This is a genomic window from Sodalis sp. RH22 (assembly GCF_047324165.1).
Lineage (GTDB): Bacteria > Pseudomonadota > Gammaproteobacteria > Enterobacterales > Enterobacteriaceae > Acerihabitans.
The window spans coordinates 3390742-3448412 of record NZ_CP178731.1 but is presented as its reverse complement, the minus strand read 5'-3'; the positions used below and the strand labels follow the sequence as shown (position 1 = coordinate 3448412).

The 57671-nt window shown below is 58.6% G+C and carries 47 protein-coding genes (2 of these 47 only partly in view); 32 read left to right on the top strand and 15 right to left on the bottom strand.

Annotation, left to right across the window (positions count from 1 at the left end):
- Positions 1–84, bottom strand: the 5' end (the start) of a protein-coding gene (locus ACL2XN_RS15675; RefSeq protein WP_413729030.1) for a hypothetical protein. It extends 93 nt beyond the left edge of the window; the window shows 84 of its 177 coding nt (coding positions 1–84); its start codon is at positions 82–84; its stop codon lies beyond the left edge, outside the window.
- Positions 85–272: 188 nt separating this feature from the next.
- On the opposite strand from ACL2XN_RS15675, the gene ACL2XN_RS15670 reads away from it, so the two are divergent.
- The gene (locus ACL2XN_RS15670) at positions 273–4859 is read left to right on the top strand and encodes a hypothetical protein (protein WP_413729029.1); all 4587 of its coding nucleotides are present in this window, start codon (positions 273–275) and stop codon (positions 4857–4859) included.
- A 70-nt stretch (positions 4860–4929) separates the two neighbouring features.
- On the opposite strand, the gene ACL2XN_RS15665 is transcribed toward ACL2XN_RS15670, so the two are convergent.
- A complete protein-coding gene (locus tag ACL2XN_RS15665) occupies positions 4930–5733 on the bottom strand; it encodes a shikimate dehydrogenase family protein (RefSeq protein ID WP_410012515.1) in 804 nt (267 codons plus the stop codon).
- A gap of 267 nt (positions 5734–6000) precedes the next feature.
- On the opposite strand from ACL2XN_RS15665, the gene ACL2XN_RS15660 reads away from it, so the two are divergent.
- From ACL2XN_RS15660 to ACL2XN_RS15630, 7 genes are all read left to right on the top strand, one after another.
- Complete coding sequence (locus ACL2XN_RS15660; protein WP_413729028.1) at positions 6001–7059, top strand: NAD(P)-dependent alcohol dehydrogenase; 1059 nt, start codon at positions 6001–6003, stop codon at positions 7057–7059.
- Positions 7060–8425: 1366 nt separating this feature from the next.
- Complete coding sequence (locus tag ACL2XN_RS15655; protein WP_413729027.1) at positions 8426–8932, top strand: ferritin-like domain-containing protein; 507 nt, start codon at positions 8426–8428, stop codon at positions 8930–8932.
- A gap of 98 nt (positions 8933–9030) precedes the next feature.
- The gene (locus ACL2XN_RS15650; protein WP_413729026.1) at positions 9031–9951 is read left to right on the top strand and encodes a manganese catalase family protein; all 921 of its coding nucleotides are present in this window, start codon (positions 9031–9033) and stop codon (positions 9949–9951) included.
- A 310-nt stretch (positions 9952–10261) separates the two neighbouring features.
- Positions 10262–11698: a cytochrome ubiquinol oxidase subunit I gene (locus ACL2XN_RS15645; protein ID WP_413729025.1), complete on the top strand. Its 1437-nt coding sequence runs from the start codon at positions 10262–10264 to the stop codon at positions 11696–11698.
- 2 nt (positions 11699–11700) lie between these two features.
- Positions 11701–12711, top strand: coding sequence for a cytochrome d ubiquinol oxidase subunit II (cydB, locus tag ACL2XN_RS15640; protein ID WP_413729024.1), 1011 nt, complete (start codon positions 11701–11703; stop codon positions 12709–12711).
- Complete coding sequence (locus ACL2XN_RS15635) at positions 12668–12889, top strand: DUF2474 domain-containing protein (protein ID WP_413729023.1); 222 nt, start codon at positions 12668–12670, stop codon at positions 12887–12889. The genes cydB and ACL2XN_RS15635 overlap by 44 nt, the downstream gene beginning before the upstream one ends.
- 601 nt (positions 12890–13490) lie before the next feature.
- A complete protein-coding gene (locus tag ACL2XN_RS15630; protein WP_410012508.1) occupies positions 13491–13655 on the top strand; it encodes a general stress protein in 165 nt (54 codons plus the stop codon).
- 323 nt (positions 13656–13978) lie between these two features.
- On the opposite strand, the gene ACL2XN_RS15625 is transcribed toward ACL2XN_RS15630, so the two are convergent.
- Positions 13979–14866, bottom strand: coding sequence for a LysR family transcriptional regulator (locus tag ACL2XN_RS15625; RefSeq protein WP_413729022.1), 888 nt, complete (start codon positions 14864–14866; stop codon positions 13979–13981).
- A 115-nt stretch (positions 14867–14981) separates the two neighbouring features.
- Between ACL2XN_RS15625 and ACL2XN_RS15620 the strand changes: the two genes are divergently transcribed.
- Together ACL2XN_RS15620 and ACL2XN_RS15615 are read left to right on the top strand one after the other, a co-directional pair.
- A complete protein-coding gene (locus ACL2XN_RS15620) occupies positions 14982–15965 on the top strand; it encodes an NAD-dependent epimerase/dehydratase family protein (RefSeq protein ID WP_413729021.1) in 984 nt (327 codons plus the stop codon).
- A 221-nt stretch (positions 15966–16186) separates the two neighbouring features.
- Entirely contained in the window at positions 16187–17143 is a 957-nt protein-coding gene (locus tag ACL2XN_RS15615) for a GNAT family N-acetyltransferase (protein ID WP_413721919.1), read from the top strand.
- A gap of 73 nt (positions 17144–17216) precedes the next feature.
- Here the strand turns inward: ACL2XN_RS15615 and ACL2XN_RS15610 are convergent, their stop codons facing one another.
- Positions 17217–18713 (bottom strand): NCS1 family nucleobase:cation symporter-1, encoded by a 1497-nt coding sequence (locus ACL2XN_RS15610; protein ID WP_410012504.1) that lies wholly within the window; start codon positions 18711–18713, stop codon positions 17217–17219.
- 144 nt (positions 18714–18857) lie between these two features.
- Between ACL2XN_RS15610 and ACL2XN_RS15605 the strand changes: the two genes are divergently transcribed.
- Positions 18858–19574, top strand: coding sequence for a GntR family transcriptional regulator (locus ACL2XN_RS15605; RefSeq protein WP_413729020.1), 717 nt, complete (start codon positions 18858–18860; stop codon positions 19572–19574).
- Between the two features lie 114 nt (positions 19575–19688).
- Positions 19689–20429, top strand: coding sequence for an aspartate/glutamate racemase family protein (locus ACL2XN_RS15600; RefSeq protein WP_413721921.1), 741 nt, complete (start codon positions 19689–19691; stop codon positions 20427–20429).
- 58 nt (positions 20430–20487) lie between these two features.
- Here the strand turns inward: ACL2XN_RS15600 and ACL2XN_RS15595 are convergent, their stop codons facing one another.
- From ACL2XN_RS15595 to ACL2XN_RS15585, 3 genes are all read right to left on the bottom strand, one after another.
- Positions 20488–21897 carry an AtzE family amidohydrolase gene (locus ACL2XN_RS15595; RefSeq protein WP_410012501.1) on the bottom strand — a complete coding sequence of 470 codons (1410 nt, stop codon included), beginning with the start codon at positions 21895–21897 and terminating at the stop codon, positions 20488–20490.
- Positions 21894–22103 (bottom strand): oxalurate catabolism protein HpxX, encoded by a 210-nt coding sequence (gene hpxX / locus ACL2XN_RS15590; RefSeq protein WP_410016656.1) that lies wholly within the window; start codon positions 22101–22103, stop codon positions 21894–21896. The genes ACL2XN_RS15595 and hpxX overlap by 4 nt, the downstream gene beginning before the upstream one ends.
- Before the next feature lie 99 nt (positions 22104–22202).
- On the bottom strand, positions 22203–23789 hold the full coding sequence (locus ACL2XN_RS15585) for a gamma-glutamyltransferase family protein (protein ID WP_413729019.1): 1587 nt from the start codon (positions 23787–23789) through the stop codon (positions 22203–22205).
- A 146-nt stretch (positions 23790–23935) separates the two neighbouring features.
- Between ACL2XN_RS15585 and ACL2XN_RS15580 the strand changes: the two genes are divergently transcribed.
- The 15 genes from ACL2XN_RS15580 (at position 23936) to ACL2XN_RS15510 (ending at position 44692) form a co-directional block, all read left to right on the top strand.
- Positions 23936–24781, top strand: coding sequence for a MurR/RpiR family transcriptional regulator (locus tag ACL2XN_RS15580; protein ID WP_410012499.1), 846 nt, complete (start codon positions 23936–23938; stop codon positions 24779–24781).
- 229 nt (positions 24782–25010) lie between these two features.
- Complete coding sequence (locus ACL2XN_RS15575; RefSeq protein WP_410012498.1) at positions 25011–25802, top strand: transporter substrate-binding domain-containing protein; 792 nt, start codon at positions 25011–25013, stop codon at positions 25800–25802.
- Positions 25803–25815: 13 nt separating this feature from the next.
- A complete protein-coding gene (locus ACL2XN_RS15570) occupies positions 25816–26484 on the top strand; it encodes an amino acid ABC transporter permease (RefSeq protein WP_413729018.1) in 669 nt (222 codons plus the stop codon).
- Positions 26481–27137, top strand: coding sequence for an amino acid ABC transporter permease (locus ACL2XN_RS15565; RefSeq protein ID WP_410012496.1), 657 nt, complete (start codon positions 26481–26483; stop codon positions 27135–27137). The genes ACL2XN_RS15570 and ACL2XN_RS15565 overlap by 4 nt, the downstream gene beginning before the upstream one ends.
- A complete protein-coding gene (locus ACL2XN_RS15560) occupies positions 27118–27861 on the top strand; it encodes an amino acid ABC transporter ATP-binding protein (protein ID WP_410012495.1) in 744 nt (247 codons plus the stop codon). Before ACL2XN_RS15565 ends, ACL2XN_RS15560 begins: the two co-directional genes overlap by 20 nt.
- A gap of 153 nt (positions 27862–28014) precedes the next feature.
- Positions 28015–29259: a pyridoxal-phosphate-dependent aminotransferase family protein gene (locus tag ACL2XN_RS15555; RefSeq protein ID WP_413729017.1), complete on the top strand. Its 1245-nt coding sequence runs from the start codon at positions 28015–28017 to the stop codon at positions 29257–29259.
- Positions 29259–30560: an allantoate amidohydrolase gene (gene hpxK, locus ACL2XN_RS15550; RefSeq protein ID WP_413729016.1), complete on the top strand. Its 1302-nt coding sequence runs from the start codon at positions 29259–29261 to the stop codon at positions 30558–30560. The genes ACL2XN_RS15555 and hpxK overlap by 1 nt, the downstream gene beginning before the upstream one ends.
- Before the next feature lie 569 nt (positions 30561–31129).
- The gene (locus ACL2XN_RS15545) at positions 31130–36055 is read left to right on the top strand and encodes a hypothetical protein (protein WP_413729015.1); all 4926 of its coding nucleotides are present in this window, start codon (positions 31130–31132) and stop codon (positions 36053–36055) included.
- Positions 36056–36352: 297 nt separating this feature from the next.
- Complete coding sequence (locus ACL2XN_RS15540) at positions 36353–38089, top strand: acetolactate synthase catalytic subunit (protein ID WP_413729014.1); 1737 nt, start codon at positions 36353–36355, stop codon at positions 38087–38089.
- Positions 38090–38105: 16 nt separating this feature from the next.
- Positions 38106–39110 (top strand): dihydroxyacetone kinase subunit DhaK, encoded by a 1005-nt coding sequence (locus ACL2XN_RS15535; RefSeq protein WP_413729013.1) that lies wholly within the window; start codon positions 38106–38108, stop codon positions 39108–39110.
- Entirely contained in the window at positions 39110–39736 is a 627-nt protein-coding gene (locus ACL2XN_RS15530; RefSeq protein ID WP_410012489.1) for a DAK2 domain-containing protein, read from the top strand. Before ACL2XN_RS15535 ends, ACL2XN_RS15530 begins: the two co-directional genes overlap by 1 nt.
- Entirely contained in the window at positions 39733–40902 is a 1170-nt protein-coding gene (locus tag ACL2XN_RS15525) for a CaiB/BaiF CoA transferase family protein (protein WP_410012488.1), read from the top strand. The genes ACL2XN_RS15530 and ACL2XN_RS15525 overlap by 4 nt, the downstream gene beginning before the upstream one ends.
- Positions 40903–40924: 22 nt before the next feature.
- Positions 40925–41860, top strand: a complete 936-nt coding sequence (locus ACL2XN_RS15520; protein WP_410012487.1) for a MaoC family dehydratase — start codon at positions 40925–40927, stop codon at positions 41858–41860.
- 119 nt (positions 41861–41979) lie between these two features.
- Positions 41980–43362 carry an MFS transporter gene (locus ACL2XN_RS15515; RefSeq protein WP_410012486.1) on the top strand — a complete coding sequence of 461 codons (1383 nt, stop codon included), beginning with the start codon at positions 41980–41982 and terminating at the stop codon, positions 43360–43362.
- Positions 43363–43636: 274 nt separating this feature from the next.
- Positions 43637–44692, top strand: coding sequence for a LacI family DNA-binding transcriptional regulator (locus ACL2XN_RS15510; protein WP_410012485.1), 1056 nt, complete (start codon positions 43637–43639; stop codon positions 44690–44692).
- Positions 44693–44767: 75 nt separating this feature from the next.
- Here the strand turns inward: ACL2XN_RS15510 and ACL2XN_RS15505 are convergent, their stop codons facing one another.
- The 4 genes from ACL2XN_RS15505 to ACL2XN_RS15490 are packed head-to-tail and all read right to left on the bottom strand — an operon-like array spanning position 44768 to position 48237.
- Positions 44768–45583, bottom strand: a complete 816-nt coding sequence (locus tag ACL2XN_RS15505; RefSeq protein ID WP_413729012.1) for a CoA-transferase subunit beta — start codon at positions 45581–45583, stop codon at positions 44768–44770.
- Positions 45584–45587: 4 nt separating this feature from the next.
- Entirely contained in the window at positions 45588–46481 is an 894-nt protein-coding gene (locus tag ACL2XN_RS15500) for a CoA transferase subunit A (RefSeq protein WP_413727310.1), read from the bottom strand.
- Positions 46478–47347: a hypothetical protein gene (locus ACL2XN_RS15495; protein ID WP_413729011.1), complete on the bottom strand. Its 870-nt coding sequence runs from the start codon at positions 47345–47347 to the stop codon at positions 46478–46480. The genes ACL2XN_RS15500 and ACL2XN_RS15495 overlap by 4 nt, the downstream gene beginning before the upstream one ends.
- Entirely contained in the window at positions 47344–48237 is an 894-nt protein-coding gene (locus ACL2XN_RS15490; protein WP_413729010.1) for a CoA transferase subunit A, read from the bottom strand. The genes ACL2XN_RS15495 and ACL2XN_RS15490 overlap by 4 nt, the downstream gene beginning before the upstream one ends.
- A 290-nt stretch (positions 48238–48527) precedes the next feature.
- Here ACL2XN_RS15490 and ACL2XN_RS15485 point away from each other — a divergent pair, with 290 nt between their 5' ends.
- Complete coding sequence (locus ACL2XN_RS15485) at positions 48528–49583, top strand: LacI family DNA-binding transcriptional regulator (protein WP_413729009.1); 1056 nt, start codon at positions 48528–48530, stop codon at positions 49581–49583.
- Positions 49584–49616: 33 nt separating this feature from the next.
- Here ACL2XN_RS15485 and ACL2XN_RS15480 read toward each other — a convergent pair whose 3' ends face one another.
- The 4 genes from ACL2XN_RS15480 to ACL2XN_RS15465 all read right to left on the bottom strand — a co-directional run bounded on the left by ACL2XN_RS15480 (position 49617) and on the right by ACL2XN_RS15465 (position 53631).
- On the bottom strand, positions 49617–51398 hold the full coding sequence (locus ACL2XN_RS15480) for an EAL domain-containing protein (protein WP_410012479.1): 1782 nt from the start codon (positions 51396–51398) through the stop codon (positions 49617–49619).
- A gap of 191 nt (positions 51399–51589) precedes the next feature.
- Positions 51590–52105, bottom strand: coding sequence for a GNAT family N-acetyltransferase (locus ACL2XN_RS15475; protein WP_413729008.1), 516 nt, complete (start codon positions 52103–52105; stop codon positions 51590–51592).
- Complete coding sequence (locus ACL2XN_RS15470; RefSeq protein WP_413729007.1) at positions 52105–52374, bottom strand: DUF1778 domain-containing protein; 270 nt, start codon at positions 52372–52374, stop codon at positions 52105–52107. Before ACL2XN_RS15470 ends, ACL2XN_RS15475 begins: the two co-directional genes overlap by 1 nt.
- Positions 52375–52893: 519 nt before the next feature.
- Positions 52894–53631, bottom strand: a complete 738-nt coding sequence (locus ACL2XN_RS15465) for a GntR family transcriptional regulator (protein WP_413729006.1) — start codon at positions 53629–53631, stop codon at positions 52894–52896.
- Positions 53632–53964: 333 nt separating this feature from the next.
- Here ACL2XN_RS15465 and tkt point away from each other — a divergent pair, with 333 nt between their 5' ends.
- The 4 genes in view from tkt to ACL2XN_RS15445 are tightly spaced (at most 44 nt apart) and all read left to right on the top strand, a layout consistent with a single transcriptional unit that may run on beyond the window.
- Positions 53965–55965, top strand: a complete 2001-nt coding sequence (tkt, locus tag ACL2XN_RS15460) for a transketolase (RefSeq protein ID WP_410016655.1) — start codon at positions 53965–53967, stop codon at positions 55963–55965.
- Positions 55966–56009: 44 nt separating this feature from the next.
- Complete coding sequence (locus tag ACL2XN_RS15455; protein ID WP_413721940.1) at positions 56010–56459, top strand: PTS sugar transporter subunit IIA; 450 nt, start codon at positions 56010–56012, stop codon at positions 56457–56459.
- A 42-nt stretch (positions 56460–56501) separates the two neighbouring features.
- On the top strand, positions 56502–56774 hold the full coding sequence (locus ACL2XN_RS15450) for a PTS sugar transporter subunit IIB (protein WP_410012474.1): 273 nt from the start codon (positions 56502–56504) through the stop codon (positions 56772–56774).
- A gap of 30 nt (positions 56775–56804) precedes the next feature.
- A protein-coding gene (locus tag ACL2XN_RS15445) for a PTS ascorbate transporter subunit IIC (protein ID WP_410012473.1) crosses the window boundary here: on the top strand, positions 56805–57671 show its 5' portion. 507 nt of this gene lie beyond the right edge of the window; 867 of the gene's 1374 nt are visible here — the first part of the coding sequence; it begins with the start codon at positions 56805–56807; its stop codon lies off the right edge, out of view.

Below are 57671 nucleotides of genomic sequence, written 5' to 3'. Positions count from 1 at the left end.
GTCTTTTGCTGGTGTCCTCCTTAAAAGTAGCACAGCAACATCAGGTAAAACCACCGGCAATGTCTTCTTCTTTCCCACGGCCATTCCTCCCTCCGGAGCGAAGGATAAAACGCGAGGCTTTGCCAGCCCTGCACGATTACGCCGCCGAAAGAAATTATCGCCTTGCCACATACCTTAATAAAAATATAGGCGTCGGAATTAATCCCGACTTCACGGATGATAAACATCTGGCCATAATAATTATCGACAGCATCGATCGGCATCCGGAGCTTATGCCTGATGTTGCCCGGCTGACGTTGTACGGCAGTCAGCTCTATGGAGAACGCAGGGGAGAGACACTCAGGCCTTTACAGCAAAAGGGACTGATAGGACAACTGCTTTGCCAGCTTATTTTCAGGGAAGACAATATCGCTCTGCGCATAGCGAAATTATTTGATGCTAATCGCAGCATCACCCACCAGGCGTTTGCCGCCCTGGTGGAAACATGGCCGTTGTCAGAAAGTTATGTGCGGAATAAATGGTTGTGGCAGGAAAAGTACGAGGCAATGGAAATTCCGACGCTGTATCTGAAAAGCTATTTTCACGTCAAGGACCAGCCGGCATGGATGGCGCAAAATCAGACTGCCATCCTTGATCTCGATAATTTGTGGGTCGGCAGCCTGACCTGGACATTATTGCATTTCGGCGCCCGGGCAATTGTGCTTGATAACCCGGATAACCTTATATCGTCATCCCTGTCATCCCTGATTGAATTAGGTATTGGCCTGGTCAGTACATCCTGGCATGGCTTGCTGGCCACAAGCGCGGAATCGACAATGTATCTGGGATTGGTGTTGTATTATTTGCGCGCCCGCCCTGAGCTGAGCATTGGGCAGATAATGGCCGAGGGCAGCTTGGATGAAGTGTTTGCCTGGTTTAAGGCCGATCTGGAAAAGCGGCATCTCACCGCGCAACATCTTTATGACAGTTTTAGCTATTACAAAATCAATTTTCAACGGCCCGTATGGCGTTCGCGCAAGTCGGCGGCGGAGGAATTACTCAAGCAGCACTGCGGCAGCGCGCAAGCTCTCATTATGGGCTATGACAATCTGGATAGACATGACCCCCCATCGCATGCTCCGGACCCTGTCGGGCAGTTAATGAGATCGTCCACGGCCCGGCAATGCGTGGCTAACGGTGCGTCGATCCCGAATCTGGATACTTTTTATCGTCGGGAGGTGGACCGGTTCGCGATGAAAATCCGCGCCCTGGACACGGCGCTGCTGGAAGCGGTATTTATGCCCAGTGATGTTCTTGATGATAATCTACAAGCGGATGATGAGCGGTTTCTGCAAGGAGCGGAAATTAAATGGGTGGCCCCGCGGCTGACTCAGCGCCGGACCATACAGGATATGTTTTATTCAAATAAGCCTATTCATTATCTTAGTAAACCGGATACGTTTTTTTTCCAGGGCGGTCAGGGGAGCGATCGCCGGCTATTTGCACTTCGGATCACAGATATGGGCTATCTGCTGCGCAAGATTGCGGTTAATGATCCGCATCTTGGCACCCTGATGCCGTTTATGGCGGACTGGCCGCTCCCGGAGCGGGTCTCGCAGCACGAATTTACCCTTCTGCCATTAAATAATACCGGCATCTCAAAAGAGCCGAATGAAACATTGTCCCTGTTTCTGGAGCGTTATGCCGATTTCCATTACCAGCTTTACCGGCTCAAAATCCATGAAATGGGGTACGAAGAGGAGAAGTCTGGTTTTCATCAGCTTATGGCATCGTTGCCGGGGCTTATCATCCCTTTCTATGGTTGTGCCAACGCCCTGCACGCCGGACAAGCCCAGGATGCCTTTACCTCATGCCTGATGGACGGCGCTCTGGTGGGCTTGCCGCTGGTGTTTACCGGCGTCAGGGCCGGTCTGGGGTTGTTCAGGAGCGCGGCGATTGGCGCCGCCAGGACCTTGAGCGGGCCGGTATTCAGCGCCTCGGGACAAGAAGTCTTCAGGAATATAGTGCCGACAAGGATACAACTCGCCGGGGGTATCGAGGCTACCCACGCCCAATTATGGCCATTTATGGATACCGTGGGAAAAGGCATACTGAAAAGTGTCGACCCTGGTTTTGCCGCCGCCCGATCGCTGAGTATATTGACTAAAGGCCTGTATCTGGCCCTCCTTGGCAGGACGACCGTCGGGGTGGTGGCGTGGCGATCCAATATTGCAAAAGTGACCAGCGGACTGCCGAAATTTGTGCCCGCAATCCACGTACAGGATGCAAAAATAGTCTTTGGCGCCGAGGGCAGGGTCCCTTTAACCGTGGCCATCAAGGGCGTCATCTATCCTGTGGCGAAAGTACAAAACAGCAGCATAGTGGCGGTTGAGACCGGTGAGCGTACCCCCGACGGCAAGCTGCTGTTTGTCCAAATGGATCTGCAAAGCCAGTTCGGTATTTATAAGAAATACTATTGTCTGGAAACGGGTAGTGCCGTGTGTAATCTGGCCGAATATAGCCTGCCGGATTTCAGGATTGAAAAAAATGCCGAAATACCTCCTGCAACAGAGGTGCAGCTTTTTTGGCCGCTTTCCAGCAGCACGCCTATTTATTTGTTGGTTGTGCATCCGCTCCATATTCTGGATATAGCCGACAAGACATGGGTGATGTTTGAGATCAACGGCAGACGCTGGGCTTTCTCCAGGGACAATGGCACCCTGATGCCGGCGGATAATCTCGATGATGCGCAGGTGCGCGTCCGCCGAAGCGGCGAAGCCATTGCCATGATCCACACGGGCGATAACGACCGGACATTCTCGCTGCGTTTCACGCCAATGCGGCATCAAAAAAAGCGCGAAGCCGCTCTGCCGCGGGTTTTGGACTGGCATCAGTTATTGACTAACTATACGCTCAATGAAGATGAATCCACGGGTTTTAACGCCCTGATCCATGACGAAACGCACCTGGACGTGCAGATAGGCGATGCGCGCTATTTATTATTGCCCGAAAAAAACGCCGCCACCTTCCTGATGTGCCACCCGGCGCAGGCTAACGCGCCGGTGTTCCGGGTGGCATATCAGGTTGGTAAGGGCGATTTCGTTTTTGCCTCGCCGTGCGAACCGCTCAATGCCCACCATATCGGTGAATTATTGCGCCGGAAAATTGCCGATCATCCCCAGGCCACCCAGGAGCCTTATATTAATATCCTGTTGCCGCCTTTGGTGAACGGCGCCTTCCGCTACGGCAATAAAATGTTCCTTAATCTCGGCGGGCGGTTTTTACATATCGCGCCGTTTAACGGGGTTTATCACACACTGTCCCTGGACGAGGGTGAGGCGGGGTCCGTTAATAGTTACTGGACCCTGCGTTATGAATTATTTACGGGCTGCTTCGATATCATTGACATAAGCGACCGACCTCCCGCGCCCGGTCATGACGCAGGCTCGCTCTCGCGGTTTGAGAAACTCGCCGCACGGACATATGCAAAAAGCAGGTTTCCCTCCCTGGCGGCGCTTTGCCGCAGGGAAAACGCGACTCAGGACGCGGCGTTGGCCCAGGGGCATCCGCTTCGTACCCGCTTACGGCAGGTGGCGTTGCTGCTGCGTCTTGATCCGCTGCGGCGAGACGAGATCCTGCACGCCTCAAGCAGTGCGCTGCGTACCTTTAAAATGGATAAAACCCTGCCGGCGGAGTGGACGGCGGAATACCCGCCTTTGGCGCTCTGGGCCACATTGGTTAATGTGGTGGCGGCCTGCCAGCGCGACCGTTCGCAAGGCAACCCGTGGTCAAGCAGGCAATTGGCTTTCATCGCTGATCATCCATGGCACTTTTTCCCGCCGTTATTGATAACCCAAGGCCCCGATTGCAGAGCAACCCTCATTAACGAAGACGCGGCCCATGAAGTTATTTTCGAGCAGAAAGGAATAGCGCTGACGCCATTGGCATCGGAAACGGGATACCGTCGCTGGTTTCCGGCCCCGGGCGGCAATCAGCCGACAATAGTGACCAAATTCATCCTGGCGGAGACACAGCAGCCCATTTTCTGGGTGGACGGGGATAACCAGATCTGGGCGCAGACGCCCGACGGCGTTAAAACCCGGCTATATCGGCAAGCCAGCCACCATCCCGTCGACGATATTATCGTTTCACCGGACGGCGATATCGTCGTATTGGTTACCGAGCGCACACAAGGCAGGATCCGGGCTTTATATTATCATCTGCCGTTTATGGGCAGTCCGTCGGCGGGACAGGATAAAGAATTCTTCGAAGAAGCCTTGCTGACGGGTATCTTTGTCCCCGGCCGGGCGTTGTGGGTTACAAACCAGGGCGATTTATACGCACCATGGGAAAAGCACTGGTCTTTTTTGGAAGACGACCATCCACGCTGGGCGACGCCTGAGGGTTTCCAGCCGGATTTTGTGTCCCCCGACCAGCGTTTTCTTGGTTTTGTTAAGCGCGATGTGAATATGGCCGACCATGAAATCCTGTTACATGATACGACCAACAATAAACAACACCTATTGCCACGCAGCCAGCCCTTATTCTGCGAGGGCATTGGATTGGGCAGAATGGTGAGCGCCGCGTTCTCAGCCCTGAACGCGCTGGTGGCGGTAGGTTTTGCCGATGGTTATATTGAAATATTCCGTATTGGCGGCGGCGAGGAGACCGGAGGCGTTTTTTCGCTTGGTTATGCGCGGCTGCCGATGGGCCGGTTCATCCTGACGGATACGGTTCTGCCCAAACCAAAACAGATGGTGATGAAATTTAACAATGCTTTTGACCAATTGCTGGTGTTCCACGATGTGGGTGATTTCCGGGCAGACCATCAGGGCAATGGGACCTACGCTGTTTCAGAGATCTCCCTGGCGGAATTATAGACAGGTTCGTTCGTATCATTCCGGCTCAAACTTCCCGGCGTGGCCCATGGCCTGGCGGGAGAGCCGCTCATCAACTCAGCATAAAGTCGATAAGCAGCGGGACCTGCGCCATGATCATTTCCTTGCCGTAATGGACCGGCAATCCGGCCTGGGCGGCGTTGGCCAGCAGGGGCGTTTGCTCCGGGAACACCACAATATCGCACACCACCGTGGAGGCATCCAGATAGCGCAATGAAAAGGGCTGTGCGGTATCGCCGCTCATGCCGACGGAGGTGCCGTTAATGGCGATATCCACCTCCCGGGGAAATTCATTGCCCTGCTCAATTAACACTCCGGGATAAAGGGACCGCAGCTGTTGACACAGCGCGGAGGCTTTACCGGCGGTGCGATTGAAGATAACCAGCCGACGGGCGCCATGGGCGGCCACCGCAAAGGCAATCGCCGCCGCCGCGCCGCCGGCGCCGGCCAGATAAACGCTTTTACCCCGGATGCCATATCCCCGTGTTTGCAAACCGGCGACAAACCCTTCCCCATCCATCATGGTGCCGCTTAACCGGCCGTCGGGAGCGCGCTTAAATACGTTACAGGCTCCGATGGCCCTGGCTGAGTCGGATACCCTATCCAGCAGGGGCAACACGTTGCGCTTGTGCGGCATGGTGACGACCGCCCCGCAAAAATTGCGGCAGGCCTTCAGCCCGTTAATGGCGTCCGCTAAACCGGCGGAGTCGACATGCAAAGGGATCATCAGCGTGTCCGTGATCCGTCGCTCGCGCAGCGCGGCATTAATTAGCGCTGGGGATTTAGCCTGTGCCACCGGATCGCCGATAATGCCCAGGAACCGCAGGTTGCCGTTGACCGTATTGCGTTCGTCCATGCCCGTGCCCGTGAATGATTGCGTGTTATCTGAGCATAAAACAAAAGCCCGCGGGCTGCATCAGCAAGAGAGAATTTGCCCGATGAGAGGGAAGGGGGTTTGTACCGTTAGCGCAGCGTATTCAGCGGCATAGGCGCGCCGGCGCGCGGTTCGCGTGGCGCAAGAAATCAAGCGGAATAGGCAATAATCCGGAAGGATCGGACTGACGCCGGCCCGCCGGGCGCGTGTAAAGTCAGGGAACGCAATTCAATCAACTGGGAGAGATGTATGAAGACTATCGGTTATGCGGCGCTGAAGGCCGGTACCCCACTGGCGCCCTTTTCCTTTGAACGGCGCGCCCTGCGCGGCAATGATGTGGCGATTGAGATTTTGTACTGCGGCGTTTGCCATAGCGATCTCCACCAAAGCCGGGACGACTGGCAAGATTGGGGGCCGACGACCTATCCTTGCGTTCCGGGCCATGAAATCATCGGCCGGGTGATTGAGATCGGCGCCGGCGTTACGCGCCACGCCGTTGGTCAATTGGTGGCGGTGGGAACTATTGTCGACAGTTGCCAGCATTGCGACCAGTGCCGCAAAGATCAGGAACAGATGTGCCGGGAATACCCCACGGTGACCTATAACGGCCACGATCGCCTCACCGGCGAGATCACCCGCGGCGGTTATTCCAAGCATATCGTCGTGCGGGAAGAGTTTGTCCTGACATTGCCGCAGGGGCTCGATCCGGCCCGCGCCGCGCCGTTGCTTTGCGCGGGTATTACCGTTTATTCCCCGTTACGTACCTGGAACGTTGGACCCGGGACCCGGGTCGGGGTCATCGGCATCGGCGGTCTTGGCCACCTGGCGGTTCGGCTGGCCGCGGGCCTGGGCGCCGCGGTGACGGTGATTACCCGCACCGGTGAAAAAGCGGCGGAAGCCAAAGCGCTGGGCGCGGAAAAAATGCTGCTGTCCACATCACGAGACGATATGGCGGCGGCAGGGGCTTCTTTTGACGTGATTATCGATACCATTCCCGTATCTCATGATGTGTCGCCCTACGTTCAACTGCTGGATATTGAAGGCGCGCTGGTGATTGTCGGCAATTTAGGGGATATGGCGGGCTTTAGCAGCCTGCCGTTGATTATGGGACGCCGGCGCATAACCGGTTCACCCTCGGGCGGTATTGCCGAAACCCAGGAAATGCTGGATTTCTGCGCCAGGCAAAACATCCTTCCCGACTGTGAAATCATTCCCATACAGCATATCAATCATGCTTTTGAACGTATGGAGCGTGGCGAGGTGAAATATCGCTTTGTGATTGATATGGCATCGCTGGATATGGCCTAGGTTGTTTCAGGCGTAGGGAACTGGCCGGCATCAGCCGCCACCTTTTTAATGATGGGTTTATACCCTTTGGCCCCTGTCCGCTGTAACAGGACAGGGGCCTTATTATTTTATGCGCTTTCCTTGGATGGCGGGCTATTCCCCCGGACACTTTAACCGGCGGCGCGCGAGGTTTTTTCCCTGGTCCCGGCTGAGTCTCCATACGCAAGCCCACCGTTGCCGTGGCATTATTCTTATTTTTCGCGACCGTGGTTTTTTTGGCTAACAGTCGGTTTGGTTAGCGCGTTGATAATATATATCATTCTCATCTGTGACGTGACATGCGCGTAATAATCCTTTCCCGGCGATGGCGACTGCTGAAAAATAGCGGCCGCCCTGGAAAGAGGAAAATTCCATAACAGACGGATTTAATGTGAATTTTTTATAGAGTTGCATAAAACATAAATCTAATCTAATGAAACAGCTCCCCGCTTCGCTTAATTTCCGGATTGGCGCCACGCCAAACAATCATTATCACTGGCATAAAAAGAGCCGGCGCGTTGATGGTAAAAGTTTATTTTTTTATTTTTCCATGGCACGGTGCGATGATAACGCTATGAATAAAATGGTTTTTTTATAAAGTCAAAAATATCGATTCAAACTTGCGCTTATCTTAAGATGCGCTACATTTTAATAGGTACAACAAGCGAGACATTAACTAAACAATTAACATCAAGCACCCTCTAATGTTATGAGTGTTGCGCAGAGTTGCAGGAGAATATTCTTATGGCCGCGCAGTGATAGGGCGGGGGAAGATTACTGGACCCTGTGAAATAGGGTGGTCAGCGGATTAAATATACCGCAGGCGCTTTATTTTTGTTAAGAGTATCATCCGCGCTGGGGGTTAATTGTTCATCTTTAATGCGGTGAGATAAATTATTCGACGGCACCCATCCATTTAAACCCGGTCAATGTAAACCAGGCTAAAGTGCCAGGCGTATTTATCATCACGGGCATAAAATGACGCAATGACAGCTATTTTAAGCAATGGAACATTATTGTATGCCTGCAACGTATTATATTTCATAGCCCGGGCGAAATGGCATTGGAAAATAAAGAAATTGACGCTGCGCCGTGCAGGGCAGGGTTGTTAGGTACTCTCTTTTTCCCCCATGTTTTTTGCCGGATAACCACAAAATGAAAGCGCGGCTGCAGAAATATTTTCTTTTTTCCGCGCGCCGTATCTTGTTAACCATTACTTCAAATTCAAGGCCCGGTTTTTTTTGGCACGGCAGTTAAGCCACCCTACCTCCCTGGTGCATACGTTCCTGGCAAAAAGACCACGGATACCACGACAGGCAGGTTTGTTTAATCAATTGAGAGGTGAATCATGACTTACGAAGAAAATTACCACGATTGGCTTCGTGACGCGCACGCCATGGAAAAACAAGCCGAAAGCATGCTGGAAAAAATGGCCGGCCGGCTGGAGCATTATCCCGATCTGAAGGCGCGTCTTGAACTGCATGGAGAAGAAACCCGTCAGCAACTGGTGCTGCTGGAGGACGTGATTGATCGTAATAACATTTCCCGTTCAACCTTAAAAGACGTCATGGGGAAAATGTCGGCCTTTGGGCAGGCGGTGGGCGGCATGACCGCCGAGGACGAAGTGGTTAAAGGCGCCATCAGCGGTTATGTCTTTGAGCATTTTGAAGCCGCTTGCTACACATCGCTTATCGCCGCCGCCAAGCTGGCCGGGGATGTGGAAGGCGCCAGGGTTTTTGAGCAAATCCGCGAACAGGAACTCGCCATGGCCGAATGGGCCTTTACCCATCTGCCGAATGTCACGGAACAGTTTATGGTGCGTTCCGCCACGCCCGATGTCGAGGCGAAAAAATGATCTTGCCGGATAAAGCGACAGGTTGCTTCGTCCGTGGTGGGAATAAGGGAAAACCGGCATGGAAGCATTGAAAATAATAACTTTTGTCGGGAGTGAGCATGTTTAGACACGTAAAACAACTTCAATTTACCGTTCGTGTCGCCCAGCCTAATCCAGGGCTGGCGAATCTTCTGCTGGAGCAATTCGGCGGTCCGCAGGGCGAGCTGGCGGCGGCGTGCCGCTATTTCACCCAGGGCCTCGGGGATGAAGATCCGGGACGCAAGGATTTGCTGCTGGATATCGCCACGGAAGAACTGAGCCATCTGGAAATTATCGGCTCGTTGGTCGGCATGCTTAATAAAGGCGCCAAGGGCGATCTGGCGGAAGGCACCGAACAAGAGGCGGAATTGTATCGTTCATTAACCGGCAACGGCAATAGCAGCCATACGACGGCATTGCTGTATGGCGGCGGACCGGCATTAACGAATTCCGCCGGCGTGCCCTGGACCGCGGCGTATATTGATACCATCGGTGAAGTGACCGCCGATCTGCGATCGAATATCGCCGCTGAAGCGCGGGCCAAAATCATTTATGAACGTCTGATTAATCTGACGGACGATCCCGGGGTAAAGGATGCGTTGGGTTTTCTGATGACGCGTGAAGTGGCGCACCAGATTTCGTTTGAAAAGGCGTTGTATTCCATTCGCAATAACTTTCCGCCGGGCAAGCTTCCGCCTATTGAAAAATATGCCACCACGTATTTTAATATGTCGGATGGCGGCGAGGTGCGCGGTAGCTGGAATTCGGATGAAAACTTCGCGTACGTCGCCAATCCCGCGCCGGCGGTTGACGGGGGTGATGGCGGCGCCAGCGTGGCGCTGCCGCCCAAGCAGCAGGCCAATGTGGATACCCTGACGCTGCGTACCCAATCCGATCCGCAGGTGAATCCCATCACCGGCGCGGAAATCGGCGCGGTGCCCCCGATTGAAAACGAGGCGGCCGGGCAGACCAAACCCGCGAAGAAAAGCAAGAAAAAATAAAAACCCCGCGGTTTACCCACGGCATCTTTTGCCGGGGTAAACCGCTGCTATTGGCGTTATTGGCTTATAATAGGTGAGCTGGCCTGGAAAACATCTTTGCCCATTGCTTCCCGTCACGCTGCTTAATGCCTCTCATCAATAAGGCTATCTTTATTACACGGGCAGGATCCTGGCCAGACTTAGCAACCAATGTTATCCCTTAATTACCGTGCCTGGGCGTGAGCGCAGCAATGCGGCTTATCGCGACGTCTCAGGACGGTGGCAACGGCTAAAAGCCCCTCTCAGGAGAGCCGGGCAAGCAGAGGTAAGCATGGGCGATATGCACGCGTTTATACTGGCAAGGATACAGTTTGCCTTTACCGTTTCTTTTCATATCATTTTCCCCGCTATCACTATCGGTCTGGCCAGTTTCCTGGCGGTGCTGGAAGCCCTATGGCTTAAAACCCGGCGGGAAAGCTATCGCGATCTTTATCATTTCTGGCTAAAAATATTTGCCATCAATTTTGGTATGGGCGTGGTCTCGGGGCTGGTTATGGCCTATCAATTCGGCACCAACTGGAGCGGGTTTTCGGCATTTGCCGGATCCATCACCGGCCCTTTGCTGACCTATGAAGTCCTGACCGCCTTTTTCCTTGAAGCCGGGTTTCTCGGCGTTATGCTATTTGGCTGGGATAGGGTGGGGCCGGGATTACATTTCTTTTCCACCTGTATGGTGATGCTGGGCACGATAATGTCCACGTTCTGGATCCTGGCCTCCAATAGCTGGATGCATACGCCGCAGGGGTTCGAGATTGTCAACGGCCAGGTTATCCCGGTGGATTGGCTGGCGGTGATTTTTAATCCCTCGTTTCCTTATCGATTGCTGCATATGACCATCGCCGCGTTTCTGGCCTCCGCTTTTTTCGTCGGCGCCTCCGGCGCCTGGCATTTGCTGCGCGGCAATAATAGCGCGCCGGTACGTATCATGTTTTCAATGGCGATGTGGATGGCGCTGTGCGTCGCCCCCATACAAGCTTTTGTCGGCGACGCGCACGGTCTTAATACGCTTGAACATCAGCCCGCCAAAATCGCCGCCATAGAGGGGCATTGGGAGAATACCGCCGGCCGGGCCACGCCGCTGATTGTGTTCGGCTTGCCCGACATGCGCGCGGAAAAAACGCGCTTTGCGCTGGAAATACCTTATCTCGGCAGTCTTATTCTTACCCATAGCCTGGACAAGCCCATTCCCGCGCTGAAGGATTTTCCGCCGGATGAACGTCCGAACTCCACCATTATCTTTTGGTCATTCCGGATCATGGTCGGCCTGGGCTTATTGATGATCACCGTGGGCGTCGCCGGCCTGTATTTGCGCTGGCGCGGCACATTATTTCACAGCCGCCCGTTTCATCAATTTGTTTTATATATGGGCCCTACAGGGTTGCTGGCGATCATTGCCGGCTGGTTTACCACTGAAATAGGCCGACAGCCATGGGTTGTTTATGGCCTGCTGCGTACCAGGGACGCGGTGTCGGCCCACGGCGCGCTGCATATGAGCATCAGCCTGCTGGCGTTTATCGTGGTTTATTTTGCCGTCTTTGGCACCGGCATTATCTATATGCTCCGGCTTATCAGGCAGGGGCCGCAATCCAGCAGCGGACGGCACGCGCCGGAAGGCGGCCCCGGACAGAAGCGGACGCCGGCCCGGCCGTTGTCGGCGGCGGACACTGGCGCCGCTGGCGACGTGGGTTTTCCTGAGGGGAGACACTAATTATGGGCATCGATCTTCCGCTGATTTGGCTGATCATCATTATTTTCAGCATCATGATGTATGTGGTCATGGATGGTTTTGATCTGGGCATCGGTCTGCTTTTTCCGCTGGTGAAAGAACGCCACGATCGCGATGTTATGATGAATACCATTGCGCCGGTGTGGGATGGGAATGAAACCTGGCTGGTGATGGGCGGGGCCGGATTATTCGGCGCATTCCCGCTTGCCTATTCGGTGATTCTGGACGCGTTGGCAATCCCACTTACCCTGATGCTTATCGGATTGATATTTCGCGGCGTGGCGTTTGAATTCCGCTTTAAGGCCGCCCCGGAGCGCCAGCATATCTGGGATAAATCATTTTTTGCCGGTTCCCTTATCGCCACCTTTTCGCAAGGGGTGGTATTGGGCGGGTTTATCAATGGCTTTACGGTGCAGGCGCGCCACTACAGCGGCGGCGTCCTGGACTGGCTTACGCCGTTCAGCCTGTTTTGCGGCCTGGGACTTATGGCGGCCTATGCGTTGTTAGGCAGCACCTGGCTAATCATGAAAACCGGTGACCGGCTGCATAGCGACATGAAACGGTGGGCCGGGCTGTTAACCCTGGCGTTGCTGGCCATTATCGCCATTATCAGCGTCTGGACGCCTTTGGCGCAGCCGGCGATTGCGCATCGCTGGTTTAGCCTGCCGAATGTGTTTTTCTTTTTACCCGTGCCGGTGTTGGTATTACTCACGGCCTGGGCGCTGCGGCGCGCGATTATGCGGGACGATACCCATTATTCACCTTTTCTGCTGACCCTGTTTCTTATTTTTATGGGCTATAGCGGCCTGGGCATCAGTATCTGGCCTCATCTTATCCCGCCGTCGATTACCTTTTGGGACGCCGCCGCGCCGCCGCAGAGCCAGGGATTCATGCTGGTCGGCGCCTTGTTTATTATTCCCCTGATCCTGGTCTATACGTTTTGGAGTTATTATGTGTTCCGGGGCAAGGTTAGCCATAATGAAGGCTACCATTGAGGGGGACAGAGCTATGGCGCTGATACGAAAAATGAAACATTCATCGTCCTTGCCGTCCTGGTGGGGCCGTATATTTTGGCTGGTGGTGATTTGGTGTGGCAGTGTGATGGCGTTGTTTATTGTTTCTCTGATATTAAGAATGATAATGAGCATGGCAGGATTGAAAATAGCCCACTGATAAAATATTAGACCAGTAGGCATAACAGACATGCTTCTCTGGCAGGCTTTTTTTGGGTACGCCGCCAGGGCATGGCGTTTATTTATGATGGCCTCCTTGAAATAATGAAGTGCGGACACATAATGATATTGTAGTCTTATAACAATAAGATGTGATGACGTTTTTCCCTGGTGAAGTTTTGCCCGCCACCACTCGCTCCGTTGTGGAACGGCGGGATTTTTTTATCTCAAACTATCATATTATTCGCGATGTTTATGCGGGTATCGCGCTTCACCAAATTCTAAGCTTAATTTACCGCTGACGCTTCTGCCGGCGAAAGCACGCCGCATGGCAATAATAAAATATTGCCTGTTTTTTATGCGTTTACCCGTCAGGTTACCGGGAATATCAATAAGAAATTTTCTTTAATTTTTTTACAAAATGTAACGACAACAAATAACAAATTGAATAGGAATGCTTTTTATTAAAAATAAGCAAGCCTTGCGTTTTGGGCATAATGCGCTAAAGTTAAAAATGTAAGACGCGCATACACTTTATCTCCTGATATACCTATAGATAAAGGTATGCAAATAAGTAAACCATGAAAAAGAGGAATATTATTATGACCGAACATCGTGGTGGTTCAGGTAATTTCGCTGAAGATCGTGAAAAAGCCTCTCAAGCCGGTAAAAAAGGCGGCCAGAATAGCGGCGGTAATTTCAAGAACGACCGTGAAAAAGCGTCTGAAGCCGGTAAGAAAGGCGGTCAGAACAGCAGCCGCAGCTAGTGCTGTTCAGTGCAAAACGCACTATCAACAGAGGTAAGTGCCTATAAAGATGTAAGTACCTATACATAGGTGCCTATAACTCTGTTACCCCGGCGCGTTGACTGCCGTCCGTGCCGGGATTTAATTTTACAAGCAAGAATGACGGCGTATTTTTATTATCCGTGTTGGCCATCCGTAGCGTGATGTTACCAGTTGATTTTCGCATTCGTGAACGTGATTTGCCCCGCCGGCTATCCTCTTCATCACCGCCTGCTTTAGCCCATCATGCAGTATTTTCCTGATCTCAGCACCGCGCCTTTAAAACCTTGCTCTCTAAACGCTTGCTAGCCCAGCTCTCCGGTATGCCGTTGCAGGCAAAGCACCAGCGCGTCGAAGGTCGCTTTGCAGCGCGGGCTGGCGCGCAGATCTTCATGCACGATGATCCAGGTGGGCAGGATAAACCCGTACTGTTGCGGCAGTACGCGCACCAGGTCCCCCGCCAGCGCCGTTTGGCATATGCCGATGCCGCAGCCGGCGCGGATAAGCGCCAGTTGGGCCAGATCGCTGTCGGTGCGAAAGGTGAAGGCATCGCGCGTCCATACCGGCAACTGCCTGCGCGCGGCCCGCAGATAAGGCGTTTCTTCATCGAATCCGATCAGCGCATGCCGGGTCAGGTCGGCGGGCGCGGACGGTACGCCGTGCCGGCGCAGATAGTCGCGATGCGCGTAGAGGCCGAGCTTCACATCGCCCACGCGTCTGGCGATAAGCGATTCCTGTTTGGGCGGGGTCATACGAACGGCAATATCGGCTTCGCGCCGCAGTAAGTCCTGTACCCGGTTAGTGGTCACCAGTTCAAGGCGCAGCAGCGGATGCGATTGTTTTAGCTGCGCCAGCATTGGCGGCAATACTTCCGTCCCTATCACTTCGCTGGCCGAAATCCGTACCGTACCGGCGATTTCCCGGCCACGGCCGGTGGCCGCCCTTTCCAACGCCGCGGCGGTATCGCGCATGGTTTCGGCATACCCCCGTAAGGCTATTGCGCCCTCCGTCGGGGATAAGCCGTTACGCGATCGGATAAACAAGGGCTGGCCGAATGAGGATTCCATGGCGGCGATATGGCGGCCCGCTGTTGGTTGGGTCATGCCCAGGGCACGCGCCGCGCCTGAGAGCGACCCTTCGGTGAGCACGGCGAGAAAAGTGCGGTAGTATTCCCAGCCGATAGTTGAGCCCATAAACTCCCCTCTCTTGTTGACCATACATAAATGTATAGGTTGTAGCCTGACATAGACAATTTCTTTTATACGCCGCCGCATTAAAATTCTCTTATAACCCTTGGGGAGAAATGCGATGAACATAACGGACAATCCGGCGCATACGGCTTTGGTCCTTGGCGCGACTGGCGGCATTGGCGGCGAAGCGGCGCGCAAATTGCATCACGCCGGCTGGCAGGTGCGGGCGCTTTACCGGCAGGCGCCGGCCGCCGGCGAATACCGGGACGGCATCCACTGGCTGCGCGGGGACGCGATGAACCCCGGGGATGTGATGCGCGCGGCGCGGGGGTGCGGCGTGATTGTCCATGCCGTTAATCCGCCGGGCTACCGACGCTGGGCAGAGCTGGTGCTGCCGATGATCGACAATAGCATCCGCGCCGCCGTCGCCGAAAACGCCACCATTATGCTGCCGGGCACGGTTTACAATTATGGACCGGATGCTTTTCCATTGCTGAACGAAGATGCCCCGCAGCATCCGCTGACCCGTAAGGGCGCCATTCGCGTCGAGCTTGAACGGCGTTTGCAGGCGGCGGCCGATCGGGGGGCGCAGGCCATCGTGGTGCGGGCCGGGGATTTTTTTGGCCCACGAGCGGGCAATACCTGGTTCTCGCAAGGCGTGATCAAACCGGGACGGGCGGTGACGGTGATCAATAGCCCCGGGAAGGCCGGTATCGGCCATCAGTGGTGTTATCTGCCGGACATCGCCGAGACGATGGCGGCGTTGCTGGCCCGGCGTGAGACATTATCGCCTTTCAGCACCTTCCATATGGCGGGGCACTGGGATGATGACGGCATGCAAATGGCGCACGCTATTCGCCGCGTGGTCATGCGCCACGGCGGGCAGCCAGCGTTGCGCGCTTTTCCGTGGTGGCTTACCTCGCTGTTGGCGCCGGTGGTGCCCACCCTGCGTGAACTGCAGGAAATGCGTTATCTCTGGCGCCAGCCGGTTAGGCTGGATAACAGCCGCCTGCAGGCGATGCTGGGCAGCGAACCCCATACGCCGCTGGAGCTGGCGGTGGAAACAACGCTGATGGGCTTGGGGTGTCTTACAGCCCATTGAGGGAAATGCCGGCCCCGGGCGGCCATGATATCACGGCCTCACACACCGGACGCGCGGGGCACCGACGGAGTGATGGTTCCGGCCCCGCGGATACCGTTATTGCCGATCTTATTATGTGATGACCCTCTATGTCCCCGCCGTTACATCGCGTCCAGGCCTCGACAGGATGCCGGATTCGGCCCTATAGTAAGTTGCATAATACAACTATATGGGCAATTTGCATGACAGAGGATGATCTGCCGCTGGTTGACGGCATTCGCGCGGCCTCGCGCCAGATGGTGCGTAAACTGGGGTTTATGCAATCAACCCTGGCTGCAACCGACTATCCGCCTTCGGCTGTGCATGCCATGGTGGAAATTGGCGCGCGGGGCGATATGACGGCGGCGCAGCTCACTGAGCTGCTGGGCCTGGAAAAGTCCAGCGTCAGCCGCATGGTGCGTAAGCTGATTAACGCCGGGGAAGTAAAAGAAACCGCCAGCGCCGTCGATGGGCGCGTCAAACTCCTGGCCTTAACCGCGGCGGGCCAGCGCACCCGGGCCGTTATTGAGGCGTTTGCGCGGCAACAAGTAAGGGCGGCATTGGAACGCATGCAGCAAGCGGAGCGGCAGGCGGTTGCCCGGGGTTTGGCTCTTTATGCCCAAGCCCTGACGTCCCATGGCCAGGCGCCAGCGCAGATCGCCGCGCCGGTGCGTATAGATACGGGTTATCAGCCCGCCGTTATCGGCCGCATCGTACAAATGCATGCGCATTTTTATTCCCGTCATACGGGGTTCGGCCAGTTTTTTGAAGCCAAGGTAGCCAGCGGTTTGGCTGAATTTACCGCCAGGCTGGCCCACCCTGACAACCAATTATGGACCGCCGTCGACAGCGGGCGGATCGTGGGTTCGGTCGCCATTGACGGCGAGGATCTGCCCGGGCGGCAGGCACATTTGCGCTGGTTTATCGTGGAAGAGGGCCTGCACGGGGCGGGTATCGGCCGGCGTTTGCTGCAAGAAGCGCTGGCGTTCTGCGACCGCCGGGCTTTTACCGCCACCCAGCTGTGGACTTTCAGCGGGCTGGATGCGGCGCGGCGTCTTTATGAGTCACAGGGTTTTGTCCTGGCCGAGGCGTCTCCCGGCCGGCAATGGGGCCGGGAAGTGATGGAACAGCGTTTTGTGCGGCCCTGTCACGCGGATTAGCATCACCACAATTTATAATCATCCGCCGCGCAGCATCAGCCCCGGACACCCGGGGCGGTGCCAGGGCTAAAACCTACTCTTTCGGCGCCGGCGCCAGGCCCGCGTAATGCATGCCGGCGCTGGCGACGATATCGCGCCGCGCCAGATAGCGATAGCAGCCGGCGCCCAGAAAGACGCCGATAAACCAGCTGAAGTTCGCCACCTGATGCAGGCCGGGGGTAAAGCTTATCGCCAGCCCTATCAGCACCGCCGGCGCCAGGGCCATGATCGCCTTGGGGTTAAAACCATTATTATACCAATAACGACCGGACGGCGTGGCGTTGAACAGGTCGTCCACCCATACCTTGCCGCGCTTGATAAAATAGAAGTCGGCGATCAGGATCCCGAACAGCGGGCCGATAAACGCGCCCAGCACGTCCAGCGTGTAATGGATAAGCTCCGGCGACTGGAACAGATTCCACGGCGTCAGCAATACCGAGCCCACTGCCGCGATCATGCCGCCGGTGCGAAAGCTGATTTTCTGCGGCGAACAGTTGGAAAAATCGAATGCCGGCGAGACAAAGTTCGCCACGATATTAATGCCTATCGTCGCGATAATCATGGTCAGCAGGCCCAATGCCACCGCCACGCTGCTGCCGACCCGGCTGACGGTTTCAATCGGATCGGTAATCATCTGGCCGAACAGACTCTGGGTACCGGAGACGATGACCACGGTGACAATGGAAAACAGCAGGAAATTGAATGGCAGGCCCCAGCGGTTGCCCCGGCGGATTTCATCCATGCTTTTACCGTAGCGGGAGAAATCGCCGAAGTTCAGCAGCGGTCCCGAAAAATAGGAGACCACCAACGCCACCGCGGTGAGCATTTCCCAGGCCTGCTGGCCCGGGGTCAGCGCTTTGCTGCTCAGGGTAAAGGAGATATTGCTTATCCCGGTCTGGAACAGGATCCAGCCGGCCAGCGCCAGCATCACCACGTAGACCGCCGGTCCGGCAAAATCGATAAACTTCTTGATGGCGTTCATGCCGTGCCAGAACACCATCGCCTGGAGCAGCCACATCACGCCAAAACAGAGCCATCCCAGCGTGGAAAGCCCCAGCCAGTGGCTTTGCGTCAGCGCCTGTAATGACGGCACGAATTTCAGCAATACCAGCATCAGGGCGTTCGCCGCCAGATAGGTCTGGATGCCGTACCAGGCAAAGGCGATAAGCCCGCGGATCACCGCCGGGATATTGGCGCCGAATACGCCGAATGCCTGGCGGCAGATCACCGCGTAGGGCACGCCGGCCATCTGGCTGGGTTTCGCCACCAGGTTGGCGCAGATTTGCACGATGCAAATGCCGAGCAGCAGGCATAACAATACCTGCCAGCTCGCCAGTCCCAGGGTGAAAAAGCTGGCGGCCACCACGTAGCCGCCCATGCTGTGCACGTCCGACATCCAGAATGAAAAAATATTGTACCAGCTCCAGTCCTGCTGGCGGGTAGGGGCTAAATCCTCGTTGCAGAGCTTGGGGCTGTAACGGCTGTGATCGGTGGATCCAATGCTATCGCTTACCTGATGAGTGTTTGGCATGAAATGTGCTCCTCTTATCACTACCCTTGGATGTCGGTACTGAGGAATGATTTGCAGGATCCAGGCCAATGCGACAAAATGTGTATACTTAATTTTTAATTTTGGTATACGGAAATAGATCTCTATCGTATACAGGAGCGGTGAATGTCCAGTTGGTACGGCCTGAAAAGTACTGTTTTTTCGCAGGATAAGGACGATGAGATTTATCACGCCATAGTTAAAGCCATCGTCGAGCATCAGCTGCCGCCCGGCAGCAAATTGCCGGAGGAAGCGCTGGCGGCGGCCTTCGGCATCAGCCGTACCGGCATTCGCAAAGTGCTGCAGCGCCTTGCCGCAGTGCATTTGATCCGGCTTACGCCCAAGCGTGGTGCGCAGGTGATCACCCCGGGGGTGGATGAGGCGCGTCATGTCCTGCTGACCCGGCGCATGCTGGAGTGCGCGAATTTACCGCAGGTGGCGGCACACTGCCAGGCGGTGCATATCAGCGCGCTGGAGGATCTGCTGGCCGGGGAGGCGAGGGCGCATGAAGAGCGGGACGGCGCCACCGCGATTCGTCTTTCCGCGCTGTTCCATGTGCAGCTGCAGGCGATTTCCGGCAACGAGGTGCTGACGCAAATGGTCTCGCAGCTCACCCTGCGCTCCTCGCTGGTGATTGCCGCTTATGGCGCGCCGTGGCAGCAGGGTTGCCGCTGCCATGATCACCAGCAGCTGGTCGCGGTGTTAAAGGCGGGGGATACCCCATCGCTGGTGCGGCAGATGGAACAGCATTTCGACGATATCCTGGCGAATCTTCATTTCGAGCGCAGCGGCGAAACCACGCCGGACTTTGCGCGCTTATTCTCGCCGGCGGTAAAAGGGTAGTACTTGCCCGGTTCCGGCCCCGGGCGGCACAGAAATCTGGCCGCCCGCCCGGGCGTAACCGGATAACCATCGCCGTATATTCGGTGCAGGCACAGGTAGAAAGGAGCCGCGATAATGGCCGCTTGTCGTATACAATTAATCAATCCCAACACCAGCGTTGCCATGACCGAGCGGATCCAGGCGGCCGCGCGGCGCGTTGCCGCGCCGGGCACCGATATCGTCGCGGTCTGTCCGGCGGAGGGCGTATCCTCGGTGGAAGGGCATTTCGACGAAGCGGTGGCGACCATGGGCGTGCTGCAACGGGTGAAACAGGGCCGCGAACAGGGGATGAACGGGCATGTCATCGCCTGCTTCGGCGATCCGGGCCTGCTGGCGGCGCGGGAACTGGCCGGCGCGCCGGTGGTCGGCATTGCCGAGGCGGCGATGCATATGGCGACCCTGGTGGCGACCCGTTTTTCGGTGGTCACCACCCTGCCGCGCACGCTGGTTATCGCCCGCCAGCTATTGCACAGCTACGGTTTCGAGCGGCACTGTTCCCGGCTGCGCGCCATTGATTTACCGGTGCTGGCGCTGGAGGATCATTCGGGGCTGGCGCAGCAGCAGGTGCGGGAGCATTGCATCCGGGCCAAGCGGGAAGACGGTATCGGCGCCATTATACTGGGCTGCGCCGGAATGGCCGACCTGGCGCAGGAACTGACCGGGGAACTGCAACTGCCGGTGATAGACGGCGTCAGCGCCGCCATCAAGCTGATTGAATCCCTTTACGCCATGGGATTGTCCACCAGCAAATACGGCGATCTGGATTATCCCCTGCCAAAAGAGATCAGCGGCCATTTTAACGGGCTGAACCTGTAGACCAGCCCGTAAAAACCCGGCATTTAACGTTGCCCGCTGTGGCCTGCGTCGTCAGCCGTCAGGCCGCTTTTTGGCAGGCGGCGGTCGCCGCTACCACGCCGCTTTGCTCCAGCGCCCGCGCGGCGCGCAGGCAGAGATCCTCACGCCACGGCGCGGCGATCAGCTGCACGCCGATCGGCATCCCGCCCGCGATGGTGAGCGGTACGGTCACCACCGGCAGACCCAGAAACGACACCGGCTGGGTCAGCATGCCCATGCTGGCGCGCACCGGCAGCGCCTGGCCATTAACGGTAAACGTGTCCTGGCCGATAAGCGTGGCGCAGCAGGGCGTGGCCGGCGCCAGCAAAATATCCCAGTGGGCGAATAGCGGCTGGATGCGCTCCTGCAAATAGCGGCGAAAACGCTGCGCCTGGATATACCATGCGGAAGGGAGCATCGCGCCGGCCAGCAGGCGCTCGCGCGACAGCGGCTCAAAACGGTGCGGTTCCCGCCGCAACGCCGGCAGGTAACGGTTGCCTCCCTCCGACGCGCTGAGGATAAAGGCCGCCGAGCGGGCGAGCGCCGCCTCGGGGAACATCACCTCTTCGTCCGCGCCCAGCGCCCGGGCGACGGTGTCCAGCGCCCTGGCGGCATCCGCGTCGCACCAAGCGCGGAAATACCCGCCCAGCACCGCGCAGCGCAGCCCCTCCTGTCCCCGGTCCAGCAGCGGTAGCGTCGGGCTGACCGGCCGGTCGGCCTGGAACCCGTCCCCGGGGTCAATGCCCTGCAACGCGTCATAGACCGCGCTGAGATCTTCACAGCACAGCGCCATCGGCCCGATATGATCCAGACTGGCGACAAATGAATGCGTACCGCCGCGCGACAGCCGGCCGAAGGTGGGTTTTAAGCCCAGGATGCCGCACAGTGACGACGGCACCCGGATGGAACCGTTGGTATCGCTGCCCAGGGAAAACTTCACCAGCCCGGCGGCCACCGCGGCGGCCGACCCGCCGGAGGAGCCGCCGGCGATGCGCGCCGGGTCCCGTGGATTGCGGGTAGCGCCATAATGGCTGTTCTCGGTGGTAAAACCATAGGCGTAGGCATCCATATTCAGCATGCCGGACAGCATGGCGCCGCTGCCGGCCAGTTTGGCCACCGCCCAGGCGTCCCGCTGCGCCGCGGCGCGATCGCTGTACAGGCTGGCGCCGGCCAGGGTGGTTTCGCCCGCCACGTCAAACAGGTTTTTCACGCCATAAGGGACGCCCGCCAGCGGCGGCAGGGGGGAGCCGGCACGGCGCAGCGCGTCCAGGGCGTCGGCTTCGCTTAACATTCTCTGCGTCGTGACCCGGGTCCAGGCGTTCAGCGCCGGATTGGCGGCGTCGATGGCGTCCAGGACGGCGCGGGCGATCTCACGGGCCGATACCTCGCCCCCGGCCAGCAGGGCGGTGATCTCGGCTATCGATAATGACGCCAGGGTGGTGATGTTCATGCCTTGTAGACTCCCGCCACGTCCAGCCGGTCATCCAGCGGAAAGGCCATCAGTGGGGCCGCCATGGCGGCGATGCGCTCAAACTGCGCCAGCAGCTCCGCGCGCCTGGCGTCATCAAGCTTAAGCGCCAGCACGCTTTCCATCTGGCGGATATACGCCGCGCAATCGATGGGAACGGCATCGCCAGGCAAGGAATCGTTTGGCATTGAGTCTCCGGGCGCTGAATCGCCCGGTACGGAAACCATGGGTACCGCATCGGTCGGAATCAAGGGCTTATCCATCAGGTTCTCCAGGTTTTGTTAACACTAAAATCCGGCGGCGCTGCCGTTGCTGCGCGGGTCAAACGCGCCCTCCAGCATCCCGTTGGTATGGCGCACTATCGCGCCGGCGTGTCCGACCGCTTCGCTGAAATCCGGCAGGGACTCCACCTCGTGGCCGAGCGCGCGCAGGGCATCAAAGGTGGCGCCGCTAAAACGCCCTTCGAGTTTCAGGGTATCGGTGGCCTGCCCCCAGGTCCGCCCCAGCAGCCAGCGGGGCGCGTTGACGGCTTGCTGCAACGGCATGCCCTGCATGATATGGCGGGTAAATATCGCCGCCTGGGTCTGCGGCTGGCCGTCCCCGCCCATGGCGCCGTAGACCATGACCCGGCCGTCATGCAGCTTTGCGGCGGCCGGATTAAGCGTATGGAACGGATATTTGCCCGGCGCCAGCGCCCGCAAATGCCCGGGCTCCAGGCTAAAGGCGGCGCCGCGGTTTTGCCACAATATACCGCTTTTCGGCAGCACCACGCCGCTGCCGAATTCGTGGTAAATGCTCTGGATAAAGGACACCGCCAGCCCGCTGCTGTCCACCGTGCCCATCCATACCGTATCCCCCGGCGCCAGCATACTGCCCCAGGGCGCGGCGCGTTCGGCGTCCACCCGGCGCGCCAGGCCGTCCAGGAAAGCGGGCGCCAGCAGGGCGTCAGGATCGCAGGCCAGGTGCGCCGGGTCGGTGATAACTTCATCGCGCAGCGCGAACGCCAGCTTGGTGGCCTCGACGATGCGATGGATGGTCTGGGTTTCAGACTGCGCGGCCATGGACAGGCGATCGGTAATGCCGAGGATGGCCAGCGACACCAGGCCCTGGGTGGGTGGCGCCAGGTTAAACAGCTCGCCTTTGCCGTGCGCCAGGCGCAGCGGGGCGCGCCGTCTGGCGCGGTAAGCGGCCAAATCCGCGGCGGTGACCGGCATGCCGATCGCCTTCATTTCCTGGGCCATGCCGGCGGCTACCGGGCCGCGGTAAAAACTGTCCAGTCCCTGCTCCGCCAGGGCGATAAGGGTTTCGGCGAGCCGCGGCTGGGTAAAGCGGCTACCGGCCAGCGGAATCTCCCGATGGGGAAAAAACACCCGGGCAAAATCCGCCCGGCCCGCCAGTTCGGAGAATTTGGCGCGGGAAGCCTGTTCCTGCGACAGGGAAACCGGCATGCCGTCGGCGGCATAACGGATGGCATCCGCGAGCAGGCTTGATAGCGGCAGCCGCGGGTAGCCCATTTCCGCCGAGAGCGACAGCGCCTCAGCCCAGCCGGCCACCGTGCCCGCCACCGTCAGCGCCGACATCGCGCCGCGATGGGGGATAAGCGCCTCATCCCGGTAAAAATCGAAAGTCGCCAGCGAACCCGCCGGGCCGCCGGCATCGATGGCGACCGGCTCGCCGCGCGGCGGCACGATAAGCCAGAAACCATCGCCGCCCAGGCCGTTCATATGCGGGTAGACCACCGCGATGGACGCGGCGGCGGCCACCATCGCTTCAATGGCGTTGCCGCCCGCGCGCAGGACGGCCAGCGCGCTTTCACTGGCAAGATGATGCGGCGTCACCGCCATGCCCATCGGCGCCATGGAACTGTTGTTCATCTTGGTCAATATCTCTTGTTAACGGGCGGAGGCTGGCAACAGTTAAGCAAGAGGCGTTCCAACCCGCGCCGCCGGATTCATTTGCCTGCGCCGCGGCAGGATATGCTAGGGTAATATGAAACAAAGGTTGCAGCCGGGAAGGAGATATGAAGCAATTCGATGAGCGCCTGCGCGCCGCTTATGCGCAGCTTTCACCGCAGGAACAGCGGGTCGCCGCGTTTATCCTCGATCATTTCGACGATCTGATCAGTTATAACAGCGCGGAGCTGTCGCGTTTAAGCGGCGTCTCCAAGGCGACCGTCAGCCGGCTGTTCAAACGCCTGGGTTATGATAACTATCGCCAGATGCGCGACGAACTGCGGGTGTTGCGCCAAAGCGGGATGCCGTTAACCGATAGCCGCGACGCGGTCCAGGGCAACACGCTGTTGTCACGGCATTACAAACAGGAAATGGCTAACCTGACCTACTGGGTCAACCGGCTGGACGGCGCGCAGTTTTCCGCGGTGATAACGGCGATGGATAATGCCCGGCGTCTGTGCCTGGTGGGCTTGCGCAACAGCTATCCGGTGGCGATGCACCTGCGCCAGCAACTACTGCAGGTGCGCGGGCGGGTGAGCCTGCTGCCGCAGCCGGGGCAGACGCTGGCCGAAGAAATAGTGGATCTGACCGCCGAGGATATGGTGGTGGTGGTGGCGTTTCGCCGGCGCACGCCGCAAATCCGGCCGTTATTACTGCAGCTTAAAAATAACGCCGTGCCGGTGCTGCTGATAAGCGAGCCCCAGGCGCAGGCGCTGATTCCGCTGGCGCGCTGGCATATCGCCGCAACGCTTGACAGCGTATCGGCGTTTGATTCCTACTCGTCTGCCATGAGCCTGGCGAACCTTATCAGCAACGCATTGCTGCATCATACCCTGGCCCAGGGACGGGCGCGCATCCACAGTATCGCCGATGGGTATGGCGAACTGGATGAGCTTGAACCCCGGGGTTCATAAAAAAACAGCGCGACATAGCGGTGCGCTTGCACTTTATGGGTGCGTTATTTTCCCGCCGCAGGGCCAAGGCTTTGCCATTCCCGTTAGCATAACCCCGCTTATGGCGGGGCTGGCCTGATGTTTCCCCCCGGTGTTCCCCGGCGTGAATCAATGGTTTCATTTGGCACATTAGTTGCAGATAATTAGCCTGAGAATCATTTGTTTCATTACTTCATCTTGGGAACCCGGTATGCAAATCAGAAAACAGCTTATAGCCCTGGCGGGCGCGGTCCTGTTGTTTACCCAGGCGGGGGCGGCCCTGGCCGATCAGTTACAGCAAATCCAGCAGCGCGGCGTGCTGCGGGTCGCCATTCCACAGGACTTCCCCCCTTTTGGGTCGGTCGGCACCGATCTGCAGCCCCAGGGCTACGATATCGACATGGCGCGTTACCTGGCCGACAAGATGAAGCTGAAATTGCAACTGGTGCCGGTGACCAGCGCCAACCGGGTGCCTTATTTGCAAACGGACAAGGTCGATCTGGTGATTTCCAGTTTGGGTAAAAACGCCGAGCGCGAAAAAACCATTGATTTCAGCCGCGCTTACGCGCCGTTTTTCCTCGGCGTCTTCGGGCCGAAGGACGACGGGCTGAAAGCGCCGGCGGAACTGGCCGGCAAAACGGTGGGGGTGACCCGCGGCGCGGTGGAGGATATGGTGCTGACCGATCTGGCGCCGAAGGATGCCCAGATCAAGCGTTATGAAGATAACAACACCACGCTGTCGGCCTATATGTCCGGCCAGGTGCAGTATGTGGCGACCGGTAATCTGGTGGTGAGCGCCATTGCCCGCCAGAACCCGGCCAAGGCGCCGGCGGCGAAATTTATGCTTAAGGACTCGCCGTGCTATGTCGGCCTGCGCAAGGATGAGCCGGCGCTGAAGGAGAAGGTTAACGCCCTGATCGACGAAGCGCTGAAAGACAATACCCTCAACAGTCTGTCCGAAAAATGGATGAAAGCGCCGCTGCCGGCCGATTTGGGCGCCTGAGGACGCCGCGCCCATGACCTATCAGCTTAATTTCGCCGCCCTGTGGCCCTATACGCCCGAACTGCTGTCCGGGCTGTGGGTGACCCTGATGCTGACCACCGCCGCCACGGCGGGCGGTATTACCCTCGGCGTGTGCGGCGCGGCTATCCGCAGCGGCCGGTATGTCGTGCCGGGCCGGTTATGGGGCGTCTATGTGGAGCTTATCCGCAATACGCCGTTTGTGGTGCAGCTGTTTTTTATCGTCTTCGGCCTGCCGGCGCTGGGGCTGAAAATGACCGCCGGCGAGGCGGCGCTGCTGGCGATGGTGGTGAATCTCGGCGCCTACAGCACGGAAATCATCCGCGCGGGCATCCAGGCCACGCCGAAGGGGCAGTGGGAGGCCGGCCGGGTGCTCGGCCTGTCGCGCGGCCAGGTCTTCCTGCGGGTGGTGCTGCCGCCGGCATTAAAACGCATCTACCCCGCGCTGGTGAGCCAGTGCGTGATCGTGATGCTCGGATCGTCGGTGGTTTCCCAGGTGTCTTATGAGGAACTGACGTTTGCCGGCAGCCTTATCCAGTCGCGCACGTTCCTGAGTTTTGAGGTGTACCTGGTGGTGACGCTGATGTATCTGATGCTGTCGCTGCTGATGCGCCAGGTATTGCTACGGGCCGGGCGCCTGATCTTCGGCGGAGAAGGGGCATGACGTCGTTTACCGACTGGGATATCCTGCGCAACCTGCTGCTGGCCGCGCGCTGGACGCTGCTGTTGTCGCTGGTGGCCTTTGCCGGCGGCGGCCTGTTGACCCTGCCGCTGATGTTGATGCGCCTGTCGCGCCGGCGCTGGCTAAAGCAGGGTGTTCGCGCCTACAGTAACCTGTTCCAGGGCACGCCGCTGCTGATGCAGCTGTTCCTGGCCTTTTTCGGCCTGGCGCTGTTCGGCATTGATGTCAGCCCCTGGCTGGCGGCGGCGCTGGCATTGACGTTGTTCACCAGCGCGTTCCTGGTGGATATCTGGTGCGGCAGTATCGATGCCCTGCCGAAAGGACAGTGGGAAGCGTCCCGCTGCCTGGGCTTAAGCTTCGGCCAGACCCTGCTGCGGGTTATGGCGCCGCAGGCCATCCGCATCGCCATTGCGCCGACGGTGGGGTTTTCGGTACAGGTGGTTAAAGGCACCGCGCTGGCGTCCATCATCGGTTTTGTCGAGCTGACCAAGGCGGGGACCATGCTCACCAACGTCACCTTCCAGCCGTTTAAAGTCTTCGGCCTGGTGGCGCTGGGGTATTTCCTGATGTGTTATCCCCTTTCCCGCCTCAGCCATTATCTGGAGAAAAAGTATCATGCCGCTGATAACCATTAACCAGGTGCAGAAATATTACGGCCAGAACCATGTGCTGAAGGGGATCGATCTGGATATCGACGCCGGCGAGGTGGTGTCGATTATCGGGCGCAGCGGTTCCGGCAAAAGCACCCTGCTGCGCTGCATCAACGGCCTGGAAGAGTATCAGGAGGGCAGCATTAAGCTGGGCGGCATGACGGTGACCCACCGTGATGCCCAGGCGCGGGAAATCAGTCGTTCGGTGGGGATGGTGTTCCAGAATTTCAATTTGTTCCCACATATGACCGCGCTGCAAAACGTGATGCTGGCGCCGCGCCGGGTGCTGGGGAAAAATGCGGCCGAATGCCGCGAACTGGCGGTATCGATGCTGGACAAGGTCGGCCTGGGCGACCGGTTGGATTACCACCCCGCCAGCCTTTCCGGCGGCCAGCAGCAGCGGGTGGCCATCGCCCGCGCGCTGGCGATGGATCCCAAGGTGCTGCTGTGCGATGAGATCACCTCGGCGCTGGATCCGGAACTGGTGGGGGAAGTGTTGAAAGTGCTGGAAAAACTGGCCGGCGAAGGCATGACCCTGATCCTGGTCACCCATGAAATGAGCTTTGCCCGCGAAGTCGGCGACCGGGTGGTGTTTATGCACCAGGGCACGGTGTGGGAGCAGGGCGCAAGCCGAGAACTGTTCGCCCGGCCGCGGACGGCGGAACTGAAACAGTTTATTGCCTCGGTACGGGGCCTCGGCGACGCCTAGGCCTGGCTGTCCGGCGCCAGGATCTGCATCCCTGCCGCCGCCTGGATTGGGCGCGGCGGGCAGCGGGGTTCAGGACCGGTGAGGCGGTTCCCCGTTGCCGACTTACTTGGCGTATTACTAAATAAATTAATAGCGTTCTCGGAAGGATAAATCATGTTGGATATTGCGAGCTATGACCAGATGAATCCGCCGGCCCGGCTGCTGATGGGGCCGGGGCCGATTAATGCCGATCCGCGCGTGCTCAGGGCGATGTCGGCCCAGCTTATCGGCCAGTATGATCCGGCGATGACCGGCTATATGAACGAGGTGATGGCGTTGTACCGCCAGCTGTTCAACACCGCCAACCGCTGGACCCTGCTGGTAGACGGCACATCGCGCGCCGGCATCGAGGCGGTGCTGCTTTCCGTGATCCGGCCCGGTGATAAGGTCCTGGTGCCGGTATTCGGCCGCTTCGGCCATCTGTTATGCGAAATCGCCCGCCGCTGTCGCGCCGAGGTACACACCCTTGAGGTTCCCTGGGGAGACGTCTTCAGCCCCGGCCAAATCGAGGACGCCGTGAAACGGATCCGTCCGCGTGTTTTACTGACGGTGCAGGGCGATACCTCCACCACCATGCTGCAGCCGCTGGCGGAGCTGGGCGATATCTGCCGCCGTTACGGCGCGCTGTTTTATACCGACGCCACCGCCTCGTTCGGCGGCAACCGTCTGGACACCGACGCCTGGGGCCTGGACGCGGTATCCGCCGGCCTGCAGAAATGCCTCGGCGGCCCGTCCGGCAGCGCGCCGGTCACGTTGAGCCCGCGCTTTGAAGAGCAGATCCGCCGCCGCAAATGCGTGGAGCAGGGGATCCGCACCGCCGATCATCGGGACGGCGATGATGAAATGATCTATTCCAACTATTTTGATCTCGGCATGATCATGGATTACTGGGGGCCGGAGCGGCTGAATCATCATACCGAGGCCACCAGCATGCTGTTCGCCGCCCGCGAGTGCGCGCGCATCCTGCTGCAGGAGGGGCTGGATAACGCCATCGCCCGCCATGAACTGCACGGCGCGGCGATGCTGGCCGGTATCCAAGCCATGGGGCTGGGCGTCTTCGGCGATATACGCCATAAAATGAATAATGTGCTGGGGGTGGTGATACCCGACGGCATCAACGGCGAACAGGTACGGCAACTGCTGCTGAACGATTTCGCCATTGAAATCGGCACTTCGTTCGGCCCGCTGCACGGCAAGATCTGGCGTATCGGCACCATGGGCTATAACGCGCGCAAGGATTGCGTGATGCAGACCCTGGCCGCGCTGGACGCGGTGCTGAACCGGCTGGGTTTTGCCAGCGGGCAGGGCGCCGGCACGCAGGCGGCCTGGGATCATTACACAGCCGCGGCGGAGGTGTAATGACGCAACCGAGAATGACGGCGGATTTGGCCGGCAGCGCCGCGCTCAGGGTGATGGCGCGCTGCGATACGCTGGCGGAAATCAGCGCGACGCCGGGCGAGCTGACGCGGGTCTATCTTTCTGCGGAACATCTGCGCGCCAATCTGCAGGTCGGCGCATGGATGCGCGCGATAGGGATGCGTGTCTGGCAGGACGAGGTCGGCAACCTGTGCGGCCGTTACGAGGGGTTGCAGCCGGCGCTGCCGGCCATCCTGCTCGGTTCCCATCTGGATACGGTGCGCAACGCGGGGCGCTACGACGGTATGCTGGGCGTGCTCACCGCCCTGGAGGTGGTGCATTACCTGTACCAGCACCGGCTGCGGTTGCCGATGGCGATTGAGGTCATCGCTTTTGCCGATGAGGAGGGCACGCGCTTCGGCATCGCCCTGCTCGGCAGCCGGGGCCTTACCGGCACCTGGCCGCCGGACTGGCTGGAGCGGCGCGACGCCGAAGGGATAAGCGTCGCTCAGGCGCTGCGCGCCGCCGGGCTGGATGCGGGGCTTATCGGCCGGGCCAAACGGGAGAAAGCAGCCTTCAGCGCTTACCTGGAACTGCATATCGAGCAAGGCCCCTGCCTGGAAAATGCGGGACTGGCGCTGGGCGTGGTCTCGGCCATTAACGGCGCCAGGCGCCTGAACTGCCGCTTTACCGGCTCGGCCGGGCATGCGGGCACCGTGCCGATGGCAAACCGCGCGGACGCGCTGAATACCGCCGCGCGCTGGATAGCGCGCATCAACGATATCGTCGCCGCCCACGGCCCGGAGATGGTGGCGACGGTGGGCGAGCTGCACTGCCTGCCGGGCGCGGTCAACGTGATCCCGGGCGAGGTCCGGCTAACGCTGGACGTCCGCGGCCCCGACGACCGCGCGCTGGCGGCATTGCTTGCCGGCCTGCTGGACTGTGCCGCCGCTATCGCCGGGCAGCATGCCTGTGCCTTCGGCAGCGAGGAGTTTTACCGCATCGACGCCACGCCCTGCGATCGACGCCTGCAAGCCGTGCTGGCCGGCAGCGTGCAGGCCATGCAGCAAAAAAGCCTGTTATTGCCCAGCGGCGCCGGTCATGACGCCATTGCCGTGGCGCAACGCTGGCCGGTGGGCATGCTGTTCGTGCGCTGCGACCGGGGAATAAGCCACCATCCCGATGAAGCGGTCGCCATGGCGGACGTGGCGGCGGCGATCCGGGCTTATCTGGAGGCGGTGCTGACGCTGGCGGAAGGCCCGGCGGGCGACGAACCCAGGTGCGACATCACCGGCGCCGGTTAGACTATGTAGTATAGGAGCAGGGCGGCGCAAGGAGGCGACCCGCACCGATAGGGCGCGCCAGGCGCATCGGGACAGAAAAATATCTTTAGCGATAAATATCTTTCAAGCATGTTCTTTATTCGCCAAACTTGAATGCGGCGGTGTTATATCTTTCGCATATAGAAATAATTATTATTAAATTGAATAAGTGATAAAAAACTTAATTTTTTAATTTAGTATATATTTTAAATTTATTTTATTAACGCATCATTATCGGCAGATACTCAAAGCAACAGGTGACATGGGGAAAGGTAGCCATTATGGTAAGCGGCGTCAGCGATACAATACCACCATCAAATCATTCACGCCATCATGAACGGTTGTTGCATAATAATATTAGTAATGCTTTTATTTCTGCTTATTCATCGATTAATAATTTAAAGGAAGATAATACTTCCATAACCGGCGACGATCTTTTCCAGCGGGCGGCGCAATTAAATACGGAGCGCGCTCATCACTGCGGGGCGGAGGAATCATTAACGCCGACAGCGCCCAAAAACCTGTGGCACAGACTCGCTTATGCTTTGCTGATGGCGTCTCCCGTTATGGGGAAGGAGGCGTTGTGGGCTACCCCCTTGCGCGGCGGGAATACGCTTTGCGTAATGTCCGCTACGCCGCGCCGGGGTCAGCGTCTCTTAGGCCTGCCGCAAGGCGGCAAGGTTAAACGCGCGGCGAAACCGGATTCGCGGCGGATCAGGACCGATAGATTCTATCTCCTGGCACTGTTTCTCAACAGAAACGCAACGGCGAGTCTCGACCCGGAAACCTGCGGCGATCTGCAACTGGCGGCAAAGTTGCTCGACGTCGTCGCCCGGCAGCCTTCCCTGATACCGGATATTGCCCGCATGGCGCTTTCCGGCAGCAATCTCTACGGCGAGCGTCGGGGGGAAACGCTCAGCTCGTTGCAACAACGCGGCCTGGTCGGGCAAATGCTGTGCCGGCTTATCTACCAGGAAGAAAGCATCCCCCTGCGCATGGCAAAATTATTTGCGGTAAATCGTCAGGTGACGCAAAAAGAGTTTGCCGCGGTAGTGCGGACCTGGCCCTACGCCGAGGGCTTCGAGACAGGTGAACGGTTATGGCGAAAAAATTATGAAGCGGCGGAAATTCCTGTTCTATACCTCAACAGCCTTTATACCCTGACGGAAGGGCAGGCGTGGCACAAAAATGATTATCCCTTTTTTCTCGATCTGGATAACCTTTGGGTCGGCAGCCTGACCTGGACGTTAATACAATTCGGCGCCAGGTCTATCGCGCTGAAAGATATGGACAACCTTAACGCCACCTCTCCTTTTTCCATGATGGAATTGGGCTTGGGGCTGGTCGCTCTTTTCCGGCAAGGATTACTGGCAACCGGCGTGGAACCTACGTTTCATCTGGGCCTGCTGCTGTATTACCTGCGTGCTCGGCCAGAGCTGGACCTTGGGCAGATAGTCGTTAATGAAACGCTGGACCCTGCTTTCGCGCTTCTCAAAGAAGAATTAGAAAACAGGCATATTATCGCCCAGCGCCTGTACGACAGCGTCAGCGATTACCAGGCGGATTACCAACGCCCGGCATGGCGTACCCGTCAGGGCGCCGCGGAGGAATTGCTCAGGCAGTATTGCGGATCGGCTTCGCTTCCACTGTCAAGGAAACATGCTCCGGCTGCCAGGCATTTCCGCTATTATGAGCAGAATCCGGTACGGCAACTGATGATCCGGCCTGCCGGCCAGCAATGTGCTGAAAACGGTACGACCATACCGGATCTCGATGCCTTTTATCGCCAGGAAGTGGAAAATTTTTCCAATAAAATCAAAAGCCTGGATGGCTCCCTTCTGGCTGCGGCCTTTCTGCCCAGCGATTTTCATGATCACCTCCTCCAGTCAGTGGACGTAAAGTTTCTGGAACATGCCGGCATAGACTGGGTGATTGCGAAGCTGGAGCGCATCCGGCGCGTGCCGGACATGTTTTATTCCAGCGTGCCCGTACAAAATGTGGGTAAATCCGATACGTTTTTTTTCCAGGCCCGGCTGACCCATGAGCGCCGGCTGTTTGCGTTGCGGACCACGGAACAGGGCTACCTGTTGCGCAGGATTGTTTATGACAATGCCCATCTTGAGGCACTGAAACCCTTTATGGAGGGTTGGCCGGCGCCGGGATTGCTGCCGCACTTCCGATTTTCGCTCGCGGTCCTGAATCACAACGCGCCCCTAAAACAACGAAATGAAACACTGGCGGTTTTCCTGGAGCGTTATGCCGAAATTCACTACCAATCCTATCGGCAAAAAATTTATGAACAGGGCTATCAGGCCATCAAGTCGCCTTTTCCCCGCATTTTGGATAAGGCGGCCGGCATGTTTATTCCCTTTTACACCTGTGTAAATTCTCTTATCGCGGGCCAGCAACAATCCGCCTTTACACATTGTCAGGTGGACGGCGCGCTGGTGGGGTTGCCGCTGATATTTGTCGGGGTAAAAGCCGGTCTGGGCCTGTACCGGGAGGCGGCTATTGGCGCCGCTGAAACACTGGGCGGACCGAGGTTCATCGCATCGGAGCGGGAAATTTTCGCCAACAGGGTGCCGGCCTCGACACAAATTGCCGGCGGCGTCACGGCCGCCCAAACGCAACTCGCGGGATTTATGGATGTGATGGGCAAAGAGGTGTTGAAAAGCTTCGACCCCGGTTTTGCCGCGCTGCGATCGCTGAGTCTCCTGACCAAAGGGGTCTACCTTGCGGTGCTCGGCAGAACGGCGGTTGGGCTGATACCATGGCGGTCTAGCCTGGCCAAAATCACCGGGAAAATCCCTCAGTACGTCTCTATCAATGCTACCCAGAATTATCAATTGACCTATGGGGACCAGGCAGATACACCCCTTACCATCAATGTGAAAGGGATTTCCTATTTGGTATTGCAGATACAAAACAGCAGCATGGTGGCGGCGCAGACCGGCGAGCGCATGCCCCACGGCGAATTAATGTTTTCCCAGTTGGATTTGCAGAGCCGGTTCGGCATCTATAAAAAATATTACTGCATCTATACCGGCGATGCGCAATGCCGGCTGGAGACCTATCGCCATCCGGACTTCAAGATTGAAAAGGCCGCCAATATCTCCCAGGCGCAGGAGGGACATTTTGTCTGGTTGCTTAACACCACCTTACCGATAAACCTGGTGGTGGTGCATCCTATTTATCAGGTCGAATATGTTGGCAATCGGTGGGTGCTATTTGAAATCAATGGCCGGCGCTGGGCCTTCGCCCATGACAGCGGCATTCTGATGCCGGCGGATAATACCGATGAATGGCATATCTCTCCCCCCGCGGCCGGAGATTTTATCTCGATGATTGATCGCGGCGCTGACGACAGGACTTTTAGGCTGCGCCTGATGCAGTTGCCAGGACGCCGTAAACGGGATACGGGATCGCGCAGCCTGCGCACGTGGCGTCAATTATTGACGGATTACCGGCTGGATGATGAGGGGGAAATTTCCGGATTCGCCGCCAATATTTACGATGACGCACACCTGGATGTGGCAATCGGCGAGGCAAAATTTCTCCTTGCGCCGGAAAAGAATGCCGCCACCTTCCTGTTGCGTCATCCGCGAAACGCAGCAGCGCCGGCTTTTCGCGTGGCGTATCTTCCCGACGAGGCTGATTTTGTTTTTGCCTCGCCGCTCGATCGGCTCAATTCCCACCGGATCGGCGAGGATTTGCGCCGGAAAATGGACGCTATCCCGCCGTCCGCCCGGGCATTCCCCGGCGATATCCTGCAGCCGCCGCTTTTCAACGGCGCTTTCCGCTACGGTAAACGCATGTTCCTGAAAAACGGCGATCGGTTTTTATCCATCACGCCCGCCGGCGCGTATTACCATGGTCTGCCGGGGGAGGAAGGGGATAGCCATGAGGGCGTATGGACCTTACGCTATGAATTGTTCACCGGAAGTTTTGAGCTGTCCGTCCTCCGGTCGTCTTTTCACCTGCCGGGCCAGGGAGACGACGAATTCCTTTCCCGGTTTGAAAAGCTTGCCGTTCGCGCCTTTGCGAAAAAAAAATACCCCACCCTGGCGGCGTTATGCCAGCCGGGCAACATGACTGACGGCCTTTCTCCCGCGCGGCAATCGCATCTTGGCGGTCGTCTGCGCCAGGTGGCGCTGCTGCTTCGTCTTGATCCTCATCGCCGATCGGAGCTTTTGCATGCTTCAAGCGTAGCGCTGCGCGCGTTCAGGAAAGACGACCGCCTGCCGATGGAGTGGATTGCCGACTTCCATCCCCTGGCACTCTGGGCCACGCTGGAAAACGTGGCGACGGCCTGCGGCCGGCGTAACGAGGGAGAGAGCCTGCTGGCAAGCCGGCAGTTGGCGCAGTTGGCGGGACAGGAATGGGGTTTCCCTGCGCCAGTCCTGATTGCCGAAGGGCCGGAGCCCATGCTGTTTATTGTCAGCCATACACCGGTTCCGGCGGGGCCGCACCAGGAAAAAAAATTTGTCATACGGCTGTTTGTCGACCGGATAGCCATACAGGAACTCGTCAGCGAGGACGGATTCCGTCGTTGGCTGCCGCTGTTTGAGGACCCGCAGCGGACGACGGTGACCAAACATGCCCTGGCGGAAACACAGCAGCCGGTGTTCTGGTGTGATGAAGCGGATCATATCTGGGCGCAAACACCCGACGGCGTTAAAAGACGCTTATTGCGCAATGACAGCCGCCAGCCGGTGGATGATATTATCGTTTCTCCCGACGGCGCCACGGTGGTGGTGCTTCACTTCAGCGCACCGATAACGCAGCGCGCGCTGTTTTACGCCATGCCGGCCATGGGCGCGCGGACCGGGGAGGCGGATATTGCTTATTCGAGGGAAGTCGTTGTTACCGGTTCGGTGGCCCATGGCCGGGCATGGTGGGTTACCGATCGGGGCGAGCTGTTTGTACCGCGGCAACATTATTGGTCCTTGCAGGATGACCCGCAACCCCGCTGGCGCGCGCCTGAAGGTTACCAGCCGGATTTCGTCTCCCCCGACCAGCGTTTTCTCGGTTATAGCGGGCACGATAGCCAATTACGCCAGCATGAGATAATGCTGATCGATACCGTTACCGATAACCGCTTGATACTGCGGCGCGGACGGCCTTTCAACCTGGAGAACTTTCGCCTGGGCAAGGTGGTCAGCGTCGCGTTCTCAGCGTTGAATGCGCTGGTCGCGGTTGGTTTCTCCGACGGTTACATTGAAATATACCGTATCGATGATGAGAATAACGCCGGCGTGGGCATTTCTCTTGGCGGCGTAAGCGTGCCCGAGGCACTGTTTAATCTGGCGGGCATCAGCTATCCCAAACAAAAGCAGATGGTGCTCCAATTTAATAATGCTTTTGACCGGCTGCTGGTTTTTCACGATATCGGCGAGTTTAGCGCCGGTTCGCCGGGTAACGGCAGCTATGCCATGGCGGAAATCTATCTGTCGGACGCAAAAAAACCGGATAGCTGACCGGGCGATGGCGCGCCAGCGGTGATAAGGCGGCTTGCCGGCGCGCAAGGCTGCTCCGCCTCCTTCCTAAAAAACCATTGAATTAATAAATTAATTTAAAACAATGGGTTAATGTTTTTTCGGTATTTCTGAAAGTGTTTATTCTGTGATCCTGTCCCACAAATCCTAATAAAAACGTTTTTATTAGAAACGTTTTTATGGGAGGCTGGCGCTATGTTACGGCTTGGTTGCCACTCTGTTAACCTTGATTGAGGTCTGGATAACGGGGAGCGCGGAAACAACGAAGGGGAGTCATGCATGGACACAGAAGGTAGCGGGAAAAACACAGGGCAGCGCAGGACCGGGGCGCATATCTTCGCCGCCGCGCTGAAACGCCATGGCGTGGAGGTGATTTTTGGCCAAAGCATTCCGGCCGCGCTGTTTTTGGCCACGCCGGAATACGGTATCCGCCAGGTGGGCTATCGTGCGGAAAACGCCGGTACGTATATGGCGGACGCTTATGCGCGCCTGTCCCATAAGGTGGCGGTGGTCACAGCGCAAAACGGTCCGGCGGCCACCCTGCTGGTGGCCGGACTGGCGGAGTGTTATAAGGCCTCGGTGCCGGTGGTGGCGGTGGTGCAGGATGTGCACCGCAAAATGACCGATAAAAACGCGTTCCAGGAACTGGACCATCTCGATTTGTTTAAAGGCGTGTCGAAGTGGACGCGCCGCGTTACCGACATCGACCGGCTTGATGATTATATCGACATGGCGTTTACCGCCGCCGCGTCGGGCCGCCCCGGCCCGGTGGTGATTATCGTTCCCATCGATCTGTTTAACGAGGCCGCGCCGCAACATCCCCGCCGGCATGCCTCCTCGCTCGGGCATTTTCCGTTGGATCGCACGGTGGCCGCGCCCGAGGCGATTGAAGAAGCGGCGCGCCTGCTGGCCGGGGCCGAGGCGCCGTTGATTATCGCCGGCGGCGGCGTGCATATTTCCGATGCGGCCCGGGAGGTTGCGGCGCTGCAGGATGCGGCCTGCCTGCCGGTGGCCACCACCGCCATGGGCAAAGGGGCGGTCAGCGAGGACCATGAGCTTTCGTTGGGCGTGGTCGGGTATTTTATGGGCGCGCGCGGCCGTACCCGCCATTTGCGCGATATGGTGGCCGGCGCCGATGTCATCCTGCTGATTGGCAACCGCACCAACCAGAACGGCACCGATAGCTGGAGCCTGTATCCGCAGGAGGCCAAATATATCCACCTGGATATCGACAGCCAGGAAGTGGGCCGCAACTACGACGCGCTGCGTCTGGTGGGCGACGCCAAACTGACCCTGCAGGCGCTGACGGCGGCCATGAAACGGCAGGATCTCGGCAAACGCCGCGGCGCCCGTTCCGCCATTGCCGCCAGGATTGCCGCCGCCCATGAAACCTGGCAATCGGAGGTGCAGCAAACCCTGGATCTCAACGCCCGCCCGATTCGCCCGGAACGCCTGATGCTCGATCTGGATTCCCTCTTAACGCCGGAGACGATCGTGGTCTCCGACGCCAGCTATTCCTCGATCTGGGTGGCCAATTTTCTCAAGGCGCGCGCCGTCGGCGCCCGGTTTGTTACCCCGCGCGGCCTGGCCGGCCTGGGGTGGGGATTTCCCTATGCGGTAGGCGCCAAGATCGCCCGTCCCGAGGCGCCCGTCTTCGCGCTGGTGGGCGACGGCGGTTTCGCCCATGTATGGTCGGAGCTGGAAACCGCCCGCCGCATGGGGGCCAATGTGGTGCTGGTGGTGCTGAATAATGAAATCCTCGGCTACGAAAAACACGCGGAGAAAACGCTGTTCGGCGATTATTCCGACGCCTGTGATTTCAAGCCGGTGGACCATGCCGCCATTGCCCGCGCCTGCGGCTGCGAGGGGGTGCGTATCGAGAATCCCGCTGATTTTTTACCGGCCCTGAAACACGCCTTCAGCGCCGATAACACCACCGTTATCGATGTGATTACCGAACAGCGCGCCTACCCCCCGGTGACGATGTTCGACGGGCAAAAGAACCTGGATTACTGACAGGCGGAGAGACGCTATGAAAAAAATACTGAACTCCCCCGACGCCTATGCCGATGAGGCGCTGGCGGGCATGTGCCTGGCGCATCCCCATCTCTATCGGCAGATCGGGGAAGAGGGCCGGGTCGTGGTGCGCAACGCCGGCGTCAAAAAAGATAAAGTGGCGATTGTTTCCGGCGGCGGCAGCGGGCATTTGCCTTTGTTTGCCGGTTATGTCGGCCAGGGCCTGCTGGATGCCTGCGCGGTGGGTAACGTGTTTGCCGGCCCCGCCGTGATGGACTGCATGGACGCCATTCGCGCCGCCGATAACGGCCGGGGCGTGCTGCTGTTGTTCGGCAATTACGGCGGCGACAAGATGAATTTCGCCATGGCCGCCGAGATGCTGGCGGCGGAAAATATCCGCACGGCGACGGTGCTGGCCGCCGACGACGCCGGCAGCGCGCCGCGCGCGGAACGGCACAAACGCCGCGGCGTCGCCGGCCTGGTTTATGCCTATAAAATTGCCGGCGCCAGGGCCGAGCAGCCCGGCGCCACGCTGGAATCCGTTGCCGCCGTCGCCGCGCGCGCCCTGGACAACACGGTCACGCTCGGCGTGGCGCTGTCGTCTTGTACCGTACCGGAGGCGGGCAAACCGACCTTTACGCTGGGCGACGACGAGATGGAAATCGGCATGGGCATCCACGGCGAGCCGGGCATCCGCCGCGGCCCGCTGCTAAGCGCCGATGAAATGGTGGGTGAAATGCTGGATACGCTGATTCAGGACGGCGGTTTCGCCGCCGGCGATCGGGTGTCGGTCATGGTCAATTCCCTCGGCGCCACGCCGCTGGAAGAGTTGTTTATACTGTATCGCCATGTAGACCGGCGCCTGCGTGACCAGGGCATCCAGGTCGTGGCGCCCCGCACCGGCCGTTATGCCACCTCGATGGAAATGGCCGGCATGTCATTGTCTCTCATCAGGCTGGACCGGGAACTTGAATCCCTGCTGCTGGAGCCGGCCCATTGTCCCTACTGGAGTAATCTCTGATGACCAATCAGGAATTGATTGCGCTGTTGACGCGATGTACCGCCAAAATCCGCGAGGTCTCGCCCAGGCTTAACGAGCTGGACGGCCGTTTGGGCGACGGCGATTTGGGGGCGACCCTTGAGAAATGCGCGCGGTTAACCGACCAGGCCCTGGCGGCGGCGCCCGCGGATATCGCCCCGGTATTCCAGGCCGCGGCCATGGCCTGCGTGCGCGCCTCGGGATCAAGCTTTGGCACCCTGCTGGGGGTGGCGCTGCTGACCGCGGCGCAACAATGCGCCGGCAAAACCACGCTGCGGCGCGAGGATATCGCGCCTTTGCTGGAGGCGGTGCTGGCGGCGCTGATGGCGCGCGGCGGCGCAAGCCTTGGCGATAAAACGGTGCTGGACCCGCTGGATGCGGTGCGCCGGGCGCTGCAGGCGGCGGCGCCGGGCGACGATTATCACGCCCTTGCCGTCGGCGCGGTGCGCGCCACGCTGGAAGAATACCGGCAAAAACCTAATAAAATCGGCCGCGCGCGCATGTTCGCCGAACGTTCCATCGGTTTGGACGATCCCGGCATGGTGGCTTTTGCCTGTCTGGTGCACGCCGCCGCCGGCCATGCGGCAATCCCTCAGGAGGTGTCATGATGCCAGGATCCCTGGAAGGACTGAAAGTGCTCGACCTGTCGCGTTTTATCGCCGGTCCCCTGTGCGCCATGCAACTGGCCGATCTGGGCGCGGACGTGGTAAAAGTCGAGCGGCGGGGCAAGGGGGAGGACACGCGCCAGAACAAGCCGCAGCTAAATGGGCAAAGCCTCTATTTCCTGTCGTTCAACCGCAATAAGCGCAGCCTGGCGCTGGATTTTCGCGACCCGCAAGACCAGGAACAGCTGCGGCAGCTGATCGCCGCGGCCGATGTGCTGATCGAAAACTTTCGCCCCGGCACCATGGAAAAAATGGGCTGCGGGTGGGAAGCCCTGAAACAACTCAACCCGCGCCTGATCATGGTACGCATCTCAGGGTTCGGCCAAACCGGCCCGCTGGCGCAGCGTCCCTGCTTTGACGCCATCGCCCAGGCGATGAGCGGCCTGATGAGCATTTGCGGCCAGCCCGACGGTCCGCCGACCATGTCCGGCACCTTTATGGTGGATTATGCCTCCGCCCTTTACGCCACCATCGGCACGCTGGCGGCGCTGAACGCCCGTCACCTGACCGGGCGCGGCCAGCTGGTGGAGGCCTGCCTGCTCGACAGCGCCATCAGCATGCTGATTTCAGCCATCCCGGAACAGGCCCAGCTTGGCAGCACCATGTCGCGCATCGGCAATCTCGATCGTTTCTCCGCGCCGGTAAACAGCTACCAGACCGGCGACGACGCCTGGATTTACCTGTCCGCCGGCACCGATACGCTGTTCGGCCGCCTGGCGCAGGCCATGGAGCGCGCCGATTTGCTGGCGGATGACCGCTTCAGCACCTATCACGCGCGCCTGGAAAACTACCGCGCCATCGACGGGGTGGTGGCGGACTGGATAAAAAACCATACCGCGGAGGACGTCGTGGCAAGGATGGATCTGGCCGGCGTGCCCTGCTCCAAGGTCGCCACCATTGACGAGGTGCTGGAGAATCCGCAGCTCAGGGCGCGCAACCAACTGGTGGACATTACGCATCCCACCGCCGGCGTCTATACCACCCATGGCGTTACCGTCGGCCTGTCGGACACGCCCGGCATGATCCGCCGTCCGCCGCCGCTGGTGGGGGAGCATACCGGCGAAGTGCTGGCCGAGTGGTGCGGCATCACCCATACCCACAAGGCGTAAACGCCGCCAGGAGGAGGATTATATGGCCCGTATCAACCCTGAACTTCGGGATCCGACCTATGAAAATGTGGTGGTCGGCGAATTAATCGGCCCGCTGGCGGTAACGGCGGATGAAGCCTATCGCCGCCGCGCCTGTTTTGCCCTGGACGACTACAGCGCGGACTATTGCCCTGCGTCCGGGCCGTACGTGCCGGCCGCCATGCTGGGCCGCGATCTGGTGGCCCTGTTCTGCAGTGTTTACGATCCCAGCCGCACGGTGGGGCTGCATCAAAAGGAAGAGATCTGGTTTGTGAACCCGGTTCCGCTAAACGCCGGGCTGCGTTATACCGGCAAATACACCGATAAATATATGAAGCGCGGCAAGGGCTATACCGTGTTTGATACCGAGGCCCGCGACGCCGATACCGGCGAACTCTACGTGCGCCAGATCAGCACCGAGATCATGCGCATTCCGGACAATATCCAGCTGGGCGCCGGCGGGTCCCGCGCCGCGCCCGCGCCGGGCCATATCGAACCGCACTGGCCCGCGCACGTGACGCCCGCGGCGAAAGCGGACGCCGCGCTGCGCCCGGGCACGCCGGTTACGCCGCTCACCAAATGCCCGGAACAGGGGCAAATGACGGTGTTTTCCGGCGGCAATACCCAGTGGTACAACATCCATACCGATATCGAGGTGGCGCTTAAGGCCGGTTTTCGCGACACCCTGGCCCAGGGCATGATGGAAACCTGCTGGGTGGCGGAAATGCTGGCCGGTTTTATCGGCCCGTCGTGGCATACCTCGGGCTGGATAAAAATGGCCTATATCAAACCGGTCTATCGTGCCGACCGTATCACCTGCAAAGCCGTGGTCCAGGACATCGTCGGGCAACGGGTGACCTTCCATGTCTGGGCCGAGAACCAGCATGGAGACATGACCGCCGTGGGGTGGGCAAGCGCCGATAAAGCACATAACGCATAACGCCGTTAGCGGTAGTTAACGGCACATCTTTATTTTTATTGTCATCACGCTCTATAAAGCGTGCGGGAAACCGCGCGCATAAAAACAACCCTACACTAATAGCTCCTGACGGAGGTTATATGACTAACGTAACGAACGAAACCGCGCAACAGCCCGCGGCGGAGAAAATAAATAAAAAGGAATTGTCGCGTGTGGCGTTTGCCAGCCTGATTGGCACTTTTATCGAATTTTATGACTACTTTATTTATGGCGCGGCGGCGGGGCTGGTATTTCCCCATCTGTTTTTCAGCGATATGCCGCCCACCGTCGCCACTATCGTTTCGTTCGCCACGCTGGGCGTGGCCTTTATTACGCGTCCCATCGGCGCCGTAATATTCGGCCATTTCGGCGATACGATCGGGCGCAAGGCGATGCTGCTGGCCTCGGTGACCATTATGGGCGGCGCGACCGTGGTCATCGGCCTGTTGCCCACCTATGAAACCATCGGCGTGGCCGCGCCCATCCTGCTGGTGATAACCCGGTTAATCCAGGGGCTGGCGGTGGGCGGCGAGTGGGGCGGAGCCACCACCATGATGATCGAATACGCGCCGCCTAACCGGCGCGGCTTTTACGGTACCTTTGTCCAGCTGGGCAACGTATTCGGCGTACTGGTCTCGACCATGGCGTTTGCGCTGGCCTCGTCATTGCCGAAGGACATCTTCCTGGACTGGGGCTGGCGCATTCCTTTCCTCGCCAGTATTTTGCTGATGTTCGTGGGCATCTTTATCCGCCTGAAAATCCAGGAACCGCCGATGTTTCGCAAAGTGCAGGCGGAACGCGAGAAAAATAAGCTGCCCATCGTCGTGGTATTTAAAAAGTTTCCCAAACAGATTTTCCTGGCGGCCGGGCTGCGCGTCAGTGAAAGCGTGGTGGGTTACCTGGTTATTAGTTTTGTCTTGCAATATTGCACCTCTCACTTTGGCATGCAGGGCAATACGGTGTTACTCGGCGTCATGATTGCGGCGGCGTCGGGAATTATCACCTTCCCGCTGTGGGGACTGCTTTCCGATAAGATCGGCCGCCGGTCGGTATTCCTCATCGGCTCCCTGGGTTCGTGCCTGCTGGCCTATCCGTTTTACTACTTGATCAACACCGGCAATATCTGGGGTATTTATGCCGGCCTGGTGCTGGCCTACAGTTTTATTGTCGGGTCGATGTACAGTATCGAACCCTGCTATTTGTCGGAACTGTTTTCCACCGAAGTACGTTATACCGGCGTCTCCGTCGGCTCGCAGATTGCCGGCATCTTCGGCGGCTTTACCCCCGCGGTCGCCACCGTGCTGGTGGCCTGGGCCGGCGGCGCATTCTGGCCCATAGCCCTGATGATTATCGTCTGCGGCCTGATTACCGCGCTGTGCGCCCTCGGGGCGGGTGAAACGCTCGGGCGCGATCTGAACAGCGATATGATGCCGGTAAAAAAGCATAAAGGTAACGCCGAATCGTACCTGCTGAAAACGCGCTAGTCACGTGTCCCGGGGCGAAGGCGCGGCGCGCCGACACCGGCCGGATGCTATCGCCCGGCGCGCTTCGCTTAACGGTTTTCTGCTTTCACGCCGGCGCCGCTGCGGGCGGGTCGCTCCGGCGGCGAGCACGGGGCTGGCCTGACCGCCGGGGCCTGGCGCGGGGATATCTCTGATTATGTGAATAAAAACGTTTTTTTAAGCGGGCGCGACGGTACAATAACGTTCACGAAGGTTTCCCGGCTCATCTCGCTTAAGGGTGCAAGGTTCGGATTGAATGGCAAAAAAATCGGCGCCAGGTAAGCGCCCGTCATCGACTAACAAAGTCTCCATCCACGATGTGGCCCGCGAAGCGGGGGTTGCCCTGTCCACGGTATCCAACGCGCTGAGCGGCAAGGACAATGTCAGGGCGGACACCCGGCTGAAAGTACAGGCGGCGGCCGACCGGCTGGGCTACCGGGTATCGGTGGTGGCGCGGTCCCTGCGCATGCGCCGCACTTTTACGCTGGGCGTGCTGCTGGCCGACGTGGCCAACCCGTCGTCGCCGGATTTCCTGCGCGGCATCGAGGATGTGGCCGATCAAGAACAATGCAGCCTGCTGGTGTGCAACACCGACGGCAGGCTGGAAAAACAGCTCGAGCAGATGCGCGTGCTGCTTGACCGCCGGGTGGATGGCCTGGTGCTGCTGTCGCAGCACTGCGGGCAGCCGGAGGTCAGGGAACTGCTGGCGGGCGATACGCCCTATGTGCTGCTGCAACGCCGATCGCTTGCGCATGAAGACACCTATGTCGGCGCCAATAACGAGGAAGGCATCGGCGCGGCGGTGAAGCACCTGGCCGGCCTGGGGCACCGGCGTATCGGCCTGATTCGCGGCCCCGGCGACTCCTCCACCGCCGACGAACGTTATGAGGCCTACCTCCAGGCCATGGCGGCGCATCGGCTGCCGGTGCCGCCCGGCTATGTGGTACAGGGCGATTACCATGTCATGGGCGGGTACCGGGCCGCCAAACGGTTTTTCGCCATGGACCCGCGGCCCACCGCGATACTGGCGGCCAATGATATGAGCGCCATCGGCGTGATGAATGCCGCCCATGAGGCGGGACTGGCCATACCGGCCGATTTTTCGTTAATCGGCCTGGATGATATCGAGATGGCGTCGTTTTCGCCCATCAACCTGACCACCATTGCCCTGCAGCGGCGTGAAATGGGCGCGGCGGCCAGCACGCTGCTGATGAAAATGATCCGCCAGAAAAGCACGCCCAAGCCTAAAAAGAAAATCTTCCCGATGAAGCTTATCGTGCGCGGGTCCACCGGGCCGGCCAAAGCGGACTAACCGGCGGCGTCAGGGGCCATACTCCGCGCGCTATTCCCTGGCCGGTTCCAGGCCGGAACCGGCGCGATAATCCGGTTAAACCGATCCTGGCTGGAACAGCGTGCCGTGCGGATCGATCACCTTGCGAATCAAATGCACCTCTTCCGCCGTCGGCGGCGCGGTTGGCCGGGGCTCGCCTTCAATAACCGGCTCGAACCCCATATTGTCCAGCACCTGCTCCAGGGTAAAACCCGGATGTATCGAGCGTAAACGCATCATTTTCGACGCCGGATGGAAATCGAAAATGGCTTTGTCGGTTACGCACAGGCTGGGACCCGGGCCGGGCAGGCCGAGCGCCCGGCGGCTGTCGCCGCCGTCGAGATACCCGACGCTTGTGATAAAATCCACCTTCGGCACAAACCCGCGCCGGGACAGATCGGTGACGATAATCGGGCGTTTGATAAAAGCCAGGTGCTCGGTTTGCGCCAGGCAGCCCACCAGCCTGGTTTTCGGCGGGCTGCCGCCGCCGAGGGCGGTAATATTGAGGTTGCCGTACCGATCAACCTGCGGCGCGGACTCAAAGGACACATCAAACCGGCCGCGGGTCACCATATCGATTTTATAGCCCACATCGGCGGGGGACGCGGCGGCCGGCCAGCGGGTATAGGCATCCTGCAGCAGCGCGTCGGGAATGGCGTCAAGGGACGGGGTCAGCAGGTTGCCCCAGTAAATGGAGAACCCGGGCGCGTGCCGGAGCTGCGCCAGGCGCGCGGCGGCGATGGGGATGCCCACCGCCAGGGTAAAGGCGCGGGCGGCGGTGCCCAGGCCGACAAAACCCAGCTCGTCATCGCGCAGTTCGCGGGCGATGGCGGTTATCATCATTTCTTCCGTGGTGTAATCATCTGCGGTCATAAGCTTACATCTCCCTGGCGACGTCAAAGGCGCGGAGCGCGGTATGGGAACCGAATTTGTCCAGATAGCCGGCGCGATCCCGGGTGGCGAGAATATAGTCGCGCAGGTACCGCGCCGGCCCGTCCGGCTCTTTTGCCGCCGCCAGCCAGGCTTTCAGCGCCGCCTCGTCTTCGTTATAAAACCCATCGGTGGCGGTGGGATGCGCGCCGTAAGGCGTTTCGATCACCGCCTCCACCAGGGTGTGCGGAATGTAGGTCAGCGCCGGGCGCCGGCATATTTCCGCATGGGGCACGATTTTCTCCACGGTAACGATCAGGCGCCTGGACGCGCAAGCCATCATCTGATCGATGTCATCGCTGTCGCGCACCACCGGCCACTGCACATTGCCGTATTCATCGGCCACATAGCCGTGCAGCAGGGTAAAATCCGTTTCCGCCGCTTTCAGCGCCAGGTAGGTGTCGCCGCTAAACGGACAGGTAATAGGTTTGATTTCCTCGGGGCTGTTGGCGCGCATGCCGGTGCCCAGCAGGGCTTTCGACGGCAGGAAGCTCAGCCCCATGGCCGCCGCGCGAAAGCGGGCCACGAAGGCAGATTCGGAATAATCATGGGTCTCGATCGCGCCGTCCTGCACCGCGCGGCGGAAATTGGGCGCCAGCCCGTGGCGGAAGAAACCGGCGTAAATGCCCTCCCAGCGCCGGATGGCGCCGGCGGCGGCGAGCATATCGGTGGCGAGCGTGGTCGCCCAGGTCAGCAGATGCAGGCCGGTAATATCCTGGCGGATCAGTTCGTGCACCAACGCCATCGGCTGGCGGCGCAGCAGCGAGCCGCCCAGGGCGACAGTGGCGCCCGAGGGGATACGGGACACCGCGTCGGGTAGGGTGGTCAGTTTGGATTTCATTGCGTTCCTCGTGTGGTGGCGCAGTATGGCGTCGGGAAGCCGCTTCCCCGCCCATGGGGGATCAGCACGTCATGGGGGTCGACCCGGCGGCGCAAAATGGCGAGCTCCTCGCGGGTGGGCAGCGGGGTGATCGGCGCGTCCGCAACGGACACCGGGAACCCGGTGCTGCGCCGCACGTCGTCCGGGTCGATGCCGGGATGGATGCTGACCACCCGCGCGTGGCCGGAAACGTCGTCGAAGGCGAAAATGCATTTCGGCGTCACTATCCATTCCGGCCCGCCGTGGTTCAGGCCCAGGGCCCGGCGCCCGTCCCGGCCGCCCGGATAACCGACGCCGGACACATAGTCCACCTGCCCGACCAGGCTGCGCGCCTGGTGATGGGGCATCATCAGGTATTCGCGGCCGAAGCAGGTCATATGTTCCGGCAGCAGGATGGAGCCGACCAGGCGCACGTCCGGGCGGCGATAATCGCCGATGCAGGTGCTGTTGATATTGCCCTGCCGGTCCACCTGCACGCCGGAGCCGAAACCGAAATCCACATCCCCGCGCCGTACGGCGTAGTGGCCGGGGTAACTTTGCATTTGCGCCTCGCAGGGCAGATCCTGCAAGCGGGTGTCGAATTCCGCGGTGGGCAGCGCCCTGAGGGCGGAAAAATCGGGATTAATACACCAGCCGGCCAGCAGGATGGTTAAATTGGGGGCATGGGTATGGCGGGCAAATTCCATGGCGGCCAGGGGAATGCCGGTAATATACAGGGCGGCCGCGCCGCCGGTCGCAAGACCGGTAAAACCCACTTCGCCGTCGCGAAAGCGCCTGGCGAGCGTAATGGTGATGATTTCCTCAAGCGTACAGTCATTCGCACTCATGCGGGCAGCTCCGTATTGCGCAGGGCCAGCAGGCGCGTCAGTCCGATGCGCTCCAGCCAGCCCATCGGCGTCAACGCCCGGGTTTCGTCCTGCCAGGCGGCGAATTGCCCAGGCGTCGCGCTGGCCGCCACATATTCCGCGAAGGTCGCGTCGTCGCAGTCGTAAATACCGGGGAGCGAGGTAGGGTGCGCGCCAAATGGCGCCTCGACGATATGCGTGGTGCGAAAGGCCGGGATTTCCACCAGGTGCGGCTGTTTTTGCAGCTCCCGCGGGGTGACGATTTTTTCCACGCTGACAATCACCGTATCGCAGGCGCGGGTTAAGGTGATATCCACGCTTTGTGGCAACATCTTGCGCCGGTGAAACGCCACGTTACCGTATTCGTCGCCAATCGGCGCGTGCACCAGCACCACATCCGGCCGGGCGGGCGGCACCGCCCAAAGCTGAGCGGCGGTGACGGGGCAGGTGAACGGCACGATATCCGCATTGTATTGCGCCACGCCGCTGCCGCCGAGAAAGGTGCACGGCCAGAACGGCAACCCTTCCTGGGAGGCGCGAAAGCGGTCCCAGGCCAGCAGTTCAGGATAATCCACCACCTCCAGCCGGCCTGCTTCCACCGCCCGGCGGAAATTTTTCGCCAGGCCGAATTTTTCCAGCCCGACATAGGAGGTCTCGATACGCGCCACGGCCCCGGCGCCGATAAGCCAATCGGCCTCAATGGCGTTAACGATGCCGACAATGGTCAGGTTGCGCCGTTGCTGACGGACCAGTTCACGCGTCAGGGCCATGGGCCGCTGGTAGATGGCGAACCCGCCCAGGGCGATGCGCTGCCCGTCCCTCACGGTATGCACCGCGGTTTCAAGCGTAGTCAGTTTTGTCGTGCGGCTCACTATCCCCCCTTATCCAGCGTCTTATCGCCCGTCCATCGTCAGCCCGGCAGGTTATGAATCGTATATGAGATCGATCTCATATATAATGAAAAAAAACGCCCAACGGGGCGGATGAAGCGTCGCTCTGCGGTGAATACCCGGCGGTAAAGCACGTGGTCATGACGGCGGCGACCTGGTTTATAAATTATCGGGCTTTGCGCGCGCTGGCTGTGAGATCGATCCCAGTTTTAACATCGTTAACCAGTGTATAACCCGGGAAGAAACCTATGGGCCGGCGGGAAGAAGGCGCAATGAAGAACATCACTACCATCACGGCTGCGGCCAAACGCCCGACGCTGCTGGATATCGCCCGCGAATGCGGCCTCTCGCGCGCGACGGTGGCCCGGGCGTTGTCCGGCAAGGGATACGTCAATCCCCAGCGCAGGCAGCTTATCCATGATACCGCCGAACGCCTGGGATACCGCACCTCGGCCATCGCCCGCGCGCTGCGCACCCAGAAATCCGCCACCATCGGCGTGCTGATTGCCGATATCACCAATCCCATCTTTCCCGAGATCGTCAAGGGCATAGACGAAGCGGTATCCGTGGACAACTACACCCTGTTTCTGTGCAACACCGATGAGGACGTCGTTAAGCAACGCGCCTTGATCCGCTCCCTGCTGGACCGCCAGGTGGACGGGCTTATCCTCATATCCCAGACCGTCGCGGATGAAGCGCTCGCATTGCTGCAGGCGGGCCCGCCCTGCGTCTTTGTCAATCGCCGGCCCGACCCCCTGTTCGGCGATTATATCGGCCCCGATAACGCCATGGGGGTGGCGCAGCTGCTGGAGCATCTTTACGCGCTGGGGCATCGCCGCATGGCCTATGTGGCCGGTCCGGCGGCGTCCTCTACCGCCCAGGAGCGGCGGGCCTGTTTTATCCGGGAAATGGCGCGCCTGGGCTGCCCCGTGCCGGAGGGATTTATTATCGCGGGGTCCTACCAGGGGGAAAGCGGGCGACTGGCCGCGGCGGCTTTATTAGAGTGCGCCCCGCCGCCCACCGCCATCCTGGCGCCCAATGACTTTGTCGCCCTGGAAATCATCGCTTTTTTAAATGAACGCGGCTTACGGGTACCGGACGATATCTCGGTGACCGGTTTTGACGATGCGTTCAAGCTGGGTGTCGGCGGCCTGTATGCGCTGCGCGCGCAGGGGCTGACCACCATCGATCAGCCAAAACGGCAACTGGGCCGCCTGGCGGGCGAGGCCCTGCTAAAGCGCATGGCGCAGCCGGGCGCGCCGTTCGCCACCACCCTCCTGCCGACGCTATTAGCCGTCAGGGACAGCACGGCGCCGGCAAAATCCTGACCGGGCCGCCCCGTCGGCGGGCAAACGCCGGGATTAACCGTGCGCCGTTTGATAATGCCCCAGCCAGGTTTCCAGATGCGCCGCCGTCAGCGGCGGCGAGTGATAAAAGCCCTGGACTTCATCACAGCCCAGCGCGCGCAGCGATGTAAATGTGCCGGCGTCCTCGACGCCTTCCGCCAGCACGGTATAGTCCAGCGCCTTAAGCATGCTGATCACATGGCTGACGATAGTATGGCTGGCCTTGTCGGTGGTCAGGGTTTTGATAAGGGAACGATCGAGTTTGATGATATCCAGGGGCATTTTGCGCAGATAGCCGATATTGCTGTAGCCGGTGCCGAAGTCATCCAGCGAAATGGTAAAGCCCCGCTGTTTTAACCTCTCCAGGCCGTGCAGCGCCTCGGCGCTTTCCAGCACCCTTTCCGTCTCCAGGCATTCAATGCCCAGCAGCGCGGGCGGCAGCCCGTGCGCCGTTATTTTTTCCGCCAGCGCATCGGCAAAATGCGGCCGGGATAAATCGCTGACGCCGACGTTAATGGAAACCGGCAAATGTATCCCTTTTGCCGACCATTGCTTAACCTGGTCCAGGGCCGCGTTGATGACCCAGTCGGTCAGCGCGGCCATCAGGGTGGTTTTTTCCAGCAGCGGAATAAACCGGTCGGGGGTGATGTTGCCCAGCGCCGGATGCTGCCAGCGGATCAGGGCTTCAAGCCCCGTTACCCGCCCGTTGCGTAAGGCGATTTTGGGCTGGAACACCAGATACAAGCCGGGTTTGCCATGCAGGTACGGGTAGAAATCATTCAGCAGCCGGAAATCCTCTTTTTGCCGGGCGTCGCTGGCGGCGTCATACGCCATGACGCGTTTTTTGCGGCCGATGGCGTCATGCAGGGCGCTTACCGCCCGGCGCAGGATTTCGGTAGGATCCAGCTCACCCGGCGCAAAGCCGACATAACCCGCTGAAATATGCAGGTCAATGTTGATTTGCGTGTTGATATGGGCGCTAAGCCCCGCCAGGTGGTCGTTAAGCTCCGCGGGCGGTATCGGGCTGTCATCGTCCATAATCACCGCGTACCGTCCGGTGGCGACGCTATACAGCGTATCATGCCACTCCAGTTTCAGCCTGAGCAGGGTGGCCATATCCCTGAGCATATCCTCCACCACCGTCATGCCCAGGGAACGGGCGATTTCATAGGCGAAGGGCATATCGATACAGTCAAACAACATCAGGCGATAGCGCCTGACCGCGCCGGGTGTTTGCAACAGGCGCAGATCGTTCATCAACCGCTGGCGGTTGGGCAGCAGGGTCACCGCGTCGATATAGCCAATGTTATGCCAGGCTTCCAGGAACGCCGAAACCAGCCCGGCCATAATGCGCAAGGTCGCGATCTGCTCGCTGGTAAAGAGACGGGGCTGGATATCAATCAGGCACAGGGTGCCGATAATCACGCCGTCCCGCGACCGCAGCGGCGCGCCGGCGTAAAACCTGACATAAGGCTCGCCCCGCACAAACGGGTTATCGCGAAACCGGGGGTCCAGGCGCATATCGGCGCAGACCGTGATATCGTCGGCGGCCACGGCGGTCAGGCAAAATGCGTCTTCCCGCCGCGTTTCCGTCACCGGCGCCGGAAGCGCGTAGGGCGCTTTTAAATACTGGGTATCGCCGTCGAGGATAGCGATAAAGCTGGTGGCGATGCCCAGCGTCTTGCCGGTCAGCCGGGTCATCCTGCCCAGTATTTCGTCACGATCATGCTCATCCGCTTTCAGCAGCTCAATGGCCGCCAATCGTTTTTTTTCGTCATGACTCAGGTTTGTCAGCATGATCAGGGCCCTTGCGGACGTTCCCAACGGGAAGCCGGTGTAACATCTCACCTTAACGGCGGCTATGGAATGCCGGGGTACATCTTTACCATAGCATTTCATCGGGCGACTTGCCCACACCGCTAAGGACAATATGAGGGAATCGGCCGGCGATAAACGATTTTGTTCCGCACGCGGGGCGTACAGGTGCATTAATGCCGATGTAAGGAAGACAGAGCGCGGGTGATATCGCCGTTTAACGGTAAATACAAGGCATGCTCATTTTTTTCAAAAGAATAGAAACCATATTTTATATAAAATGCCTTGGCCCGGGGATGTTTTGCCTGCGCGTTAATCGCCCAGACCCCTATGGCGGAGTTAAGGGTATTAACGATGGCGTCGACGATAAGCGAGCCGCCCGGGCCTTTACCCTGATAACGAATATCGACCGCCAGCCGGCCAAGCAGGGCGGTGGGCACGGTCGGGTAGCGCGGCAGCTTTTGGGTGGCGGATGCCGCCAGGGCATTGATATTCACGGCGTAGGACGAGAGGGTGTAAAAGCCCAGCACGTTATTATTATTATCCGCGGCCGCATAACATTGGGTAAAGCGTTCGCGGTTTTCCTGGCCGGCATATTTCGCCAGATAAAGATTCAGGCAGGGGACGCCGCAGTCAAAATCCGTTTTGTTATGCTGGTCACCGAGCAGCGTAAAGGTCAGCGCGCGCATTATCTTCCGCCGAACTCCCTGCGCCGGCTCATGGCGCGCAATAGTCCGGCCGGCGTCTTACGATCCTCCAGCAATGTCTCGGCGAACCGCAGCTGATCTTCCATCGCCAATTGCAGTACCGCCGCTTCTTCTATCGCCTGTTTTGCGGCGTCATGGGTGGCGGTAATGATAAAGTCCGTCATGGTGATTCCCTGCAGGTCGGCGGCATGTTTGATTAACGCGTGAAGCGCCAGCGGAATACGGGCTTCAAGCCTGGCGGTTGTTGCCATGGTCACCCCTTTGTTCAGAACCCGGCAGTTTGCCGTACGGGAAGTCTACCTTAATCTTAGCCTGTTTATAATAACCGTTAGCGATAAAAATGACTTATTGCACATATGATCTAATAAGTAAAAATAGTTGCAAGATATTTTTATTAATTAATTATTTTAATTAGTACGCATTAATAGAAAAAATACATAACCTGATGATATGACAAATATTTTTATCGCCGCCGCTTCTGTTGGCACGGAAAAATACGGCGATAATTTACATATCAGCGAAAAAAATCGCTATTTAAATGTGATTATAACGGTGGTGATTTTCATAATATCGTGGCGACGCAATAAGCTTTTAATGCTATTTTTGCGCAAATAGAGCAATAACTCATTTAAACTATTTGTGCGGTTGGGCGCGCAACGTCACCGGGCGACGTTTGCTAAGGCCCGGCCATTATACAAAGCAGGAATATATGCAGGGGTTTTTATGCCGGCGACGCTGTCTCAGTCATCTTATGCCGCTACGGCCGGCTATCAATCGCCGCGTACCGATACCTGGCTCAGGTGCAGCATATTGGTATTGACGATGGCGATATTCACTTCAAAAGGCGTACCGTCATCCAGATACACGACCTCATATAACTCCATCATGGCGTCATTTGGTTTTATATTCATATGTTTGATCATTTCCAGATCAGTAGCATTAAATGCATGAAAATTTTGATCACGTTTATAAACCTTTTTCCCGGTAATCCGCTCGATATAAGAATATTTGGAATTTTCCAGCTCTTTAAACTCTATTGAATTAAACAGAGATGCCGGGAAATGGATATACTCCAGCGAAACCGGAATGTCGTCGAAGCTCATCAGCCGCAGTATTTTATAAACCGAATCGCTGTTTTTAATACGCAACGCCTGTGCCATCGCGGCGTCGGGAACGGCGACAATACTGGCGGAAATCACTTTGCGGCCGGCGCGATGGCCGCCTTTTTGCGCCTGGTAATCAAAAGGAGACAGCGCATGGAACCGGCCGGATTGATTATTTTTACCAATGGAGCCGATATAGATACCCGACCCCTTGATGCGATAAATCCGGCGCTGATCGATAAGGATGCGGGTGGCTTCGCGCACCGTGGCGCGGGTGAGGCATAGCGCCCGTGCAATGGCTATTTCAGTGTCCAGTTTATCCCCGGGCTGCAGATCCGCTTCCTTTATTTTAGCGAGGATATAGTCGATAACCTCTTTTTGTTTTTCCGTAATATTGTCGGTCATCTCGTCATCTTCCGCCGCGTTATCAGATTGCGCACACCAAAGGCATAGTTTCCGGAGCGGGTAACAGAAGTCCACCAGCCGGCACGATGTGCATGATAAATGTGATCAAGTTAACAGCTTTACTGTAAAGCCATCCTGTCTGCTCATCTTTGCAAGCTTACCTCTTGTGTATAGTCACGTCCAGGTGCATTCTAAAGATGACTATACAAATTCAACATGTACATACTGCTATGGATTCTGTGTGTTTTTATCGTCTGCGTTTCAGGCTCAGGGGCAATCCCCTCGGCTTGGCAGCACCACATAAGGTTCATGGATTCAGTCGGATAGGGGAAAATCGTGGAAGAGAAGCAGCTGGCGAACGCCATAAGGTTTCTGAGCATCGATGCCGTGCAGAAGGCCAACTCGGGACATCCCGGCGCGCCGCTGGGCATGGCGGATATGGCGACTGTGTTATGGCGGAAGTTTTTAAAACACAACCCGGCCGATCCGCAGTGGATTAACCGCGACCGCTTTGTGCTGTCCAATGGCCATAGCTCGATGCTGCTGTATTCCCTGCTCCATCTGACCGGTTATGACCTCGGTATCGAGGATTTACGCAATTTCCGCCAGCTGCATGCCAAAACCCCGGGGCATCCCGAATACGGTTATACCCCCGGGGTGGAAACCACCTCCGGGCCGCTGGGCCAGGGCATTGCCAACGCGGTGGGCATGGCCCTGGCGGAAAAGACGCTGGCCGCGCAGTTTAACCGGGAAGGTTTTCCGGTGGTTGACCATTTCACCTATGTATTTATGGGCGACGGCTGCCTGATGGAGGGGATTTCGCATGAAGCCTGTTCGCTTGCCGGCACCCTTAAACTCGGCAAGCTTATCGCGCTTTGGGACAACAACAATATCTCCATCGACGGCCATGTCGACGGCTGGTTTAGCGATGATACCCCGGCCCGTTTCCGCGCCTACGGCTGGCAGGTCATCGCCGATATCGATGGCCATAACCCCGGGCAGGTGGCGGCGGCGCTGGAACAGGCCAGAAATGAACCACACCGGCCCACGCTTATTTGCTGCAAGACCACCATCGGCTACGGTTCACCCAACAAGGCCGATAGCCATGACAGCCATGGCTCGGCGCTGGGGGCGGCGGAAGTGGCGCTGGTCCGGCAAACCCTGGGCTGGACCCATGCCGCGTTCGAGATCCCGCCGGATATCTACGCCCACTGGGACGCGCGCGAAACAGGCGCCGCCGCCCAGGCGGAATGGCAACAGCTGTTTACGCGCTATCGCCGGGAATACCCCGAAGAAGCCGCCGGCTTAGTACGGCGCAGCCAGAAAATCCTGCCGGCGGACTGGCATGCCAACAGCCAGGAGTATATCCGCCGGCTGCAGGCTAACCCGGCCAACCTGGCCACCCGCCAGGCCAGCCAGAAAGCGCTTGACCAGTTTATCCAATGGCTGCCGGAACTGCTGGGCGGATCGGCTGACCTGTCGCCCTCCAATTTAACCCGCCACGGCCAGGCGCGCGATATTACGCCGGATGACGCCTCGGGCAACTATATCTCCTATGGCGTGCGCGAATTCGGCATGTCGGCGATGATGAACGGCGTGGCGCTGCACGGCGGTTTTATCCCTTACGGCGGCACCTTCCTGATGTTTATGGAATACGCCCGCAACGCCGTACGCATGGCCGCGCTGATGAAGATACGCAGCATTTTTGTCTATACTCATGATTCCATTGGTTTAGGTGAGGACGGGCCGACGCACCAGCCGGTGGAACAGCTCGCCGCATTACGTCTGACGCCGAATATGGAAACCTGGCGCGGCTGCGATCAGGTTGAGGCCGCCGTGTCCTGGCAGCAGGCCATCGAGCGTAACGACGGTCCCAGCGCGCTGGTGTTTACCCGCCAGCCGCTGGAGCAGCAGCCCAGGAACGCGCGACAGCTGGCGGATATCGCCCGGGGCGGCTACGTGCTGCGCGATTGCGACGGTGTTCCTGAACTTATCATTATCTCGAGCGGGTCGGAGATCGAGCTGGCCGTTTATGCCGCCGCCGGGCTCACGGAGCAAGGCAGGCGGGTACGCGTGGTCTCCCTGCCCTGCGTTGAACGCTTCGAAAAACAGGACGCGGCCTGGCGCGAAAGCGTGCTGCCCATCGCGGTGCGTAAACGTCTGGTGATTGAAGCCAGCATCGCCGGATTCTGGCAAGGGTATGCGGGACTGGACGGCAAGGTTATCGGTATGAACAGCTTTGGCGAGTCGGCGCCGGCGGCGGTGCTGTTCGGGCATTTCGGCTTTACGAAAGATAATGCCCTGGCGGCCGCCCGCGCGCTGCTTACGGCTTAACGCGCGCCGGCGAATGCAAGGTCAATCAATTGAATGGGTTAAATATGCCAGCTTTATCAACATGGTTAAATGAAGATCGCATCCAGTATGTCAACACCGTCGGCGACTGGCGGGAGGCCATCAAACGGGTGGCCGAGCCGCTGTTACAGGACGGGACTATTTCCGCGGACTATGTGGCGAACATCATCAAGCAAAAAGAGGCCATCGGCCCTTATTTTGTAATCGCGCCGCGTATCGCCATGCCGCATGCCCGGCCGGAGGAAGGCGCCAACCGCCTGGGGTTGTCCATCCTCAAGCTGCGCGAGGGCGTGGTGTTCGGCGCGCAGGAAAACGATCCGGTTGATTTTGTAGTGATGTTCGCCGCGCCTGACGGCAACAGCCATGTGGAGCTGATTGCCCAACTGGCGGAGTTTTTGTCGGATGACGACGTGATGGCGAGCGTATTTAACGCGCGGGATCGGGCGGAATTAATCAAGATCGTGAACAGTTTTTAACTGAGTATCGACACTTATTCACTATGACCAACGAGGTGAAGCATGAAAATTATGGCGGTGTGCGGCGCAGGCTTAGGCAGCAGCTTTATGATGGAAATGAATATCAAGAAGGTCCTGAAAAACCTGAATATTTCCGCGGACGTTGAACATTCGGATCTGGGGTCGGTAACACCGGACGCGGCCGATGTGTTTGTTATGGGCCGGGATATCGCCTATAGCGCCAACCTACCTGAGAACAAGCTTATTATTGTTAACAGCATCATTGATATCAAAGAGCTGGAAACCAAGATAAGCGAATATTTTCAGAAACAATAACAGGTTATACATCTTACCGCTGAGGTTGCTATGTTTATACAAAACCTTTTACTGGTCGTGGTCGACGTGCTCAAGGTGCCGTCTATCCTGGTCGGACTGGTGGCGCTGTTCGGCCTGGTCGCCCAGAAAAAGCCTTTTCCCGACGTCATCAAGGGCACGGTCAAAACCATCCTGGGGTTTTTGGTGCTGGCCGGCGGGGCATCGGTCCTGGTCGGTTCCCTGTCGCCGCTGGGGGATATCTTCAAGCATGCCTTTGATGTGCAGGGCATCATCCCCAACAATGAAGCCATGGTGTCCATCGCCCTGGAAAAATATGGCGCCTCGACCACGTTGATTATGGCTTTCGGCATGGTGGCCAACATTATCGTCGCGCGCTTTACCCGGCTGAAATACATTTACCTTTCCGGCCATGTCACCTTCTATATGGCCTGTATGGTGGCGATTATTTTGTCGGTGGCCGGATTTACGGGCGTGCAGCTGATTTATACCGGTTCCCTGACGCTGGGCCTGCTGATGGCGATTTTCCCGGCGATGGCCCAGCCGTATATGCGCAAGATCATCGGCAACGACCAGGTGGCTTTGGCCCATACCGGCACCGTGGGTTATGTTCTTTCCGGCTGGATAGGCTCGCTGGTGGGTAAGGGATCTAAATCCACCGAAGAGATGAACATGCCGAAAAACCTGAGTTTTTTGCGCGACAGCACCATCTCGATCTCCATCACCATGATGATTATTTATTTTATTCTGGCGATTTCAGCGGGCCGGGAATATGTCGAAAGCCAGTTCAGCCATGGCCAAAACTATCTGGTCTATTCATTTGTGCAGGCGATAACCTTCGCCGCCGGCGTGTTTATTATCCTGCAGGGCGTGCGCTTGATTTTAGCGGAGATTGTTCCG

Coding starts and splice junctions, on each gene's coding strand:
- ACL2XN_RS15610 (WP_410012504.1), bottom strand. CDS start 18,713: ATGCCAAACACTCATCAGGTAAGCGATAGCATTGGATCCACCGATCAC.
- ACL2XN_RS15650 (WP_413729026.1), top strand. CDS start 9,031: ATGTTTAGACACGTAAAACAACTTCAATTTACCGTTCGTGTCGCCCAG.
- ACL2XN_RS15655 (WP_413729027.1), top strand. CDS start 8,426: ATGACTTACGAAGAAAATTACCACGATTGGCTTCGTGACGCGCACGCC.
- ACL2XN_RS15580 (WP_410012499.1), top strand. CDS start 23,936: ATGAAGCAATTCGATGAGCGCCTGCGCGCCGCTTATGCGCAGCTTTCA.
- ACL2XN_RS15560 (WP_410012495.1), top strand. CDS start 27,118: ATGCCGCTGATAACCATTAACCAGGTGCAGAAATATTACGGCCAGAAC.
- ACL2XN_RS15600 (WP_413721921.1), top strand. CDS start 19,689: ATGGCCGCTTGTCGTATACAATTAATCAATCCCAACACCAGCGTTGCC.
- ACL2XN_RS15630 (WP_410012508.1), top strand. CDS start 13,491: ATGACCGAACATCGTGGTGGTTCAGGTAATTTCGCTGAAGATCGTGAA.
- ACL2XN_RS15450 (WP_410012474.1), top strand. CDS start 56,502: ATGAAAATTATGGCGGTGTGCGGCGCAGGCTTAGGCAGCAGCTTTATG.
- ACL2XN_RS15605 (WP_413729020.1), top strand. CDS start 18,858: ATGTCCAGTTGGTACGGCCTGAAAAGTACTGTTTTTTCGCAGGATAAG.
- ACL2XN_RS15515 (WP_410012486.1), top strand. CDS start 41,980: ATGACTAACGTAACGAACGAAACCGCGCAACAGCCCGCGGCGGAGAAA.
- ACL2XN_RS15575 (WP_410012498.1), top strand. CDS start 25,011: ATGCAAATCAGAAAACAGCTTATAGCCCTGGCGGGCGCGGTCCTGTTG.
- hpxK (WP_413729016.1), top strand. CDS start 29,259: ATGACGCAACCGAGAATGACGGCGGATTTGGCCGGCAGCGCCGCGCTC.
- ACL2XN_RS15670 (WP_413729029.1), top strand. CDS start 273: ATGCCTGATGTTGCCCGGCTGACGTTGTACGGCAGTCAGCTCTATGGA.
- ACL2XN_RS15470 (WP_413729007.1), bottom strand. CDS start 52,374: ATGGCAACAACCGCCAGGCTTGAAGCCCGTATTCCGCTGGCGCTTCAC.
- ACL2XN_RS15495 (WP_413729011.1), bottom strand. CDS start 47,347: ATGAGTGCGAATGACTGTACGCTTGAGGAAATCATCACCATTACGCTC.
- cydB (WP_413729024.1), top strand. CDS start 11,701: ATGGGCATCGATCTTCCGCTGATTTGGCTGATCATCATTATTTTCAGC.
- ACL2XN_RS15525 (WP_410012488.1), top strand. CDS start 39,733: ATGATGCCAGGATCCCTGGAAGGACTGAAAGTGCTCGACCTGTCGCGT.
- ACL2XN_RS15615 (WP_413721919.1), top strand. CDS start 16,187: ATGACAGAGGATGATCTGCCGCTGGTTGACGGCATTCGCGCGGCCTCG.
- ACL2XN_RS15485 (WP_413729009.1), top strand. CDS start 48,528: ATGAAGAACATCACTACCATCACGGCTGCGGCCAAACGCCCGACGCTG.
- ACL2XN_RS15555 (WP_413729017.1), top strand. CDS start 28,015: ATGTTGGATATTGCGAGCTATGACCAGATGAATCCGCCGGCCCGGCTG.
- ACL2XN_RS15625 (WP_413729022.1), bottom strand. CDS start 14,866: ATGGGCTCAACTATCGGCTGGGAATACTACCGCACTTTTCTCGCCGTG.
- ACL2XN_RS15620 (WP_413729021.1), top strand. CDS start 14,982: ATGAACATAACGGACAATCCGGCGCATACGGCTTTGGTCCTTGGCGCG.
- ACL2XN_RS15455 (WP_413721940.1), top strand. CDS start 56,010: ATGCCAGCTTTATCAACATGGTTAAATGAAGATCGCATCCAGTATGTC.
- ACL2XN_RS15530 (WP_410012489.1), top strand. CDS start 39,110: ATGACCAATCAGGAATTGATTGCGCTGTTGACGCGATGTACCGCCAAA.
- ACL2XN_RS15535 (WP_413729013.1), top strand. CDS start 38,106: ATGAAAAAAATACTGAACTCCCCCGACGCCTATGCCGATGAGGCGCTG.
- ACL2XN_RS15520 (WP_410012487.1), top strand. CDS start 40,925: ATGGCCCGTATCAACCCTGAACTTCGGGATCCGACCTATGAAAATGTG.
- ACL2XN_RS15565 (WP_410012496.1), top strand. CDS start 26,481: ATGACGTCGTTTACCGACTGGGATATCCTGCGCAACCTGCTGCTGGCC.
- ACL2XN_RS15665 (WP_410012515.1), bottom strand. CDS start 5,733: ATGGACGAACGCAATACGGTCAACGGCAACCTGCGGTTCCTGGGCATT.
- ACL2XN_RS15570 (WP_413729018.1), top strand. CDS start 25,816: ATGACCTATCAGCTTAATTTCGCCGCCCTGTGGCCCTATACGCCCGAA.
- ACL2XN_RS15465 (WP_413729006.1), bottom strand. CDS start 53,631: ATGACCGACAATATTACGGAAAAACAAAAAGAGGTTATCGACTATATC.
- ACL2XN_RS15510 (WP_410012485.1), top strand. CDS start 43,637: ATGGCAAAAAAATCGGCGCCAGGTAAGCGCCCGTCATCGACTAACAAA.
- ACL2XN_RS15540 (WP_413729014.1), top strand. CDS start 36,353: ATGGACACAGAAGGTAGCGGGAAAAACACAGGGCAGCGCAGGACCGGG.
- ACL2XN_RS15545 (WP_413729015.1), top strand. CDS start 31,130: ATGGCGTCTCCCGTTATGGGGAAGGAGGCGTTGTGGGCTACCCCCTTG.
- ACL2XN_RS15500 (WP_413727310.1), bottom strand. CDS start 46,481: ATGAAATCCAAACTGACCACCCTACCCGACGCGGTGTCCCGTATCCCC.
- ACL2XN_RS15635 (WP_413729023.1), top strand. CDS start 12,668: ATGTGTTCCGGGGCAAGGTTAGCCATAATGAAGGCTACCATTGAGGGG.
- ACL2XN_RS15645 (WP_413729025.1), top strand. CDS start 10,262: ATGGGCGATATGCACGCGTTTATACTGGCAAGGATACAGTTTGCCTTT.
- ACL2XN_RS15585 (WP_413729019.1), bottom strand. CDS start 23,789: ATGAACAACAGTTCCATGGCGCCGATGGGCATGGCGGTGACGCCGCAT.
- ACL2XN_RS15480 (WP_410012479.1), bottom strand. CDS start 51,398: ATGCTGACAAACCTGAGTCATGACGAAAAAAAACGATTGGCGGCCATT.
- ACL2XN_RS15660 (WP_413729028.1), top strand. CDS start 6,001: ATGAAGACTATCGGTTATGCGGCGCTGAAGGCCGGTACCCCACTGGCG.
- ACL2XN_RS15595 (WP_410012501.1), bottom strand. CDS start 21,897: ATGAACATCACCACCCTGGCGTCATTATCGATAGCCGAGATCACCGCC.
- hpxX (WP_410016656.1), bottom strand. CDS start 22,103: ATGCCAAACGATTCCTTGCCTGGCGATGCCGTTCCCATCGATTGCGCG.
- ACL2XN_RS15475 (WP_413729008.1), bottom strand. CDS start 52,105: ATGCGCGCGCTGACCTTTACGCTGCTCGGTGACCAGCATAACAAAACG.
- ACL2XN_RS15505 (WP_413729012.1), bottom strand. CDS start 45,583: ATGACCGCAGATGATTACACCACGGAAGAAATGATGATAACCGCCATC.